This window comes from Pseudomonas sp. FP603, from assembly GCF_030687415.1.
GTDB classification, from domain to species: Bacteria; Pseudomonadota; Gammaproteobacteria; order Pseudomonadales; family Pseudomonadaceae; genus Aquipseudomonas; species Aquipseudomonas wuhanensis.
Map to the genome: position 1 here is coordinate 3,489,774 of NZ_CP117431.1, position 57,671 is coordinate 3,547,444.

At 58.4% G+C, this 57,671-nt stretch carries 50 protein-coding genes, 1 tRNA gene and 4 pseudogenes (2 of these 55 cut by a window edge); 18 read left to right on the top strand and 37 right to left on the bottom strand.

Annotation, left to right across the window (positions count from 1 at the left end; translation table 11 throughout):
- A protein-coding gene (locus tag PSH65_RS16125; RefSeq protein WP_305421179.1) for a universal stress protein crosses the window boundary here: on the top strand, positions 1-796 show its 3' portion. Its footprint begins 128 nt before the window's first position; the window shows 796 of its 924 coding nt (coding positions 129-924); its start codon lies off the left edge, out of view; the stop codon is at positions 794-796.
- 56 nt (positions 797-852) lie between these two features.
- On the opposite strand, the gene PSH65_RS16130 is transcribed toward PSH65_RS16125, so the two are convergent.
- Positions 853-1,419 (bottom strand): GNAT family N-acetyltransferase, encoded by a 567-nt coding sequence (locus tag PSH65_RS16130; protein WP_305426998.1) that lies wholly within the window; start codon positions 1,417-1,419, stop codon positions 853-855.
- Positions 1,420-1,643: 224 nt separating this feature from the next.
- On the opposite strand from PSH65_RS16130, the gene PSH65_RS16135 reads away from it, so the two are divergent.
- The 4 genes and pseudogenes from PSH65_RS16135 to PSH65_RS16150 form a co-directional block, all read left to right on the top strand.
- Positions 1,644-2,549: a universal stress protein gene (locus PSH65_RS16135; RefSeq protein WP_305421181.1), complete on the top strand. Its 906-nt coding sequence runs from the start codon at positions 1,644-1,646 to the stop codon at positions 2,547-2,549.
- Positions 2,550-2,669: 120 nt separating this feature from the next.
- The gene (locus tag PSH65_RS16140) at positions 2,670-3,587 is read left to right on the top strand and encodes a universal stress protein (protein ID WP_305421182.1); all 918 of its coding nucleotides are present in this window, start codon (positions 2,670-2,672) and stop codon (positions 3,585-3,587) included.
- Positions 3,588-3,684: 97 nt separating this feature from the next.
- Positions 3,685-5,052, top strand: coding sequence for an MBL fold metallo-hydrolase RNA specificity domain-containing protein (locus tag PSH65_RS16145; protein WP_305421185.1), 1,368 nt, complete (start codon positions 3,685-3,687; stop codon positions 5,050-5,052).
- A gap of 46 nt (positions 5,053-5,098) precedes the next feature.
- Positions 5,099-5,362, top strand: a pseudogene (locus PSH65_RS16150) (universal stress protein); the annotation flags it as partial.
- 223 nt (positions 5,363-5,585) lie between these two features.
- Here PSH65_RS16150 and PSH65_RS16155 read toward each other — a convergent pair.
- The 3 genes from PSH65_RS16155 to PSH65_RS16165 all read right to left on the bottom strand — a co-directional run bounded on the left by PSH65_RS16155 (position 5,586) and on the right by PSH65_RS16165 (position 9,183).
- The gene (locus PSH65_RS16155; RefSeq protein ID WP_305421187.1) at positions 5,586-6,233 is read right to left on the bottom strand and encodes a BON domain-containing protein; all 648 of its coding nucleotides are present in this window, start codon (positions 6,231-6,233) and stop codon (positions 5,586-5,588) included.
- A gap of 176 nt (positions 6,234-6,409) precedes the next feature.
- On the bottom strand, positions 6,410-6,535 hold the full coding sequence (locus tag PSH65_RS16160; protein ID WP_305421188.1) for a hypothetical protein: 126 nt from the start codon (positions 6,533-6,535) through the stop codon (positions 6,410-6,412).
- A gap of 359 nt (positions 6,536-6,894) precedes the next feature.
- A complete protein-coding gene (locus PSH65_RS16165; protein ID WP_305421189.1) occupies positions 6,895-9,183 on the bottom strand; it encodes a hypothetical protein in 2,289 nt (762 codons plus the stop codon).
- A 714-nt stretch (positions 9,184-9,897) separates the two neighbouring features.
- On the opposite strand from PSH65_RS16165, the gene PSH65_RS16170 reads away from it, so the two are divergent.
- Positions 9,898-11,757, top strand: a complete 1,860-nt coding sequence (locus PSH65_RS16170; RefSeq protein ID WP_305421191.1) for an ABC transporter ATP-binding protein — start codon at positions 9,898-9,900, stop codon at positions 11,755-11,757.
- Between the two features lie 90 nt (positions 11,758-11,847).
- Here the strand turns inward: PSH65_RS16170 and PSH65_RS16175 are convergent, their stop codons facing one another.
- Both PSH65_RS16175 and PSH65_RS16180 read right to left on the bottom strand, forming a co-directional pair.
- The gene (locus PSH65_RS16175) at positions 11,848-11,988 is read right to left on the bottom strand and encodes a hypothetical protein (RefSeq protein ID WP_305421193.1); all 141 of its coding nucleotides are present in this window, start codon (positions 11,986-11,988) and stop codon (positions 11,848-11,850) included.
- A 292-nt stretch (positions 11,989-12,280) separates the two neighbouring features.
- Positions 12,281-12,829: an isopenicillin N synthase family oxygenase gene (locus tag PSH65_RS16180; RefSeq protein WP_305421195.1), complete on the bottom strand. Its 549-nt coding sequence runs from the start codon at positions 12,827-12,829 to the stop codon at positions 12,281-12,283.
- A 171-nt stretch (positions 12,830-13,000) separates the two neighbouring features.
- Here PSH65_RS16180 and PSH65_RS16185 point away from each other — a divergent pair.
- Positions 13,001-14,151, top strand: a pseudogene (locus PSH65_RS16185) (MFS transporter).
- Between the two features lie 36 nt (positions 14,152-14,187).
- Here the strand turns inward: PSH65_RS16185 and PSH65_RS16190 are convergent.
- Positions 14,188-14,274: pseudogene (locus tag PSH65_RS16190) on the bottom strand (NAD(P)H:quinone oxidoreductase); the annotation flags it as partial.
- 236 nt (positions 14,275-14,510) lie between these two features.
- On the opposite strand from PSH65_RS16190, the gene PSH65_RS16195 reads away from it, so the two are divergent.
- Positions 14,511-14,924, top strand: coding sequence for a DoxX family protein (locus PSH65_RS16195; RefSeq protein WP_305421196.1), 414 nt, complete (start codon positions 14,511-14,513; stop codon positions 14,922-14,924).
- 120 nt (positions 14,925-15,044) lie between these two features.
- On the opposite strand, the gene gfa is transcribed toward PSH65_RS16195, so the two are convergent.
- The gene (gfa, locus tag PSH65_RS16200) at positions 15,045-15,623 is read right to left on the bottom strand and encodes an S-(hydroxymethyl)glutathione synthase (protein WP_305421198.1); all 579 of its coding nucleotides are present in this window, start codon (positions 15,621-15,623) and stop codon (positions 15,045-15,047) included.
- Positions 15,624-16,007: 384 nt separating this feature from the next.
- Here gfa and PSH65_RS16205 point away from each other — a divergent pair, with 384 nt between their 5' ends.
- Entirely contained in the window at positions 16,008-20,840 is a 4,833-nt protein-coding gene (locus PSH65_RS16205) for a glycosyl hydrolase family 28-related protein (RefSeq protein WP_305421200.1), read from the top strand.
- Between the two features lie 61 nt (positions 20,841-20,901).
- Here the strand turns inward: PSH65_RS16205 and PSH65_RS16210 are convergent, their stop codons facing one another.
- The 4 genes and pseudogenes from PSH65_RS16210 to PSH65_RS16225 all read right to left on the bottom strand — a co-directional run bounded on the left by PSH65_RS16210 (position 20,902) and on the right by PSH65_RS16225 (position 23,866).
- Positions 20,902-21,789 carry a DUF2950 domain-containing protein gene (locus tag PSH65_RS16210; RefSeq protein ID WP_305421201.1) on the bottom strand — a complete coding sequence of 296 codons (888 nt, stop codon included), beginning with the start codon at positions 21,787-21,789 and terminating at the stop codon, positions 20,902-20,904.
- 26 nt (positions 21,790-21,815) lie between these two features.
- On the bottom strand, positions 21,816-23,291 hold the full coding sequence (locus PSH65_RS16215; RefSeq protein WP_305421202.1) for a DUF3300 domain-containing protein: 1,476 nt from the start codon (positions 23,289-23,291) through the stop codon (positions 21,816-21,818).
- Positions 23,292-23,319: 28 nt separating this feature from the next.
- A pseudogene (locus PSH65_RS16220) lies at positions 23,320-23,385 on the bottom strand (hypothetical protein); the annotation flags it as partial.
- Positions 23,386-23,410: 25 nt separating this feature from the next.
- Positions 23,411-23,866, bottom strand: a complete 456-nt coding sequence (locus PSH65_RS16225; RefSeq protein WP_305421204.1) for a YMGG-like glycine zipper-containing protein — start codon at positions 23,864-23,866, stop codon at positions 23,411-23,413.
- A gap of 251 nt (positions 23,867-24,117) precedes the next feature.
- Here PSH65_RS16225 and PSH65_RS16230 point away from each other — a divergent pair, with 251 nt between their 5' ends.
- On the top strand, positions 24,118-24,765 hold the full coding sequence (locus tag PSH65_RS16230; protein ID WP_370694704.1) for an MliC family protein: 648 nt from the start codon (positions 24,118-24,120) through the stop codon (positions 24,763-24,765).
- Between the two features lie 9 nt (positions 24,766-24,774).
- Here PSH65_RS16230 and PSH65_RS16235 read toward each other — a convergent pair whose 3' ends face one another.
- The 3 genes from PSH65_RS16235 to PSH65_RS16245 form a co-directional block, all read right to left on the bottom strand.
- Positions 24,775-25,959, bottom strand: a complete 1,185-nt coding sequence (locus tag PSH65_RS16235) for a patatin-like phospholipase family protein (protein WP_305427000.1) — start codon at positions 25,957-25,959, stop codon at positions 24,775-24,777.
- A 367-nt stretch (positions 25,960-26,326) separates the two neighbouring features.
- The gene (locus tag PSH65_RS16240; protein ID WP_305421208.1) at positions 26,327-26,668 is read right to left on the bottom strand and encodes a hypothetical protein; all 342 of its coding nucleotides are present in this window, start codon (positions 26,666-26,668) and stop codon (positions 26,327-26,329) included.
- Positions 26,669-26,819: 151 nt separating this feature from the next.
- Complete coding sequence (locus tag PSH65_RS16245; protein ID WP_305421210.1) at positions 26,820-27,224, bottom strand: RidA family protein; 405 nt, start codon at positions 27,222-27,224, stop codon at positions 26,820-26,822.
- 143 nt (positions 27,225-27,367) lie between these two features.
- Between PSH65_RS16245 and PSH65_RS16250 the strand changes: the two genes are divergently transcribed.
- Positions 27,368-28,300, top strand: coding sequence for a LysR family transcriptional regulator (locus PSH65_RS16250; protein WP_305421212.1), 933 nt, complete (start codon positions 27,368-27,370; stop codon positions 28,298-28,300).
- A gap of 54 nt (positions 28,301-28,354) precedes the next feature.
- Here the strand turns inward: PSH65_RS16250 and PSH65_RS16255 are convergent, their stop codons facing one another.
- Positions 28,355-28,651: a general stress protein gene (locus tag PSH65_RS16255; RefSeq protein ID WP_305421214.1), complete on the bottom strand. Its 297-nt coding sequence runs from the start codon at positions 28,649-28,651 to the stop codon at positions 28,355-28,357.
- Between the two features lie 287 nt (positions 28,652-28,938).
- Between PSH65_RS16255 and PSH65_RS16260 the strand changes: the two genes are divergently transcribed.
- Positions 28,939-29,496 (top strand): ATP-dependent Clp protease proteolytic subunit, encoded by a 558-nt coding sequence (locus PSH65_RS16260; RefSeq protein WP_305421216.1) that lies wholly within the window; start codon positions 28,939-28,941, stop codon positions 29,494-29,496.
- Positions 29,497-29,529: 33 nt separating this feature from the next.
- Here the strand turns inward: PSH65_RS16260 and PSH65_RS16265 are convergent, their stop codons facing one another.
- Genes PSH65_RS16265 through PSH65_RS16280 form a run of 4 tightly spaced genes read right to left on the bottom strand, consistent with a single transcriptional unit; the run spans position 29,530 to position 31,619 of the window.
- Complete coding sequence (locus tag PSH65_RS16265) at positions 29,530-29,679, bottom strand: hypothetical protein (protein ID WP_305421217.1); 150 nt, start codon at positions 29,677-29,679, stop codon at positions 29,530-29,532.
- Between the two features lie 28 nt (positions 29,680-29,707).
- Positions 29,708-30,538: a DUF3618 domain-containing protein gene (locus PSH65_RS16270; protein WP_305421219.1), complete on the bottom strand. Its 831-nt coding sequence runs from the start codon at positions 30,536-30,538 to the stop codon at positions 29,708-29,710.
- A complete protein-coding gene (locus PSH65_RS16275; protein ID WP_305421221.1) occupies positions 30,535-30,978 on the bottom strand; it encodes a phage holin family protein in 444 nt (147 codons plus the stop codon). The genes PSH65_RS16270 and PSH65_RS16275 overlap by 4 nt, the downstream gene beginning before the upstream one ends.
- Complete coding sequence (locus tag PSH65_RS16280; protein ID WP_305421223.1) at positions 30,978-31,619, bottom strand: hypothetical protein; 642 nt, start codon at positions 31,617-31,619, stop codon at positions 30,978-30,980. Before PSH65_RS16280 ends, PSH65_RS16275 begins: the two co-directional genes overlap by 1 nt.
- 346 nt (positions 31,620-31,965) lie before the next feature.
- Here PSH65_RS16280 and PSH65_RS16285 point away from each other — a divergent pair, with 346 nt between their 5' ends.
- Complete coding sequence (locus PSH65_RS16285; protein ID WP_305421225.1) at positions 31,966-32,397, top strand: nuclear transport factor 2 family protein; 432 nt, start codon at positions 31,966-31,968, stop codon at positions 32,395-32,397.
- A gap of 125 nt (positions 32,398-32,522) precedes the next feature.
- Here the strand turns inward: PSH65_RS16285 and PSH65_RS16290 are convergent, their stop codons facing one another.
- The 4 genes from PSH65_RS16290 to PSH65_RS16305 form a co-directional block, all read right to left on the bottom strand.
- Positions 32,523-32,825 (bottom strand): hypothetical protein, encoded by a 303-nt coding sequence (locus PSH65_RS16290; protein WP_305421227.1) that lies wholly within the window; start codon positions 32,823-32,825, stop codon positions 32,523-32,525.
- A 314-nt stretch (positions 32,826-33,139) separates the two neighbouring features.
- Positions 33,140-34,648 carry a tripartite tricarboxylate transporter permease gene (locus PSH65_RS16295; RefSeq protein WP_305421229.1) on the bottom strand — a complete coding sequence of 503 codons (1,509 nt, stop codon included), beginning with the start codon at positions 34,646-34,648 and terminating at the stop codon, positions 33,140-33,142.
- 24 nt (positions 34,649-34,672) lie between these two features.
- Positions 34,673-35,164: a tripartite tricarboxylate transporter TctB family protein gene (locus tag PSH65_RS16300; RefSeq protein ID WP_305421230.1), complete on the bottom strand. Its 492-nt coding sequence runs from the start codon at positions 35,162-35,164 to the stop codon at positions 34,673-34,675.
- 1 nt (position 35,165) lies between these two features.
- Positions 35,166-36,131, bottom strand: coding sequence for a tripartite tricarboxylate transporter substrate binding protein (locus PSH65_RS16305; RefSeq protein ID WP_305421232.1), 966 nt, complete (start codon positions 36,129-36,131; stop codon positions 35,166-35,168).
- A 237-nt stretch (positions 36,132-36,368) separates the two neighbouring features.
- On the opposite strand from PSH65_RS16305, the gene PSH65_RS16310 reads away from it, so the two are divergent.
- The gene (locus tag PSH65_RS16310; RefSeq protein ID WP_123722783.1) at positions 36,369-37,022 is read left to right on the top strand and encodes a hydrolase; all 654 of its coding nucleotides are present in this window, start codon (positions 36,369-36,371) and stop codon (positions 37,020-37,022) included.
- 311 nt (positions 37,023-37,333) lie between these two features.
- Here the strand turns inward: PSH65_RS16310 and PSH65_RS16315 are convergent, their stop codons facing one another.
- The 8 genes from PSH65_RS16315 to fdnG form a co-directional block, all read right to left on the bottom strand.
- Positions 37,334-37,789, bottom strand: a complete 456-nt coding sequence (locus PSH65_RS16315; RefSeq protein ID WP_305421235.1) for a hypothetical protein — start codon at positions 37,787-37,789, stop codon at positions 37,334-37,336.
- 161 nt (positions 37,790-37,950) lie between these two features.
- A tRNA-Sec gene (locus tag PSH65_RS16320) sits at positions 37,951-38,046 on the bottom strand.
- A 6-nt stretch (positions 38,047-38,052) separates the two neighbouring features.
- Positions 38,053-39,972: a selenocysteine-specific translation elongation factor gene (selB, locus tag PSH65_RS16325; RefSeq protein WP_305421237.1), complete on the bottom strand. Its 1,920-nt coding sequence runs from the start codon at positions 39,970-39,972 to the stop codon at positions 38,053-38,055.
- Positions 39,969-41,417, bottom strand: coding sequence for an L-seryl-tRNA(Sec) selenium transferase (gene selA, locus PSH65_RS16330; protein WP_305421239.1), 1,449 nt, complete (start codon positions 41,415-41,417; stop codon positions 39,969-39,971). The genes selB and selA overlap by 4 nt, the downstream gene beginning before the upstream one ends.
- Positions 41,418-41,489: 72 nt before the next feature.
- Complete coding sequence (gene fdhE, locus PSH65_RS16335; protein WP_305421240.1) at positions 41,490-42,416, bottom strand: formate dehydrogenase accessory protein FdhE; 927 nt, start codon at positions 42,414-42,416, stop codon at positions 41,490-41,492.
- Positions 42,417-42,420: 4 nt separating this feature from the next.
- On the bottom strand, positions 42,421-43,074 hold the full coding sequence (locus tag PSH65_RS16340; protein ID WP_305421242.1) for a formate dehydrogenase subunit gamma: 654 nt from the start codon (positions 43,072-43,074) through the stop codon (positions 42,421-42,423).
- Entirely contained in the window at positions 43,071-44,015 is a 945-nt protein-coding gene (gene fdxH / locus PSH65_RS16345; protein WP_305421244.1) for a formate dehydrogenase subunit beta, read from the bottom strand. The genes PSH65_RS16340 and fdxH overlap by 4 nt, the downstream gene beginning before the upstream one ends.
- The gene (gene fdnG / locus PSH65_RS16350; protein ID WP_305421246.1) at positions 44,016-47,081 is read right to left on the bottom strand and encodes a formate dehydrogenase-N subunit alpha; all 3,066 of its coding nucleotides are present in this window, start codon (positions 47,079-47,081) and stop codon (positions 44,016-44,018) included.
- A 235-nt stretch (positions 47,082-47,316) separates the two neighbouring features.
- Here fdnG and PSH65_RS16355 point away from each other — a divergent pair, with 235 nt between their 5' ends.
- Entirely contained in the window at positions 47,317-48,471 is a 1,155-nt protein-coding gene (locus tag PSH65_RS16355) for a MalY/PatB family protein (protein WP_305421249.1), read from the top strand.
- A gap of 233 nt (positions 48,472-48,704) precedes the next feature.
- Here the strand turns inward: PSH65_RS16355 and PSH65_RS16360 are convergent, their stop codons facing one another.
- Complete coding sequence (locus tag PSH65_RS16360) at positions 48,705-49,217, bottom strand: CinA family protein (RefSeq protein ID WP_305421250.1); 513 nt, start codon at positions 49,215-49,217, stop codon at positions 48,705-48,707.
- A gap of 168 nt (positions 49,218-49,385) precedes the next feature.
- Here PSH65_RS16360 and PSH65_RS16365 point away from each other — a divergent pair, with 168 nt between their 5' ends.
- The 3 genes from PSH65_RS16365 (at position 49,386) to PSH65_RS16375 (ending at position 52,080) form a co-directional block, all read left to right on the top strand.
- Positions 49,386-49,997: a Yip1 family protein gene (locus PSH65_RS16365; RefSeq protein WP_305421253.1), complete on the top strand. Its 612-nt coding sequence runs from the start codon at positions 49,386-49,388 to the stop codon at positions 49,995-49,997.
- Between the two features lie 37 nt (positions 49,998-50,034).
- Positions 50,035-51,381, top strand: a complete 1,347-nt coding sequence (locus PSH65_RS16370) for a sodium:proton antiporter (RefSeq protein WP_305421255.1) — start codon at positions 50,035-50,037, stop codon at positions 51,379-51,381.
- A 222-nt stretch (positions 51,382-51,603) separates the two neighbouring features.
- The gene (locus tag PSH65_RS16375) at positions 51,604-52,080 is read left to right on the top strand and encodes a hemerythrin domain-containing protein (RefSeq protein ID WP_305421257.1); all 477 of its coding nucleotides are present in this window, start codon (positions 51,604-51,606) and stop codon (positions 52,078-52,080) included.
- 100 nt (positions 52,081-52,180) lie between these two features.
- Here the strand turns inward: PSH65_RS16375 and PSH65_RS16380 are convergent, their stop codons facing one another.
- From PSH65_RS16380 to PSH65_RS16395, 4 genes are all read right to left on the bottom strand, one after another.
- Positions 52,181-54,103, bottom strand: a complete 1,923-nt coding sequence (locus PSH65_RS16380; protein ID WP_305421259.1) for a PAS domain-containing sensor histidine kinase — start codon at positions 54,101-54,103, stop codon at positions 52,181-52,183.
- A 99-nt stretch (positions 54,104-54,202) separates the two neighbouring features.
- Entirely contained in the window at positions 54,203-55,123 is a 921-nt protein-coding gene (locus PSH65_RS16385; RefSeq protein WP_305421261.1) for a zeta toxin family protein, read from the bottom strand.
- 127 nt (positions 55,124-55,250) lie between these two features.
- Entirely contained in the window at positions 55,251-57,530 is a 2,280-nt protein-coding gene (locus PSH65_RS16390) for an ATP-dependent DNA helicase (RefSeq protein ID WP_305421262.1), read from the bottom strand.
- Positions 57,527-57,671, bottom strand: the end of a protein-coding gene (locus PSH65_RS16395; protein ID WP_305421264.1) for a VRR-NUC domain-containing protein. The gene runs 1,523 nt beyond the window's last position; 145 of the gene's 1,668 nt are visible here — the last part of the coding sequence; its start codon lies off the right edge, out of view — the gene reads right to left on this strand; its stop codon occupies positions 57,527-57,529. Before PSH65_RS16395 ends, PSH65_RS16390 begins: the two co-directional genes overlap by 4 nt.

Consider the following 57,671-nt stretch of genomic DNA (forward strand, 5'->3'; position numbering starts at 1 on the left):
GCAGGCCCTGGCCGTCGCCGGCCTGTTTGCCCCCGAGCAGATCGCCCAGGCCCGGGACGGTTATTTGCAAACCCATCGGCAATGGCTTGCCGAGCAGGCCGAATTGATGAAAAACCACGGTGTCGCGGTCACCAGTGAGGTGGTGTGGGTGCAGCACCCTTACGAGGAAATCCTGCACTTCGTCAATGAGATGCCGCTGAGCCTGATCATCAAGGATGCCCAGGAAGAATCGGCGTTGAAGCGGGTGTTTTTCACACCGCTGGATTGGCAGTTGTTGCGCAATTGTCCGGTGCCGGTGCATCTGGTGACCAACGCGCTGAATGCGCGGCCACGCAACGTGCTGGCCATCGTCGATGTGTTGCGCAGCGAAGAGCAGGACCTGGTATTCAATGACCAGATTATCGACGCCGCCACCAAGCTGGCTGAACAGTGTGAGGCGCAGATCGAGTTGGTGCATGTGTATGACTGGACAGCCGTGTATGCCCTGGACATGGGCGTTGGCGCACTCCCGTTGGCCTCCGGTCTTTATGAAGCCATGGGCACGGCGCAACACCAAGCGTTTACGGCGCTGGCCGAACGTCACGGCGTGCCGTCGGAGCGTCGGCATTTTATCGAAGGTGCGCCGTTGCCGAGTATTTGCAAGTTCGCCGAAGACCATCGCATCGATGTCATCGTGATGGGGACCGTGCAGCACTCGGGGTTGAACAAGCTATTGGGGACGACTGCCGAACAGCTCTTGCACCGAGCCCCTTGCAGTGTGCTGGCGATCAAACCCGACAAGCTGTCGCCATCCTGAGCGTTGACTTGCCCCACGGCGGACCGTTGGCCGGTACGTCGCGGGGCAATCGGCTTTTACGACATATACAGACGATGAATGACCTGGCGGCTGTCGTCAGGATCATTGTGTCTATCAAAACCCAAGGCTTTGGCCAGGTCACGCATGGGGGCATTGCTTGCGGCGTCGATCGAATACATCTGAATAAAGCCGTTTCTGCGGGCGGCCTTGATCAGATGTTCCATCAAAATGGTGCCCAGGCCCAGGTGCTGCCATTCATCAGCGACCGTCACCGCGCACTCACACTCATGTTCCGCTGTGGCGGCGTAGCGGCTGACGCCGATTTCGATCAGTTTGCCGTTTTCGTGAACCAGCGCGATGTAGGCCATGCGCTGTTTGTTGTCGGTGTCCATCAACTGATCGAGCATGGCGCCGCCGGGTTCGTTGATCTGCGCGAGAAAGCGCATGTGCCGGGACTCGGGCGACAGGCGTTTGATAAAGGCATATTCAAGATCGCGGTCCTTTTCCAACAGTGGCCTGATCAGCACATGGCGGCCGTCCCTGAGCGCTTCGATCCAGTATTTTCCGGTGACCGAGGCATAGGCGGCCGCGGCCCGATCATTGTGTTCTTTGACTGAGAGCATGGACGGTCCTCCATCCTGTTTGAAAAGCGCAAGCGTGGAAATCAGCCACGCGGTCGATTCCTTTTTACGCTGCTGGCAGCCGTTGAATCTGATCTGGATCAGACACCCGTCACGACGGCGCTCATTGGCGGGTATTTGATGTAAATCAACCTGGGGGAGGGGGCAACGGGCGCAGTCTTGGCCCATGCCGGCGCGTAAGGCCCGGTTTCGAGCGGAGGTGTGAGATGGGTCAATATCAACGTTTGTTGCTGATTGCCGACCGAACCCTGCATCAGTCCCCGGCCTTGCTCCGTGCCGTCGCGCTGGCCAAGGCGAGCGGGGCCGCGCTGGATGTGCGGGCCTTTGTCGATCCGGCACCGATTGTTCACCTGTGGGATGAAAAAATCGATGAGGCAGGGTATCAGCGCTATCTGCGCCATTGTCATCGATGGGTGGCCGACGAGGTCGAGCGGCTCAGCGGGCAGGGTGTGGCAGTGACGGTTGAAGCCATCTTCACCACCCATCCGCTGCTGGATATTTTGAAGACCGTCGAAGACCTCAAGCCCGACCTGCTGATCAAGGACGTCACCCTGGAACCGGCGCTCAAACGGGTGTTCATCACCCCGCTCGATTGTCACCTGCTGCGCGAATGCCCGATCCCCGTGCACTTGGTCAACCAGGTCCGTTACGGGCTGCCGCACCGGGTCGTGGCCGCCGTGGACCCGTTCGATCCGGCAACGCAAATCAGTGGCCTGAACGACACCATCATCCAGACGGCCAACGCACTGGCGCTGCAATGCGACGCACCGCTGCACCTGCTGTACGCCTACGACTTGTCGCCTGCATTCAACGGCGATGCGCCGCTGATCGCCGGGGGCTGGAGTGTGGACTTCGTCGAGGAACTGCGCGAATCCCTGCACCGGGCGTTTATCACCCTGGCGGACCGCTACGGTGTTCCTCCCGAGCGTCGGCACTTTGTCATGGGCCTGCCGGTGCCGGTCATCAGTGAGTTTGTCGAGCAGTACCTGGCGGATGTGGTGGTGATGGGCACGGTGCATCGCGTGGGGATCGACCGCCTGATCGGCAGCAATACCGAGCGGGCGCTGTACTCGGTGCCGGGCAGCATTCTGGCGGTCAGGCAGCCGGGCTAAAGCGTTGGGCGCCAAGCCGATGGCTGGCCGGCCATTATTTGATAAAAATCAGAGCCTCACGGCCAGAGCCCCCCGATACTTGAGCCACAACCTGAAGCTATCCAGATGAGGTGGGTGAGGGTGAAAATTCGACGTTTGCTATTGATTGCCCCGACCGAAATGATCCGCACCCCGGCGTTCGAACGGGCTCGGGCTGTGGCCTGCGCCACCGGTTCAATGCTGCACATTGTCGCTTTCGATCATGTTCAGGCGTTGGCGGTGGCGGGGCTGTTTGACCACGACGCGATGGCCCAGGCGCGGGAAGGTTACTTGCAGGTGCATCGCCACTGGCTGGAGCAGCAAGCCCGGTTTCAACGATGCGAAGGCGTGCAGGTGAGCACTGAGGTGGTGTGGGCCAGACCGACCCTGGCGCATCTGCTGGAGTACGTGAATGATTTCCATGCGGACCTGGTGATCAAGGACACCCACCGCGTATCGGCGCTCGATCGCGCCTTCCATCGGCCCCTGGACTGGCAGTTGCTGCGCGACTGTCCGGCGCCCTTGCACCTGGTCATCGATGCCACAAATCCCAAGCCGTTGAGCATACTCGCGACCATCGATTTGTCTCATCTGGAGGAGCTGACCCAAGGGCTCAATGACCGGATTCTCGACCTGGCCTCGAGCCTGGCCGAACCTTGTGGCGCCACCTTGCACCTGCTCAATGTCAGCGGCTGGTCGGAGCTGGGGGAGGCTGAAGTGAACATACCGACGGCGACACTGGATGGCAGTTTGAGAGACGCGGTCAGCGATGCTCAGCTGGAGGCTTTCGAGGCGCTTGCCGAACGCTACGGAATCGAGAAACAACAGCGCCATCTGCTGCCCGGCACTCCCGCCGAGGTGATTACCCGTTTCGCACAACAACGTGCCTTCGACATGGTGGTGCTGGGAACGACCTACCATCGCGGGATCGATCTATTCATCGGCAGTACGGCAGAAAGTGTGTTGAACCGGTCACCCTGCAGCCTGACGATCGTCAAGCCATTGCCCCGGCTCGACTGAAAATATGACCCCGTGTGGCCTCGGTTGATAAAAATCAACTGCCCATGGGTGTATAGGCGCGATCAATAGCGCTCCATGAGTGCGCAAGGAAACGGCCATGCGAATGACATTTCTCGGTGCTGCGGGCACGGTTACGGGCAGCAAGTACCTGCTGGAACATCGCGACCAGCATGTGCTGATCGATTGCGGCCTGTTCCAGGGCTATAAACAACTGCGCTTGCACAACTGGGACCCGTTCCAGCTGCCGGTTCGCGACCTCGAAGCCATTGTGCTGACCCACGCTCATCTGGACCACAGCGGCTACCTGCCGGTGTTGGTGCGCAACGGTTATCGCGGCCCGGTGTATGCCACGCCAGCCACCTGTGAACTGGTGAAAATCCTGCTGCGCGACAGCGGCCGCTTGCAGGAAGAAGAGGCCGAATTCGCCAATCGCCATGGCTTTTCCAAACACTCTCCGGCCTTGCCGCTGTACACCGAGCAAGACGCTGAGCGGGCATTGAAATTACTGCGGCCGGTGCAGTTGCACCACCGGGTCGATATCGTTCCGGGGATGAGCATTCTGTTGCGCGGTGCCGGGCATATTCTGGGCGCAGCGACGGTGGAAGTCGTTGCCGATGGCGTCACGCTTGTGTTCTCCGGGGATCTGGGGCGGCCGAACGATCCGTTGATGTTTGCCCCGGAGACGATCGAGCAGGCCGATTATCTGCTGGTGGAGTCGACTTACGGTGACCGTCGGCATCCCGACGAATCCCCGGAGGATCAACTGGCCGAAGTCATCACCCGTACCGCGCTGCGCCATGGCATCACACTGGTACCATCGTTCGCGGTCGGTCGCGCGCAGTTGCTGATGTACCACCTGTATCGCTTGCAACAGAAACATGCGATTCCCGACCTGCCGATCTACCTCAACAGCCCCATGGCCACCGACGTCACGCGTTTGTATCAGCGCTTTCGCAGTGAGCACCGGTTATCCCTGGAAGAGTGCGAAGGCATGTGCCATGTCACGCGTTTTGTGCGCTCCACCCGAGATTCCATCGAGCTGGACCAGCAGCGCACACCGGCGGTGATCATCGCCGCCAGCGGCATGGCCACGGGCGGGCGGGTGCTGCACCACCTCAAGGCGCTGGCGCCCAACCCGATCAATACGCTGCTGGTGCCGGGTTTTCAGGCGGGCGGCACCCGCGGCGCACAGATCATCGCAGGCGTTCCATCAGTACGTATCCACGGTAAAGACGTGCCGATCCGCGCCGAAGTGGTGCCGATGCAAACCCTGTCCGCCCACGCCGATGCCGATGAAATCATGGCGTGGTTGCGCGGCTTCAAGCGGCCACCGAAACACACCTATGTGGTGCACGGCGAACCCAACGCTTCGGATGTATTGCGCCGGCGCATCAGCCTGGAGCTAGGCTGGTCGGTCTCGGTGCCGGAGTACCATGACAGCGTGGAGCTGACGGGTTCTCTTTAGTAAGGCAGGCCATTTGTTGCGTTACCTGCAAAATGGTGAATGATCGGAGGAGCTGCGCCAACCACTTCATCAGGCGGTTGTCACTCTTGCTGACCGCTATGGCGTGCCGCCGGAACGCCGGCAGTTCATCGACCTGCCAGCTCCGGTGCTGAGTGAGTTTATCGAGGAGTATCTGGTCGATGTGGTTGTGATGGGTACCGTGCACCGGGTGTGGTTCGACCGCTTGATGGGCAGCAACACGGAACGGGCACTGTACTCGGTGCCGGGAAGCATTCTGGCGATCAAGCAGCCGGGGGAGCTCGTCAGGTGATGAGTACGATCGCCCCTTTTACCTGACCGGTCCTCAGGCTTGCCAACGCCTGATTGGCATCGTCCAGGGCGAAACGGGTGACACATTAGGCGCTATGACGCCAGTTTTGAGCCCGCGCTATCGACACTGCAGTGCATTGCAGACATTGACAGAGATGATGCGAGGCGGGGAGTTGGAAAACCGACGCTTCTGTTGCACTGAATGATCAACGTTTCAGGTCGGATCAGGCGATGAGTATGTGGTTTTCCACATGCATCACCCCCGGGACCGCCCAAGCCGCATGTTCAGCAGCCTTCCTCTCTCGCCACAGATGAACGCAGCCTTCGAGTTTTACCGTCGTTCCCTCCACCGTAACGCGGATGTGGCTGGTATCCAGCTCTGCATTTCGCGCCATCGCATTTTCTATGCGGCGTTTGATATCTTCCAGACTGACCTTGGGTTTGACGATCAACAGATTGTTGATGCCGACGACCCCTGCCAGCTTACACATAGCCCTTTCAGCGTCTTCTTTCTGATATTGCCACTCCACTTCACCTTCAAGCGTGACCCATCCTTGCTGTACCTTGACCTGTATCTGGTCTTCTGGAATGTCGGCATTCCAGCGGATGATGTCCAGGCAGCGGGACGCTATGACGTCATCTGCGACATCAGCATCGCCTGGTATCCGGACTTCGATTTCTTCGGCAACAGCATGTACGCCTTTAACGCGCTTTACCGCGCGTTCGGCAGCGATTTTTTCAGCGTAGGTCCGGACATGTCCGGTGAGGCTGACAACCCCATTTTCTACAGCGACACCTATAGCCGCAGCATCAATGTGGGGTTGAAACTCAAGCTCATCGAGAATATCTCGGCGCAACTTTAAATCGTTCATGATGATCCTCACTCATAGGGCTGACGTTCAAGGCCAGAAAATCAGCCAGTTATGCCAATTCAACCGGTATCCCAAAGTAAAAAGCTGAGTTTTGTCATGGTTTGACTCGAAAGATTAGCTCAGAGCTGGCTTCATCGATTTGGTTCGGTCAGGCTGTGGGCAGCGAGCGTCATGCCTCATTCTTCGTTTGTGGGTTCGACCACCACCTTGACTCGGCTGGCCGGGGTCGAGATTACGGCGGCATTGGCCAGATTGGCGGTTTCGTCCAGTTTGATGCCCAGATACTGCAGGCCCGCACACATCCGGAAGCGAATTGCCGCGTCCGATAGTAGTGATGGACGATCTGCGCGGCGTTGGCAAAAGACGTGATGGCGCGGCTGGTCAGGACAACCGGGCCCATCCTGAAATACTTTGTTACGCGTAATGTATATTATGTTAAATCATGTGTCTGTGCGGAACTTTCTATGCTTGTGCTTGAGGTCACGCGCCACCACTTTCCGATTTTTGCAGACGTTCAGGCTCTTCTCGTTGGACGTCCTTCCTGACTTCGGTCCCTGATGTATGCATGAAAGTTTTGCTCCGTCTGTACAAGAACTCCAGACGGATATACAGATATCGCCTTTGAGGCGTTCAAGCACGCCTCATCGATAAAGACGAGCGTTTAACTAATGCCATTCGTTTGCGGCGGTAACAACCAATGTCGTTCGGTGGTCCATCCGAGAAAAACCTGAGCCCCCTCACTTTTCTGGCGGTTCAGGGTCAACGGGAGCCCGGAAGCTGCCACACGCAACCCCATAATTGCCGGTAGAAATCTCTCCCGGAATGCATTGGGTTGAGCCGCGAAATGAGCTTCGATGCTATCGATTGCGCAATGCCTCTCGGCGTCATCCTGCAAGGATAAATAAAACACCATCTGGCGCCAGGCATAAGCGGTATTTTTGAGCATCACCAAGCTTGAGTGATAGAACTTGATTTTCATCTGCTGCCGCATGCATATCCATTGGAAGCACTCCTGAGCAAGTGCACCCAAGCGATGATGTAGCAGCGCTTTCAAACCGAGATCACCAAATAGAAGCGAAAGGTTTTGCGTCGTCAAAATCTGTTGTTGCTCGATGATCCTGCCGTTGGTTGCTGAATGCCACCCACCCAAGGGTGCATTAGCCCGCTGTGCGCACAGGTTCCCCAATGCATCACTGGTATCCAAGTCACGCTGGAAATAGTTTCTGCTCTTTGATTTCGGCTTATCGGGAAGGATCGCCAGTTGGTTCGTGTCGATGTCGTAATAATGGGCGTAAAGGGTGCCATCTATCAACGAGGCTGCTCGCCTGGCTGCTTCCACGAATTTATTCGAAAAGGTTCCCATGAAAATGTCCGCCGCGACCTCCTCCACAAAAGGAAGATCCAGCTTCGCCGTGACAGCAAGCGAACCAAACTCCTGAAGTAGCTTGTTCGGAAGGATTGCCTGGGGGAAAGCAGCGAGGGTTGTTGCCGAGGATTCGATCAAGGCTTGTCTGGCTCCCTCAACGGCGACAGTGTGTGCCTCTCGTTCACCTTCAACGGCCGCCACCCAAGGCAACTCACTGATTTTGACTTGGCTCTGTAGGTTGAGCAGCAGCAATGAACGGCGTCGCCGAAAAGCACGATACGTTGCGATAGACAACGTGCGCAGTGTCGTATCGCGAAATCCAGCACTGCAGATTTCGGCCGTCATCGCTGGCAGTACTCGCGCCACGGTATCCCCAGATGTGATCAATCCCTTGTCAATCAACTGACTGATGGTTCCCTTTCGACAGCGCTCGAGGCGTCGGCTAACTGCTGGTGGAATGGCGACACCTGTTTTCAGCGAATATGCCTTCGCCTCCTCACTGGTAATCGGTTCCAACAGGGACGAAAAATCAGAGATGCCTTCCGAGCTCGTATAGCTGGTCAGACGCTCAGAAACCGCCTTGGCGATCAGATGATGCTCGGGCGCGGCCACCTGATGGCGCTGTATGGCTCGGCTCTGTAGATGATCTTCGGATTCGGGATGACCATGTTTGCACACGAAATCATTGACGATCCGCCGAATACGTCCGACTTGACGCCCTGTCAGCGAGGCTGGGTCACGGGAGCAGAGCCTTAGCAACGCGTACAACTCCCCTACCCGGCCCCTGAAAGGTTCAACGTTGAGGAGGTCATTGCTACCGGTGGCATCGAACTTACTACTTAGCGCATTCGCCTGCTCAAGCCAGCCTTCAGGATATTGCCGACAAGGCCAATCATCCTGGTACGTTAAGAGGAAGAGCGAGATAGCTGCATCGTAGAAAGGCAACCGAGTCACGACCACATGTTTTAGCACCGCCAGACGCTGCTGCGCAGGGAGTTTTGAAAGCAGCTTTTTGATATCGCCGACATCGAAGATCTGCACTTCCACCGCCGCGAGCGGTAGTCCGTCAGAAGCCATTGGAAAGAAACGCAGTTGCTCAAAAAAAGGGGCGATCGACTCAATCAATCTGCGTGCGTCCTCCGTGCGCTGCTGTCCCAACAGCCAAGCCACGTACAGTAGCGCTGCCTCTTCTGGTACATCGATCCGATAGTCGCTGTTCACCAGTTGCTTTTGCAGTGCTTCGATCCCCTCATCCGTAAGGTGCCAGGTGTTGAGATCAAGTCGTTGAAAACCAGGGCGGATGCCTGGGATTGAGGCGGCCAGCCGCCGCTCGTACTCGGTCAGTGCACCACCGGCCAGATACTGTCCAGTGGCAAAACCACCCGTGACCACCTCCAGTGTGACCCATTCAGGCACATCCACGAGTGGTATACGCGAGCCATACAGCGCGGTGCCCTGCACCATGTGTTCGACCACCTGCTGCCAGCGCTCAATCCGTTCGCGCGCTTTCTCAGTGTCTAGACCCGATGCGGTCAATGCTCGAGATAACTGAAAGACCGCATAACCGGCGTTTATGCCGGCCATAGCATCCGATTCCCTATCGTGCCTGGACATATGTCCTTCTGACCCTGCGATGTAGTGGGGCCGGGGGCTGGATTCGAACCAGCGCCCACCCGGTTAAGAGCCGAGTGTTCTACCGCTGAACTACCCCGGAACAGAGCGCACATTGTCTACTCGCAACGAACGAATGTGAAGATTGAAAACGTTGCCGCTCGTGACGCATATAGAGATTACTCCCGCTCGAAAATATTGGTGTAACTTCCTCCCCCCCCCCGCTGCAATGCCAGAGGCACTGGATTTGCGCAGATAACCACTGTTTGCACCGCTGCGGTCTGAACAGTCGGTCATGAACAAGTTTTGGAGAGCATGCGCTTTGTCTTTCTAATCCAAGCCCTTATTTCAAAAGGACTTATTGGAGCCATGGACATCTGACATAAGTTAAATAATGTGTCTGGATGGAACTTTGCCATAAGCCATCTCCTACACAGCGCTCCGAACTAAATCTGTGGTTTTTTGCGAAGTAAAGATTGGAAATCGAGACCCTGTCCTATAAATGAATAATTAGTTCGCGTATCTCAGCCACCAGAAACAATGCTCTTGTCCAGCTTGGAGGGAGACTGTCTGTGTGTCTTTTCCTGTGTTTGTGCCAATTAGAACCATACCCACCACTCAACATAACCCTCAACGCCACCTTTAAATGGCAGAATCGCCTTAACTTGATCGTTTTTGGAGACCACCATGCTTCGCGTATTCGAACGAAGACTCGACCCCTTCCCGCCCGACGAGTTACCACCGCCACCCGAAGGCCTGGCTCGGTTCCTTTGGGCGTGCACGCGGGGGGCGCGCGGCTATATTCTTGTGTTTGCGCTGCTCAGTGCCGGTGTGTCGATCTACGAAGCCTGGCTGTTTTCTTTCCTCGGTCAGGTCGTGGATCTGCTCTCGACCTGGCAGGCCGGTGGGGATGCGGCTGCGCAGGAAAGTCGCGTGTTGTGGGGCATGGGCATCGTAATGCTGACCAGCATCGGGCTGGTGGCGTTGCGTACCATGGTGCAGCACCAGATATTGGCGATCAATCTGCCGTTGCGGCTGCGTTGGGACTTCCACCGCCTGATGCTGCGGCAAAGCCTTTCGTTTTTTTCCGATGAGTTCTCCGGTCGGGTCACCACCAAGGTGATGCAGACTGCGCTGGCCGTGCGCGACGTGTTGTTCACCCTTATCGAGATCGCACCCGGAATCGGGGTGTATTTCATCGCGCTCATCGCACTGGCCGGCGGCTTCGCTCTGAAACTGATGCTGCCCTTCGTTGCCTGGATCGTGTTGTTCGGGCTGGCCATGCTCTATTTCGTCCCCCGCTTGGGGAAAGTCGGACAGGAACAGGCCCATGCGCGCTCCTCGATGACCGGACGTATCTCAGACGCCTACACCAACATCACGACAGTGAAACTGTTCTCCCATTCCAATCGTGAAGCGCACTTCGCGCGCGCGGCCATGGAAGATTTCAAGCAAACGGGCTTCCGCCAGATGCGCCTGGTCAGCCAATTCGAGATCGTCAACCAAGCGTTGGTGGTGGCGTTGATCATGGCAGCAGGCGGTTATGCGCTTTGGCTGTGGCACTTGGGCGAAGTCGGCACAGGTGCCGTGGCGGCGATTACCGCCATGGCGTTGCGTATCAACGGCATGTCGCACTGGATCATGTGGCAAATGACCTCGCTGTTCGAGAGCATCGGCACCGTGCAGGATGGCATGGCAACCCTTACCCGCGGCCCCAAGGTGCAGGATGCGCCGAACGCGGGCGTCCTGGTGACCTCCGGCGGCGCGGTAACTTTCGACAACGTGAGCTTCAACTACAATGGCGAACGCCAAGTGCTCGATGGCCTGAGCCTGAACATTCGTCCGGGCGAAAAAATCGGCCTGGTGGGCCGCTCCGGCGCGGGAAAATCCACGCTCATCAACTTGCTTCTGCGCTTCTATGACGTCGACAGCGGGCAGATTCGCATTGACGGGCAAGACATTGCGCACGTGACGCAAGACAGCCTGCGCAGTGCCATCGGCATGGTCACCCAGGATACCTCCCTGCTGCACCGCTCCATTCGCGACAACATCGCCTACGGCCGACCCGATGCAAGCGACGCCCAAATCCGCAGTGCCGCGGCCAATGCCCAGGCCGATGAGTTCATCAGCCAACTGAGCGACCGGCAAGGCCACACCGGCTACGACACCTTGGTGGGCGAACGCGGCATCAAGCTGTCGGGCGGCCAGCGCCAGCGCGTCGCGATTGCCCGAGTGATGCTCAAGAACGCCCCGATCCTGCTACTTGACGAGGCTACCAGCGCGCTGGATTCGGAAGTCGAAGTGGCCATTCAGGAAAGCCTCGATGAAATGATGCAGGGCAAAACCGTAATCGCCATCGCCCATCGGCTGTCCACGATTGCGGCGATGGATCGACTGATTGTCATGGATGATGGACGCATCATCGAACAAGGCACCCACACCGAATTGCTCGCTAAAAACGGCATCTATGCACGGCTGTGGCACCATCAGAGTGGCGGGTTCCTGGGTGAGGATCGGGGGGTGACCGAGGCTATGGATCAGGCATGAACTGAACGGCCCGGGGATGATCTGCAAGCGGCTGCTTGGAGTCGATTTCTGCCCGTCACGACAGGCAGAAATCGGCCGTGTTAGCCGCCATCACTCCAGCTTAAGCTCATCCAAACGCCGTATTACAAACAAGCTGACAATCAGGTCCAGGTGCGCACCACCAGCATTCTTGTATACGGTGATCTCCTCTTCCAGTACTGATTGAATCTTTCGCGCGCTGATCATTTGCATTGTGTGTTTCCCAAGCATGAATCAGGCAGGGCTTGCTGCTCGCAAGTCCAGCCTGATTGTTCAGGTTGCCGCTGGACGATCGGGCATTATCCGCCGATCACCAGCACCGGTTTACCAAGGATCGCCCTGTCAGGCGTCACCCCCAAAACCGCGCGAACGAGGCGACCATGTAGCCGTCCTTGAGTACCGGCGTTAGTATCCGGAAACCCTTTACTCAGAAATACCTCATGTGATTTATACATTTCCCTTAGAAGAAAAGTTGGCCACGCATAGAATGCACATTGAAAACACTCTATTCGCCTTTCAGATGCGCATAGCTATCAACGAAACGCTTAAATTTGTGTTCGCCACAAGTGTACGCTTCATACTTCGCGGGCAAAGCCTCACTTACACAGGTTGGTACAGGCGCAACAACTGCATCGAAGTCCAAATCAATAAAGAAAGGTATTGAATAGCGCTCTAGACCGCTAGTATTTATGACGCGATGCATTGTCGAGGTGTAGCGATCGTTGGTGAGGGTTTGCACCAGATCACCGATATTGACGATAAAAGTGCCTTCAACGGGTGGGGCGGTAACCCACTCCCCTGCCCGGTTCTTGACTTGTAAACCGCCAACTGTGTCTTGAGACAGGACTGTCAGGAAGCCGTCATCCGTGTGAGCACCAATACCGATCTCTTCCAGGGAGACCTTTCCTATCTGAGGCGGATAACGCAAAACTCGCTGAATGGTGATGGGTTTACGTTGGCGTTGTTCAAAATAATTTTTCGGCAAGTCCAGACTCAGCGCGATGCCGCCGATGAGCGTTCTCGCGATTGCGACCGGCTTCTGTAGTTTCGCCAACTTCCATATGCGCTTTCGTGACTTCTTTGGCGTCGCGCCGAGTAGTTATAGAGCGACGTATGAGCGCAGGCGCTAAGTTTCCGAAACCCGGGCCCGCAAAAAACAAGAAACCCGCACGATCCAAGGCTAGCGAATGATGGCCAGCATCATCGATAAGGATTACCGAGAATTATGAATGCTCCATCGTCAGTGTTGATACCCACGGCTAACCATAGCGAGCGGATGTCTACACGCATCGCCTTCCTTATCGCAGGCTTACTCATGTCCGCTTGGGCGCCTCTGGTTCCATTGGTTAAAGCCCGCACTGGTTTGGACGATGGTGGCCTGGGGTTGCTGCTGCTTGGCCTGGGCGGTGGATCTATTGTGGCCATGCCCTTTGCTGGGTATCTCACTGCACACTATGGATGCCGCCCGGTCGTGATCTGGGCGACGATTGTCTTGTGCGCCGTTCTTGCGCTGTTGGCACCGTGGTATGGCTGCCGGGCTTGGTGATCGCTGTCATTATCTTCGGCGCCAGCATGGGCATGCTTGATTGCGCCATGAACATACAGTCCGTCATCGTCGAGAAAAACAGCGGGCAGGCACTTCAGTCCGGCTTCCATGGCCTTTACAGCGTCGGAGGCATAGTGGGCGCCGGGGCTATGACCGCTTTATTGACCTTCGGGCTGGACCCACTGATTGCGGCGCTCTGTATCGTTGCCACCGTTTTGGGATCGCTTTACAAGGCTGCGCCTTCTTTGCTGACTTATGGCACTGAACGGGGTGGACCAATGTTCGCGGTGCCCAGGGGTATCGTGCTGTTTTTAGGGGCGCTCTGTTTCATCGTCTTCCTCACTGAAGGCGCAATGCTCGACTGGAGCGCGGTCTTCCTTGTCTCGAACCGAGGGTTAGAGCCCAGCATCGCCGGTTTGGGCTACGCATCCTTCGCCGCCGCAATGACGGTGGGTCGCCTGACAGGGGACGCCATCGTCAGCAAACTTGGGGGCGTGCGCGTCGTTGCGCTTGGCGGACTCTGCGCAGCCGCAGGCATGATCGTGTCGCTTGGAATCGATGGCTGGTCCGCGTCCTTGATTGGCTACGCTCTGGTCGGTGCTGGTTGCTCAAACATTGTCCCAGTGATCTTTACTGCTGTGGGCCGCCAGCAACGTATGCCACAGGCGGTAGCCATCCCCGCTGTCATCTCGATGGGCTACGCGGGAATTCTGATAGGTCCCGTATTTATCGGGGCGGTCGCCCACCTGAGCACCTTGTCATTCGCGCTTGGCTGCGTGAGTGTTTTGCTGGTTTTTGTCAGTGCGACAGCTCGATTACTTCTAAATTAACCGGATCTTTTCAGACGCGATTTCAGCATTGGTCACTACGAATCGAGCTCCTTCGGCCACTGCACCATCCATCGTTTCGAGGTGACCGTACATTGAATAATAGAGAACCAGAACCTTCGCCATGATTTGCTCCTGGATTAAGCGCCATTCGATGGATCAGGAAGATCTTGGATTACACGGCATGGGACTTAACACTAGCAGTTCCGTATATATCGCCTGCTGGCAAACAGAGACGCTTTTATTGCCCCTCCCCCGTCCCAGAGCAGGCTGCCAATCAGCTGCTAGTGTTAAAAGTGCGCACAAGGCTTCAATACCAGACTTACTTGCGCATCCTCTCTCGCGTCCACAGGCGGAACACTATGAGATACAACCTGTTTGAGAATCAGAGAAACGAGATCATCCTGCTCGCCCGCATCCTTCTAATGATTCTTTTCATCATTTCCGGCTGGGGCAAGATGACCAACTTTGGCGGTACCGTTGCTTACCTAGACTCACTCGGTGCGCCCATGCCCATGGTCGCTGCGGGGGTTGCGGTCGTCATGGAGTTCTTTGTCGCTATAGCGATAGTCGTGGGTTTCTACACCCGTCCACTCGCATTTCTCTTCGCCTTGTTTGTACTCGGTACAGCGCTGATCGGGCATCACTTTTGGACTATGGTTGACCCGGAGCGCGCAACCAACATGGTCCAGTATTTCAAGAACCTCAGTATCATGGGCGGCTTGCTGCTGCTGGGCATTACAGGTCCTGGCAAGTATTCGGTGGACGGCAGATAGCAGCGCGCAACTGTTTGCTGGCGCAACGCCCTTCACCTGAAACGGATTTAGGTGAAGGGCGTGGCAGCAAGGGTTCAGCCAAGGTGGATCGTGCCGAATAATTACATTCGGCAAGTGGGTTTAACGGGATGCAAGAACACCCTTCAACTTCGCCACTTGCGTAGCCAATGCGTCCATCAGGTCTGGCGACAAGCAATCATAAGGTTCCAAACCGAGCGCGCGCAGTTTTCCGCGGATTTCCTTCATGTCCTCCGGTGGGGTGCCGGTTTCGATGATCGACGAAACGAAAGCTGCAAAGCCCGGTGCAGCCCACCCTTTTTGCGGGGATAGCTCGGTATGCACAAAATCCAGGCCATAGAACGCGTGGTCTTTATTTTCGATGCGACCGTACATATGTGCATGGCACTCTTTGCAGGCATGTCGTTGAATGGTCGCGCTCTCGTCGACGATGACCAGCTTTTCGGCGTTCGCGGTGACGCTGACTTTATCGCGAGGAACGACAGCAACGACCGCGAATTTCGCACCTGCGGGCTTCCAGCATTTGCTGCAGCCACAGGCGTGATTGTGCAGAGTCTGGGCGTCAATCCTGATTTCAACCTTATCGGTCGGACACAGGCATTGCAGGGTGCCGCCAGAGAAGTTTGCAGCGCTTGGCTCTATTCCGTTATCCAGTGAAGGATGAAGCTTCAAGTTGCTCACGATAAACCTCCAGTATCAGAGAGTATTCGAACTGGACCTGGAGCCTGAGGGGCATTAGCCATCCTGGCCTTCCCGATATCTGGCTCCCTTCGTCACTCATACCATACTACTCCGCCCCGGAATCTGTGGGAGCAGGTTTGCTCGTGCAAAGCGCTGTGCGAGCCGCTCCCACAGGGCATCGCTCGCTACCTGAGCAAGCGTCAACAGAACGTTACTTTTCAGAAATATCTCAAAATCCCTCGCAACCGCTAATCAGTTAGTTCGGTTTTTTGACGCTTCCCCGATATGCGGTCACAACTTTTGCGCTCCGCTGGGTCATAACACGGTAGCTGTCGATGGAATATTGGCATTTACCGAGATTTCGCCTGATACGGAGATAAGCTCATGATTTTCGATGTACAAAATTTTGGCGCCAAAGGAGATGGCATCACTGACGACACGGCGGCAATACAAAGTGCAATTGATGCGGCGGCCGCTGCAGGCGGGGGGCAGGTGTATATGCCGACCGGAACTTATATCGTTTCGGGAGGCGAGGAACCGTCCGACGGCTGCCTGATGCTCAAGAGCAACGTCTACCTGTACGGCGACGGCATGGGCGCAACCACCGTCAAGGTCGCTGACGGCTCCGACACCAAAATCACGGGGGTCATCCGCTCCGCCTATGGCGAGCAAACCCACGACTTCGGCGTCAGCCACCTCACCATCGATGGCAACCGTGACAACACCACGGGCAAGATCGACGGTTGGTTCAACGGCTACATTCCCGGCGAAGAAGGCTACGACTCCAACGTCACCCTCGACAGCGTCGAGATCAAGGATTGCTCCGGGTACGGTTTCGACCCTCACGAGCAGACCGTCAACATGGTCATCAAGAACAGCGTGTCCCACGGCAACGGCCTGGACGGCTTCGTTGCTGACTTCCTCAGCAATAGCACCTTCGAAAACAACATCGCCTACGACAACGACCGCCACGGTTTCAACATCGTTACCAGCACCCACGACTTCACGCTCACCAATAACGTTGCCTACAACAATGGCGGCAACGGCATCGTGGTCCAGCGCGGCAGCGAGGACATCCCCTCCCCCAGCAACATCACCATCACCGGTGGCGAGGTGTACGGCAACGGCGCAGAAGGGGTGCTGATCAAAATGTCCAGCGAGGTGACGGTCAGCGGCGTCGATATTCACGACAACACCAGCGCCGGGATCCGCATCTACGGCAGCAACCACGTCGAGATCATCGACAACACGCTCACCAACAACTCCCTGGGCAGCCCCGTACCAGAGATCATTATTCAGTCCTACAACGACACCCTGGGCGTGTCCGGCAAGTACTTCAACGGCAGCGATAACACCATCCAGGGCAACATCATTATCGGCAGCGACCTGTCGACCTACGGCGTCGCCGAACGCAATGAAGACGGCACTGATCGCAACGCCATCATCGGCAATACCATCAGTCACACCAGCAACGGTGCCACGCTGGTCTATGGCGACGGCAGCTACGTCAGCGCCACGGTGCCGATGACCACCGTACAAGGTACGGCTGGCAATGACACCTTGCTGGGCAGCGCCGCCAGCGAGATTTTCTACGGCGTTGCCGGCAACGACACCATCAATGGCGGGGCCGGTGGCGACATTCTGGTGGGTGGTGCAGGCATCGACAAACTCACCGGCGGAACCGGCGCCGATACGTTCCGTTTCACCGCACAGTCCGACAGTTACCGCAACGCAACCACAAGCTTCGATGACATCATCACCGACTTCGACGTCACCCAGGACAAGATCGACCTCGCCGACCTCGGCTTCACTGGCCTGGGCAATGGCCGTGGCGGCACCCTGCAGGTCAGCTACAGCGCCAGCAGCGACCGCACCTACATCAAGGACTTCGATGCCGACGCCAGCGGCAATCGCTTCGAGTTGATTCTCTCGGGTAACCTGACCAGCACCCTGACGGCCAATAACTTCATCTTTAATCGGGTGATCACCGGCACCAGCGGCAGCGACTCGCTGTTGGGCAGCGATTCGGCCGACACCCTCCTCGGCCTGGCGGGCAACGACAACCTCAGTGGCGGCGCGGGCAACGACAAGCTCGACGGCGGCGCAGGCATGGACACCCTCACCGGCGGTGCCGGGGCGGACACGTTCGTGTTTTCCAATCGTCTGGACAGTTACCGCAACTACAACACCGGCGGTGCCAACCTTGGTGACCTGATCACCGATTTCGATATCACCGCCGACAAGATCGACCTCTCGGCCATAGGTTTCACCGGCCTGGGGGATGGCAAGAACAACACCGTGTACGTGGTGCTCAACAGTGCCGGCACCAAGACTTACATTAAAACCCTGACCGCCGACGCCAATGGCAACCGCTTCGAAGTAGCACTGGACGGCAACTACCTCGGCAAGCTGACCAGCGCCAACTTCGTCTTCGCCACGTCGCCGACGGTCAACCATGCGCCGGTGGTGGCAACAGCATTGCTGGATCAGAATGCGACCGAAAACACCACGTTCAGCTACGCGGTGCCGGCCACCAGCTTCACCGATCCAGATAACGACAGCCTCAGTTACACCGCGACCCTGGCCGATGGCAGCGCCCTGCCCGCGTGGCTGAGCTTCAATGCCACCAACCTGACCTTCACTGGCACGCCGACCAGCACCGCGTCCGGCAATTACAACGTGCTGGTCAAAGCCACGGACCCGGCCGGTGCGTCGGTCAGCGATAGCTTTGCCCTGGTAGTGGCCGATGCGCCCGTCAACACCATCACCGGCACCAACAATGCCGAAACCCTCAATGGCACGGCGGGTGCAGACCAGATCCTCGGCCTCGGTGGCAACGACACGATCAAGGCCGGCACCGGCGCGGACATCGTCGACGGCGGCGCCGGACGCGATTCGTTGTATGGCGGCGACGGTGCCGACACCTTCCGCTACACCAACGCGCTCGACAGCTACCGCGACTACGACACCGGTGGCATCACGGCCACCGACACGATTTATGACTTCACCGCCGGCGTCGACAAGATCGACGTTTCGGGCCTGGGCTATATCGGCCTGGGCGATGGCCACCATGGCACGTTGTACATCACCCTCAACGCGGCCGGCGACAAGACCTACATCAAGTCCGCCGAAGCGGATGCCGATGGCAATCGCTTTGAAATCGCCCTCAACGGCAACTACCTCAACACCCTGACCGCCAGTGACTTTGTGTTCGGCCAGAGCACCCCGCAGGAAATCCTCTACCTGCCCACCCTCGGCCAATCCAATACGCGCCTGCTGCGCATGACGGAGGACGACAATCAGTCCGGCACCTCAATGCTGGTCAACGACCTGGACCGCTACACCCCCTATGACGTGCGCAGCCAGTTCACCGATGCCGATGGCAACGGCATCGACATCGCGGTGGGCGGCAGCACAGTCACCGGCGTGTCGACGCTCAGCGCCGAGGAACTCAAGTTGTGCTGGTGGCTGACCGACACCAACCAACCCGGGGCTGCGCTGTTGCGCGCCGTGACGCTGCTGCGCGACCAACGCACCGAACTGCAATCGATCGATAACGTCACCATGGGCATCATTTGGGGCCAGGGCGAGGAAGCCGCCCAGGAGATCGCCCGCGCCACGGACAAAGCAGCGGCAGCAGCGGCCTACAAGGCCGCGACCCTGAAGGTGTTTGATTACCTGCATGCCCAGTTCGGCAACTTCAACGTGTATTTGATGGAAACCGGTCACTACGAACAAGACGCGGCGCGTGCCCGTGGTTATTCGGAAGAAAAGATTGCCTCCATCGTCGAGGGGGTTGGCTATGTCCGCGCCGCCCAGGAAGCCATCGCCGCCGAGCGCGCCGACGTCAAGCTGGCGGTGGACTACACCGACCTCCCCTTGCGCTACGATGTCGATCCGCTGACATATCCAGACGACGTCTGGCACCTGCACGAGGAGTCGGCGGAGATCGTCGGTCAGCGCCTGGCCGACTACATTGCCAATGACCTTGGCTTCCAGGGCAACCCCAACGACAACAACAGCGTGCAGGCCATTTTCGACAACGCCCGGAACATGATTTCCGGTACCGACCAGGCGGATACCCTGGCGGGCAGCTCGGGCAACGACACGCTGGATGGCAAACTGGACGCCGACACCATGACCGGTGGCAATGGCAACGACATCTATGTGGTCGATAACGCGCTCGACCGCGTGGTGGAAACCAACACCTCGACCTCGCAGATCGATACGGTGCAGGCCTCGATCAACTGGACCCTGGGCGCCAATCTTGAGAACCTGGTGCTCACCGGTGTGTCGGACATCAACGGCACCGGCAATGAGCGGCACAACTTTATCACCGGCAATGCCGCCAATAACGTGCTCGATGGTGCCGCAGGGGACGACAGCATGAGCGGCGGCGATGGCAACGACACCTACTATGTCGACAACGCCGACGACGCAGTGATCGAGACCGACAGCAATGCCGTTTCTGGAGGAGTCGACAGTGTGCACAGCAGCCTGGCGACCTATACCCTCGGCAACAACGTCGAGCGTCTGTCTATCGACAGCACTGGCGCTGCCAATGGCACGGGCAATGCGCTGGACAACACGCTGTTCGCCGGAGCCGGCAACAATGTGCTGGACGGGCGTGATGGCAATGACACGGTATCTTTTGAACGCGCCCTGTCCGGCGTTACCGTAAACCTCTCGACGTCAGCGCAACAAAACACCGTGAGTTCCGGGCTCGACACCTTGAAACTCTTCGAAAACCTGATGGGAAGTGCCTACGCTGACAGTCTGTCAGGCGACAGTGCCGCGAACGTTCTGAACGGTGGTGCGGGCAACGATACGCTGGTGGGCGGTTCGGGTAATGATCGGCTGATCGGCGGTGCAGGCACCGACAACCTCACCGGTGGCACTGGCACGGATACCTACGCATTTGGTGCGCTGTCGGACATGGGCCTCGGGGCTTTGCGTGATGTGATCAACGGTTTCAAGAGCACCGAAGGCGATCTTCTGGATTTCACCGGCCTGGACGCCAACCCGCAGACCACCGCTGTCGACGCCTTCACCTTCATCGGCAGCAACGCCTTCGACCCTGCCGACGCCACGGGCCAACTGCGCTTTGCCGATGGCATTCTCTACGGCAGTGTCAACGCCGGGGCCACCCCTGAGTTCGAAATCCAACTGGTGGGCGTGCAGGAGCTGCACGCCAGCGATTTCACAGTTTTGAGTTAGGCCCATATCCTGGGAGCGGACTTGTCCGCTCCCACGGGGGACTTGCAGTACCCAAGTAGATCTACTCTTGATCTACAGTAACCACCTTCCAACTGTCATCTGGATCAAAGCGCTTCATCGACTGCGCCAACTTGTCACCACCGGGTCCCAAGTCTTTCTCGAACACTTGTCCTTCATGACTGATCATGAAACTCATCACCCCGGTGTCATCGTATTTCGCCGGCCAGGCGATCAATGCAAAGCCACGGATCATCTTGTCACCGATGAGGTAGCTGTAGGCGCCGCCAGGTGCCGAAGGACCTTGGCCATCAAGGATACGGAACTGGTAACCATGCCAGTCTTCGCCAGCAATGGTTTTGCCGAACGCGGGGCCCAACGGGCTGATCTGACCGCTATCGTCGTCCGCCCAATAGAGTCCGTCGTGCTTGCCGGCGGTGCTGAAGATTTTCTGCGCATAGGCCAGTGCGCCGTCACCGTCACGATCCACTGACGCATAATCCATCTGGACATCGTGATAGGTCAGCACTGATTGCAACGCGGCGAGTTCGTTGCGGCCAATTCGACGTGCACGGACTTCCGCGCTACCGGCCTTGATGTCGAAGCGCCAACCGTTCGCGTCTTTTATCATCGGTATTGGCAGTGTCCAGTGATCACTGCCAACCGACAGTACCGCTTTGCGATCGCTGGTTTTTTCAATGGCGTGTTGCTCGCGGTATTGCTTCAAAAACGCATCCACATCACTGCGCTGCACGCCTTCGCGCGGGATGAAACTGCGCCATTCATTACCCAGCAACGCTGTCAGGCGTGCCTGATCGGCGTGTTCCGTACCCAATGCTTCGACGAACGCTTGAGCGGCCATTTCTGGCGTTGGAAATGCCTGCTGTGCCGTAACAATGCCCGACCACGCCAAGCCGGCAGCTATTGCCAGGACATGAAGGAGCAAGCCCATGAGTGCCTTCACTCGAGCATTGTTTTTCAACGACGGCCTCCCCTTTGACGCGCTGGTGGATTGGACGGCCGACTGATCTGATGGCCGGCTGATCGCGAGGCACTGGGACGCTGGGCGGATGCCTGGCTGGCCCGGCCACGACTGGCTTGTGCGTTGGTCTGTGACGGTGAGCGCGCGCCCGCGAATACATTGTTGGGGGCACTGCCCTTACTGGCGGACGGCCGTTTTTGCGCAGCCTGGCGCCCCGGCGAGTCGCCCTGCCCGCGCTGATTGACCTGAGCGGTCTGTTTCCTGGGTTGCTGACTCTCCCGAGTATTTCTGGCAGTGCCCTGGCTTCTGTCAGACGACTTCGGTCTGTCTGCACCTGCTTGCATCCGATTGCTGGCCGAGGTTCCGGACTGGGCGGCGCGCGCTCGATCACGGGCTTCGCGGTTGCTGGTGGCAGGTCGTTCGATACCGTGCTTGTCCATTGAACTGCGGGCTTTTTCACGAGCCTGGGCCCTCTGAGCATCGTCCCCACGATAGGCTACACGCTGATTGGCGCCGCCCAGTTGTCGGCCGTACTGTTCGCGGCTCTTGCTGTCTCGATAGGGAACACCATCGCGATGAACGGCGTTGTGCTGCCACTTGTTCTGATTACGGGTGATCTGGTTGTTGCGATTGATGTTGTTGTAGCGATCGACGTCGATGTCGATGTCGTTATTGCCCCAGTCACATTCACCCCACAACGCACCGACGATAGCCACACCGGTACCGAACGCCAACCCAGCCATCAATGCCGAACCGGGGTAATAGGCTGGCGGCGGTGGATAGTACACGGGAGGCGACGCAGGATAGGGCCAGGTGCCGTAGGTGGTTGTCGGGTTATAACTGGGTACGTACACCACCTGCGGATCGGAGGGCTGAATGATGATGGTGGAGGTGCTGCTGGCAGGGGCCGGAGCTGTAGCGGTAGCTGCCGGTGCCGGTGCCGCAACAGCCTGAACCGTCACGTTCTGATATTGGTTGCTCTGCAGGTTGCCTGCTGCTTGCGCCTGATGACGCAAGCGTTGCACGCCCCCCATGACATCGTCGGGCTGCGCCAGGAAAGCATCACCCAGACGTTGTACCCAGACGGGATCCTGCCCCAGCGTTGCCAGGACCTGTGGGAAGGCAACCAGCGCCTGCACGCTCGGATCCCAGGGCTGGCTCGCCACTTGTTTGACCGCATCATCGCCCTTGGCATCCGGGTGTGCTTTAGACCAGGTTACCGCCTCGGCGACTTCCCCAGGGTACGTGGTGGCCATCAGCACCTGTGCCAGCAACGGGTCCGGGTAAAGCGCAATGGGAGCCAGTATTTGATCCAGCTGCTCCTGGGTAAACACGGCATCTTTGACCGCTGCCGTGACGGGCGCTGTGGCGGCAGCGTTGGCGGCCGCGGTCGCATCCAATGACTGCGCCAGGCAGGAGGATCCGCTCAAAAACAGTACCGCTGACACCGCGTAAAATAATGGAATGCGCATTGCACCCCCTATGTGGTCAGGCACGATTGAGCGCCTTGATCGTTCCGCCCTTCCCTGTACCGTCGCGCCCTTCAAAGACGATACAGATCTTGCTGCAATTAACCCTTAGTTGTTCAGATTCAAGGGGTTATCTGGTAGCCCCGTTGCTGCATGCAACTGCTGTAGGCGGAAGCAGTGGCAGCCGGTTCTGCCCGGCGGTCCTGACGACGATCCTGACGTTGCCGAGATCCACCTACAACCGCACCTGCCACAGCAGCATCCTTGGCCTTGTTCTGTCGATATTCCTGTTTAACATCGTCGTCTACCTTGTCATAAATCTCGTCATGCTGACGACCGCGCGCTCCGGCAACCGCGGCACCGGCAACTGCGCCAGTAGCGGCACCACGGACACGTCCACCTGATTGAGGCGTTGTGCTGGTGCTTGCCGTGTTACCGGCCTGAGCCTGGCATGAGCTGATGTCCTGCTGAATGATTTCGGGAGACTGCCCTTTGAGCGGCGTTACGGTCTCGGCTGAAGCGCAAAGGCAAAATACCGAGACAATCGTAGCCAGACAGGGGGAAATGGATTTTTTCATAAAGCCTCCACTGCTATCAGTGTGCTTTGGATCTTTGAGTCTAGCTCAGCGTCTGGCGACTAACCCTGGAACAAAGTTCTAATGCTGCAACCTCTAATTCCATTTGCACTTTTACTCCCTCGAACTCAAACGGGAGCGGCAAGTTTTAAGCACTGACTTACACTGCGATACACCCAATGCGAACAAATGACTGTTCAACGGATCAATAGATCCCACAGCAATCCGGGTATCAGGTAATGAATCAGCCCAACATGAAAACGGTCACCTGCCTGTTCGCTACCAGCCTGTGCGCGGCGGCGAGCAGTTGGGTCAATGCTTCACCTGCTACGCCGACATTCCAGACCAGCTTCGACTGCGCCACGGCAAAGGTATCCGTCGAAAAGCTTATCTGTCGCGATCCACAACTGACGCAAATGGATATCGAACTGACGCGTCTTTATCGCCTGGCGCTCACGGATGATCATTCTGTACCGCGTCCAGACAAAGTCATGATCGACCAGCAGTTCTGGATCGAGGCTCGCAATCAGTGTGGCTCCGACCCTGCGCCCAAGGCGTGCGCGATCCGAAGTTATGCCGAGCGCGCGCACCAGCTACGCCAAGGCTCGGCCATTGTGAGAACCAAGGATCCAGACAGACTCACCGAAGGTCCCCTGGCTTTTCGGTGTACAGGGTTAAACGCATTGATTGCCGCCACTTTCTTTAACACGCAGCCTGGTGTCGTGTACCTGAAATGGGCGAACAGCTCGATCACCCTGAGTCAGGTGCGGAATGATTCGGGAACCCAATACACTGGCAAGGATTCCCAGGGGAGCTACAGCTTCTGGCAAGACGGCAACGTGGCTCTTTTCCAGAAACCAGGCTCAGGGGAAATGAGTTGTACGGCCGAGCCTGCTAGCTGAGACCGTCTCTCACGTACTCGGCGATTTATGCCACGGATAGCCTTTGGCACTGAGTTCAAAGGCGTACTTGAACAAGCGCTTCATGTACTCACCATCGAATTTATGCAGGCGAGAAATGTGGAAGTCGGAGCCGATGTACGCCAGATTGAAGTCCGCCCCATCTTGCTGGGCAATTCGGTAAATTCGATCCAGATCGCTGATCCCCTGAGTCTGGATCAATGCGCTGATCGCTCGACCGCCAATGCTCAAGGTTCGGCGCTTCGTTCCGGACCATTGCAGTTCCAGTTTGCCGTTGCGAATGACATAGAAATGCCGTTCACGCCGCAAACGCGCCCCGGGTACCTGGTTCAGCGCCATCACGGTGCCGGGCGGGTAAAGGAACACCTGCGTAAGGACACCTCCGTCCACGTGCATTTCCTGAAACTGTTGGCCGTCAACCTCCACATCAATCATGACGGGTGAGACGGCACCGGGAATACTCATCGACGCGACCATGATGTTGCGAAACAGCTCGAGCGCTCCCGGTGCCTGGCTGGAGGCAATAGCGCCCATGTTCCAGGTGACCGGGCGCCCTGAATCAAGGTCGGTTGTACCGATCATCAGGAGCCGTCCTTTGGCGTATTCCGCCGCGATCGCCGCAAGAATCTCGGCAGTGACGTACTGTGCAATGAGCCGCGACAGTGGCTTGCTGTGCGCCATACCATCGCTGGTAAGACGGGTCAGCATATTGCGCGCATGGAAAATGTCTTTTGGACCGACTGCATTGCAGATACGCACAATGACATCGTCGTACTGGGGCCCCAGGTAAGCGAACGGGGCGACCAGGGCGCCAGCGCTAATGCCGGTGACAACTTTGAACACAGGACGAGTCCCATGCCGGGTCCATCCGGCAATGATGCCCCCCGCGAATGTGCCGGCGTCGCCGCCGCCCGAAACGGCCAGCATATTTGCCCGCGGCAGGATGTCATTCGGTAGCCCTGCGCTGGCGAGCGCCTCAGCCTCTCGAAGGTTGGCCTGGCTCACATCCCGAATGAACGGAGTCAGGTCCTGGTCCAGCCAGTAGCGAGCATCTGGAATGCCCGGGATCAGTGCTTGTTCCGTTAACGTTGGCGGCACCGCATCACGGCGTTGCAGGCACGCTTGACGCAACATGTTCAGGGTTGAGGCGCTAGGTCTGAGCTGGAATGGTTTCAACACGCCTCCTCCGGCCCTGCAACTGACAGAGCCCGTCACGCACACTCGACACACCCATGACCTGTGAAGTCAGGGCGAGTGGCCTGAACATCTTTTATGCTAGCGCAAGCCCAGGCAGTCATGACGTTGGTGGGACGTCCGGTCTGTCAATGATCTTCCACCCATAGATGATCATTAGAAAACGCCAGCCATCACCGCAACTTCAGCGGATCAATCTATGTAGCAGATGCCGAGCTCGCGAGGCTGCTGCTACGGATAACATTACGGCTTAACTATCTGCACGCAAAAAAAGTCCCGTGACCGAATGAGTCACGGGACAAAAAATTGGTTGGTTGCGGCCAACCAAAGGAGCATTTTTAAAAAGCGGTTACAGGCACTCCTGCGCGGCACGTTCGAAACTCGAAGGCATGAAGTTCGACGCCAGCAAGTGGCGCTCATACAAAAACACCTTGCCGCCATTCGGGGTCTTGTAGGCTTCGAGAACGTTGTCTGCCGCGACTTTGCTCGGCACCACGATCCGGTAGCTGCGCTGGGTTTGCGAGACCGTCGGGTTCAGTGCGCTGCCCTGCAACTTCGGTATCACGCAATCGGCGTACTCGGCAGGCGTTTTTTTCGTCTGAAAGGTCTGCGTCGGGTCGTTCGGCGCGGAGGCGCAACCGGCCAGCAGCAAGGAGGCGAAAGCCATGACAGGAACAAATAAAGGGCGCATCGGTGAAGTCCTGAAAATAAAAAGTCTGGTTCATTGGGCAATGTCTTCGATGGAGGAGATTTTCCACCTTTGCCCAACAAACCAGAACTTGCGTTTCTTGATTGTCACTATTACTTGAACCGATAGTTGCGCCGCGCTATCGCTGGTCAGCTCAGCTCCTGATGGTTTCAGGAAGCTTGGCGATCACCTTGATCTCGAACTCAAAGCCATACAGCCACGTTACCCCGACAGCAGTTAACGTTGGGTGCGGTGCGTTACCCCAGAACTCCGGCACTACCTTCCAGATCGTTTCGAACTTCGATTCGGGATCGACGATGAAGACCGTTACGTCAATCACGTCGTCGAAGGTGCAACCAGCAGAACCCAGGATCGCGTTCAGATTGTTGAACGCGAGCCGAACCTGAGTCTCCAGCTCGGGCTCGGGTGAGCCGTCTTCGGTACTACCGACTTGCCCCGAAACGAATAAAAAGCCATTGGACCGAATCGCCGGCGAATAGCGATTGCGCTCATAAAGCGCTTGGCGTCCGGGAGGAAAAACAACATCACGCTGAGTCATAAAGTGCCTCCATCAACGGGTCAAAGACGACCCGCAATTAATGATGAAGAGACTTTAAGGACTTGTGCCTGCCCGATAAACGAGCAACTGTAGCCATCACTGTTTGTAAATCCCAAACAATCCAATAGATATCCGGGGCAGAAATGGACCGTTTCGATGCGATGCAGGCATTTGCTCGGGTGGTGGAAACGGGCAGCTTCACCAAAGCGGCCGAAACACTGCATATGAGCAAGACGAGCGTGACGCAACTGGTGCAGCAGTTGGAGGCCCGGTTACGCGTCAAATTACTCAACCGCACGACGCGCAAGGTCAACGTAACGGCCGACGGCGCCGTCTATTACGAACGCGTGATACGGCTGCTAGCCGACATGGACGATGCCGAGACTAGCCTGTCCAGCGCCTCGACCCTGCCCCGGGGCCGGCTGCGAGTGGATGTGCCCAGCCCGCTGGCCAGCATGATTCTGGTACCGGCGTTGCCTGCGTTTCATGCTCGATACCCTGACATCCAGATCGACATGGGCGTCAGCGATCGCATCGTGGATATGATTGGCGAGAATGTGGATTGCGTTGTGCGCGGCGGAGAACTAACCGATCAGTCTCTGATGGCCCGGCGGGTAGGCGACCTCCAGTTGAGCGTTTATGCGGCGCCGAGCTACCTGGAACGCGTCGGTACGCCGTCGCATCCACAAGAGCTGGAAGATTCGCATCATCGTGTCGTCGGTTTCCTGTGGGCACGCACAGGCAAAGCCGTGCCTTATGCCATGCGCAGCAACAGTGAGAGCGTGCATATCAAAGGTCGCTATGTGCTGGCGGTCGACGATGGCAATGCCTATATCGCGGCCGGGCTGGCCGGCCTCGGAGTGCTTTGGCTGCCAGACTACATGTCCAGACCATACGAAGCGCGCGGCGAGTTGGTCCGTTTGTTCGAGGATTGGCGTCTCGATCCGATGCCGATCTACGTGGCTTTTCCGCCGAACCGGCATATCAGCTTCAAGCTGCGCGTGTTCATTGATTGGGTCGCTGAGCTGATGGCACAGCACGCGCCTATCATGATGCGTGAGGCATCAGGAATCTGACCTGGAGAAAACCAAGCCCCGCCATAAGCGGGGCTTGATGTATTTCATACGGCATCAGGGTTTACGCCCGCCGCCGGGATTTTGCCCTCCTCCTTTTTTGTCTGCGTCAGATGTTTTCTCTCTGTCGACAAAGCTGCCCGAGCGGCCTCCTCCCTGTTCGCTGCCGGGACGATTGGTATCGCTGGATTGACGGCCCCCTGAGGCCTGTCCACCTTTTTTGCCGGCGTCGGAGGGGCGTTGCGGATCGTTCATCATCCCGCCGCCCGATACCCCGCCTTTTTTGCCAGCTTCAGAGGCTTTTTGAGGGTCGTTGGCAAAATTGCCAGGTTTTTTGTCACCGGTGTTAGCCATTTTCGTTCTCCTCATTATTTCTCGCGAACCTTCGTGGGTTCGTCTAATTCCGAGGTTTTCTGTGATTGAAAGTTTGAACTGATGCGGCATTCTTGCGACCAACGGATTGGAGTTATTAGTTCCAGAAAACTCCTGGTGCGGCGACTAATGGGGGTGAGTTAAACGAGTATAAAAATGGGTTCCGCTTATACAAATTCATGAAAGAAAAGAGCGTTAAGGTCTGGCATCATTCAAACAGTTACGCTGAATCATCAGCTCTCTAATTTATCCTCTATGGAGGTACGTCGATGACTGAGCACATCGTCCACTTTCATTGCCAGATTGATCAGGGCACCATGGAACGCTTCCGGGACTGCTGCCTCGACGCCATCGACCAGGGCGCCTCCTCCTTGCTGCTCAATCTCTCCACCTGCGGTGGCAGCACCAATTTTGGCTTCGCCCTCTACACCTTCCTCAAATCCCTGCCGGTGCCGCTGTGCGCGATCAATGCCGGCAACATCGAATCGATGGGCATCATCATGTACCTGGCCGCCGGCCGACGGATCACCGCGCCCCATTCGCGGTTTCTGATTCACCCCATGAATTGGTACTTCAGCCAAAACTCGGTTGACCATCAACGTCTGCGCGAATACCTGTCGAGCCTGGATAACGACCTCGCGCGTTACGTGCAAATCTTTGCCCTGGAAACTGCCCACGCAGAGACCAAACTGGATATTTTTCATTGCCTTTCAGCGGAAGAAAAAGTCATTGCGGCGCATGAATCCCTGGCCTACGGCATCGCCCACGAAATGCATCAGATGGTGTTTGCCGATAACGTCAAACACTGGAAAATCAGTGGCAGCTGACGCACGTTCTCTGAACTTTTCGTTACCGATGAGTCAGGTGCCAGCAATGGGCTGAATCTCCAGCGTCATTCCGTCATTCAAGGTGAGTTTCAAATCCTTGATCGTGCCAGCCACACGGTCCTTGAAAACCGGCTCACCCTCGGGATCAAGCTCATCGCCGGGCTCGACGGGACGTCTGTGCATCAGACCTCCCGCCTTGCCCTGATACCTGTCAAGAAGTTCCCAACCCACGCGACAGATCGGCCGAGGTTTCGGACGCGGTCTTGCGCATCTCGCCCGTTTCTCCAGCGATTGCCTCGTGGGGCTCCGTGGTTTCCATCACCTTTTCGCGCACCGCCTCATAACCCTCCCGTGCTTGCTGCTTGACCTTGCCGGTGAGGCTTGCGCTGGTCCTGCCCAGATAACGGCGTTCCGTTGCAGTGGTGGGTAACGCCGCGCCCAACAACGCGCCCACCGCGATACCCATCGCGGCCATCAGCAGGGGTTGCTCCTTGAGCAGATGACTGAACTGGTCGCCCATTTCATGAGTCCTGCGCGCCAGGCGATCGCTGGTGTCATGGACGGCGTGACTGAGCTGATCGGTCTTCGCATGCAGGCTATCGCTCAGGTGCGCTGCCTTACCCTTGACCGCCTGATAGCTGTCCTTGAGCGAATCGGTGGTGTCGTGCAGACGCTGTCGGGCGCTGTCCAAACCCTCGGAAAGCCCTTCACCCAAGTCATCGGCCCAGTCGACATCCGGCTGCGGCTCGACGCGATATTCCATGGGCGTTGGCGGGCGATTCTGGCTCATCATCAACCACATCAGCCCGACCGAGGTCAGCACCGCGGGCACGGGGTTGTTGCGCACGCTGGTGCCCAGATTGGTCAGGAAGGTCGAGCCGTTGCTTTGCATCATCAGCAGCGCCTGATCGAACATCTGGCCGGGGGTGAACTTGCTTTCCAGCGCGTCGACGATATGCCCGATGTTCTCCCGTTGCGCATCGATTTCACGCTCGATGGTTTCCGGGCTCTTGGCCGCTTCGGTTTCGAATTCTCGGTTCATGACACTTTCCTCCGCAGGGCTTCCTGGTCTTTGTTCAAGGCGTCCAGGGTGCGATCAGGCTTGAAGTGGGAAGGCTCCAATTGTTTTTTGCCTGCTTGCAGCATCACGAACCCGATGACCATCACCACGACGCCGACAATCAGCGCGGCCAGCCAGGGCGCCATCACCAGGCTCAAGGCATAGACGACCGCCATCAGCAGAATGATGAACCCGGCGAGCAGCACGATGGCGCCACCGGCGACCCCGGCAATCCCTGCCTTCAACGTCGTCAGGCTGGCCTGCAATTCCACCTTGGCCAACGCCAGTTCCTTGGTGAATAACGCCGGTACTTCCCGAGTTAACTGCCGCAATAAACCGACCACGGAGGCGTCATGATCAGCCGTCGTGACCGACGGTGTGACGGGTGGTGTGCGTTGCAGTTCTGGATCTTCTCTGTTCATCACCGTTCTCCTGAGAAGGGGCTGGACCCCGGCATTGAGGAACTGTCGCCACGATGGTCGGGTGCGCTCGGCGAGGACGGCGTGATGCCCGTGGCCAATCCGGGCGACAGATCGCCCCCGGTCGGCATCGATGTTTCATAAAGTCCTTGCGAGCCATCGCCAGTGAATGTGGGTGTGCTGCTTTGGGCAGTGAACTCACGGTCGGTTGTTGTCGGCAGGGTCGCCGTGCCCGCTTTCAGGAACCGCGACAAACCGAACCCCACCGCGATGCTGCCGACAATGAACAACCCCGGATTGTCGCGTGCCAGATCAGCGCCATCGTGCAAAAGCTCTTCGGCACTTTTGCTGCGCAGTTTTCCAGCCAGGCTGCTCATGCTGTCGGCCATGTCTGCCAGGTAATCGGACATCCCGAACGTATCGTTCGTCCTGATTTCGGAAACGACTGATTGGGCGCCTCTGGCCAATGCTTCAATCTGGTCCGCTGCGGTATCGCGGTACTGGCCGAACTGCTCATCGGCCTGATGCCGCGCACCGCCTATCGCTTCGGTAACCTCCTCCTTTAAATGCTGAAAGCTTTGTTCGGAGCCTGCGGGATCCCGAGGGGCATCCGGTTGTCCGGTTCTGCTGTCTGGAATAGTCATGTCATCCATCGCCTTCGTAATGAACACGTCAGGGAGTGGCCGCGGTGTGGCCGCGGTGGTGCTTCATTGCAGATGACGAGGGTGTCTGGCGCGGAGTTCCAAGCAGATGATGAAGTGATAAAAAGCGCATTGCAGAACCTGTGGGAGCGGGCTTGCCCGTGATGACGGCGGCACATTCAACATTGATTTCGGATGAAACATCGCTATCGCGGGCAAGCCCGCTCCCACAGGTTCGGGTGGGTATTCGCGGAATGCATCTCGCAACAAAAAACCTGCTAAGTTGTACGATGACAGACGATACACCTATCTCTCGTCTGTCATCTCCATAACAACAAGGAAAATACCCATGAAAAAAACGAAATTGCTTATCGGCTTCTTGTGCCTCTTCAGCGGCTACGTGATGGCAGCCCCCTCCTCCGGCGAGAAAGACGTCGCCGTGGCGGTAGACCATCTGACTCAAGCCATGCTGACCAAGAACATTCCCAAACTGAATGCGCTCACCGCTGAAAACCTTACCTACGGCCATTCCAGCGGGAAAATCCAGGACAAGAAAGCGTTTATCGCCGACATCGAAAGCGGCAAAAGCGCTTTCAAGACACTCGAAATGCAAGGCCAGACCATCACGCTCTCGGGTGATGTGGCGTTGGTTCGTCATCATTTTTCGGCGCAAGCCATCAAGGGTGAAGAGATCGTTCCCACGGAAATCGAGAACTTCCAGATCTGGCAGAAACAGCAAGGCAAATGGCTACTGGTAGGACGACAAGCGTTCCGCTTCTGATCAGGCGTTGGCTGCGATCTTTAGGCCCATTCGCGAGCAGGCTCGCTCCGACATTTGACCGCGTTCTCAAGGTGGATACGGTTCAGTGTGGGAGCCTGCTCGCGATAGCGTCAGATCAAACACCGCTAAACAGCAGTCTTGAACCCCTCCTCCCGCTGCAACGCCCGAGCCTGAATCACATCCAGTATTGCGCAACCTTCGCGCATCAGCAGATGCACCGCCCGGGTGACGCGGGTCAGGTCGCAGTCGGAAATGCCTGTGAGATTGAGGCTGGACAAGGTATCCGTCAGATCGCGAACCACGGTGAAGCGGTGCATGGCGCAAGCGGCCATGTCGCTGAGTTCTTTGTGGGTGTTGATGAAGAGCACCGGGTTTTCGGCGTCGTAGGTGTCGATGGGAAGGTAGCGTGGCATGACTTGGTCGAACATTGAGGTAGCTCCTGATTAATGAGTTTTCCTAGGTTATCGACCGGCCAAGATCGTCGCGAAATTTGCCGCGAGCCGGAACTATAAAGGGCTGTGCTGGAGCGCCGCAACGGGAGACTCTGTCAGAAACTTCCGAAGATTTTGTGGGTAGCTCGATGATCGTTCCCACGCTCTGCGTGGGAACGCAGCCCGGGACGCTCTGCGTCCCTTCCGCAGCCGAACGCGGAGCGTCCGTTGAGGCATTCCCACGCGGAGCATGGGAACGATCTACGTGGTGATTCATGAGCGCGTGATGCTCGGACTGGCTCGCGAAACGCTCAATCATCCTCATGCAATTTGATCCCGCGTTTATGCAGCACGTACGGAACCAGCAGCACCAGCAGCGTCAGCGCCAGGAGCGAGGCGGCGATGGGTTGCGTCACAAATATCATCCAGTCGCCCTGGCTGATCGACAAGGCGTTGCGCAGTTGTTTTTCCGCCATCGGGCCCAGCAGCATACCGACGATCACCGGGGCGACGGGGAAATCGAAACGCCGCATCAACACCCCGGCCCAGCCGATGGCCAACATCAGAAACAGGTCGAACGTCGAGTGGCGCATGCCGTACACGCCGATGGTCGCGAATACCAGAATGCCGGCGTTCAGGTATGGCCGGGGGATCTGCAGGAGCTTGACCCACAGGCCCACCAATGGAAGGTTCAGCACCAGCAGAATGGCGTTGCCGATGTACAAGGAAGCCACCAGGGTCCAGACCAGTTCGCCCGAGGTCTGGAACAGCAGCGGCCCCGGTTGCAGGTTGTAGTTCTGGAACGCGGCCAACAGAATCGCCGCGGTGGCCGAGGTCGGGATGCCCAGGGTCAGCAACGGCACCAGCGAACCGGTGGCGCTGGCATTGTTGGCCGCCTCGGGGCCGGCGACACCTTCGATGGCGCCCTCGCCTTTGCTGGCCGCGAACTCTTTCGGGTATTTGCTGAGTTTGCGTTCGGTCGAATAAGACAGGAATGTCGGAATTTCCGCGCCACCGGCCGGAATGGAGCCGAAGGGAAAACCGATCAGGGTGCCCCGTAGCCACGCGGGGATCGAGCGTTTCCAGTCGGCGCGGGTCATCCACAACGAGGTCAAGCGATGTCGGCTGGCCGTTTCTTCCTTTTGGTAGAGCACGCTGTACAACGCCTCTCCGACGGCAAACAACCCCACCGCGACGAGCACCACTTCGATGCCATCGACCAACTCGGGCACCTCCAGGGTGTAGCGAGCTATGCCTGAGGTCGAGTCCAGACCGATCAAGCCGATGGTCAGTCCGATCCCCAACGAAACGAAGCCGCGCAGCATCGACGCACCGAGCACCGCCGACACCGTGGTGAAGGCCAGCACCAGAATCGCGAAATACTCCGCCGGCCCGAACTTCAGTGCCAGTGTGGCTACGAGTGGAGCGAACAAGGTCAGCAAGATTGTCGCAATGGTGCCAGCCACGAATGAGCCGATAGCAGCCGTCGCCAAGGCGGGGCCTGCGCGCCCGTTGCGGGCCATGAGGTTGCCTTCCAGGGCCGTGACCATGGAGGACGACTCACCCGGGGTGTTGAGCAGAATCGAGGTGGTGGAGCCGCCAAACTGAGCGCCGTAATAGATGCCGGCAAACATGATCAGCGCGCCGGTAGGATCGACCTTGGCGGTAATCGGCAGCAGCAGCGCGACCGTCAGTGCCGGCCCGATCCCCGGCAAAACACCGATCGCGGTACCCAGCAGGCAGCCGATAAAGCCCCACATCAGATTGATTGGCGCCAACGCGGCACCAAAGCCGGTTGCCAGACTCGCGAGAATGTCCACCTTGTCGACCTCCTTCGGCCTGGATCAGATCCAGGCGTTGACCAGGGGCGGAAGGGAAACCCCTAGCCCGGCGGTGAAAAGCCAGTAGATCGGCAGCGTCAGGGCGATGCCGATGGCCAGGTCCCGCAGTGGGCTGCGACTGCCAAAACCTCGTGCAGAACAGGCAAACAGCAGTGCCGCAGCCAAGACGAAGCCGATGTATGTAATGAGCAAGGCAACGCCCACCAGCCCCGCCGTGACCCAGGTTGCGCCGAGCTTGCCGCCGGGCAGAGCCTGGGTGGTCTCATGGTCGTCGGGAAGGTTGCGAAAACCACCGGTGAGCGCCTGATAGCACATCAACAGACCGACGACGCCCAGAAACGCCGCGACGGCGTAGGGATAGACGTACGCCGCCATGATGACGAAGCCCATTTCGGCCGGAAACCGCGAGGCGCCGAACGCCAATACCGCGCTGATGACGACGATACTGACGCCAATCGCCAATTGGGTCGGCATGACTCTCCAGCGCCCGGCCATCTCAAAGCAGCCCGACCTTGACCAGCATTGCGCGCAGGCGCCCATGTTCTTCTTCGACGAATTTGCCGAAATCATCCCCGGTCAGAATGCTCGGTGACCATGCATTGGTTTTTACGTTTTCTTGCCATACGTTGCTTTTGGTGGCGGTCAGGACGGCTTCGGTCAGCTCTTTGCGCTGTTCGGGCGTCAGGCCCGCTGCGCCGTAAACGCCACGCCAGTTGCCAATCGTCACGTCATAGCCGCTTTCTTTAAGGGTCGGTGCATCGATGCCCTCTACGCGGTTGGGTGCGCCGATGGCGAGTAAGCGGAACTGCTTGGACTGCACGTATTTGGCAAGCTCCGCGTAGCCGCCGGTGATCACCGTGATGTGCCCCCCCAGCACCGCGGCAACGACTTCACCGCCCCCGGCGAAGGCAACGTAATTCACCTTGTTGACGGGAATGTCCATTTTGCTCGCCAGTTCGGCGATGCCGATGTGGTCGATCGAACCCTTGGAGCCGCCGCCCCATTTGATGCTGGACGGGTTGGCCTTGAAGTCTTTGAGCAAGTCGCTCAGGGTTTTGTACGGGGAGTCGTCACGCACGGCAATCACGTTGTATTCGGTAAACAGCCGGGCGATCGGTGTCACGTCCTTCAAGGTAATCTGCGGTTTATTCTGCTCGATGGCCGTGACCATGATCGCTCCGACCACGAGCAGGGCATTGGCGTCGCCCTTGGTGCCGTTGGCAAACTGCGCCAACCCCAGGGTGCCACCGGCGCCGCCCTTGTTCTCGAAGGTAGCGGACTTTGCCGTTTTCGCCTCGACCATGGCTTTGCCCAGGACGCGTGCGGTCTGGTCATAACCACCACCGACCGAACCCGGGGCCATGAACTTGACGGTGTCCAGCGCAAAAACCGGTGATGCGAGCGCGGCGGCGGTAATGAAAACGGCGAGGTTGCTGCTGAATCGACGGGCCAATGCAAACATGAGTCGTCTCCGGATAGCTGTTCTTGTTGTTTTCGATCAGGGAAGAGCCCCTGTTCGTTGAACATGCGTCTGGAAATAAGCGTAGGTCATAGTTGTGTTGTTGGCGGTATTTCAATGGCCTGCCCGCCGCCACTACTCCTACGAAAAAAACAGCACATCGACTCAATATTCCAGCCCGAATCTACGCAACCATGGCCTCGCGAATCATCCCTCACTTCATCCGTAAGGACATTCACCATGGCCATTGCAAAAGCAGTTCCCGGCAAAACCCTGCTGACCCCGACCGACCACACCCTGATCATGATCGATCACCAGTCGCAGATGTCGTTTGCAACCAAGTCCATCGATGCCGTCACCCTGCGCAATAACGCGGCCCTCGTCGCCAAGGCCGCAAGGGGCTTCAAGGTATCGACCATCCTCACCACCGTCGCCGAGAAGAGTTTTTCCGGCCCGATTTTCGACGAAATCAAATCGGTATTCCCGGAACACAAGGTGATCGACCGCACCAGCATGAACACCTGGGAGGACGAGCGTATTGCCGTCGAAGTCAACGCAGCCGGCAAGCAGAAAATCGTTCTGGCCGGCCTGTGGACTTCCGTGTGCATCGTTGGCCCGGCCCTTTCGGCGATTGACCAGGGTTTCGAGGTCTACGTGATTGCCGACGCCTGTGGCGATGTCACCACCGAGGCGCATGAAATGGCCTTGCAACGCATGATCCAGATCGGTGCCCGTCCCATGACATCGCTGCAGTACTTGCTTGAACTCCAGCGCGACTGGGCACGTACCGAGACTTACGATGAGACGGTGAAAACCTCCATCGCCAACGGCGGTGCCTATGGCCTGGGCCTGATCTACGCCAAGACCATGTTCAACGCCTCTGAAGGCCATTAAGCAAAAAGCAGCGACTCTCGGCATTCTGGAGTCGCAGCCCTTTTGGTGTTTGATCCATGATGTATGGAGCCCGGGCCTGAACTTCATGACGAGTTCAGGGGCAGAGGGATCGACGGCACTCACGCGCCCAAGTGCGGCGCCTATAACCCGTTCGATGCATGAAGTACTGCTGTTAATTTTGGCGAAGGCGCTAAGTCATACGAATACAATTATTTCAAACCAGATACCCTGCAATCAAAAACTGCAGGGTATCGCATCTCGATAAAATGCAGCAGGCGATGGATTGTTTTTTTGTAGATTTGTTAAAGCACTTAGTAGCGATATTGAAAAGTATAGCAAACAACCAAACCTTTCTCAGTAACACCTATTTCATCAAGCGTATTCTTTCCCCAGATGTAGTTACCTTTACCGTTGTCCATTATATTTGGAAGCCCCATATTCCTAAGCTCTTGAGCTATTTGGGTGAACGGTTTACCTTCAGCTTTGGTCTTAAATGGCGTGACATTCTTAAAATATTGTAGCGTAGACTCCCAACCCTTTCTCATTAAAAGACTTTGACCACATCTCTGTTCTATTTGGTGAATTAGAGCCAACCCCGTCGTTTTGGCAGTATCAACAGAGAGTTCATATTGAACTCCATGCTCCGGTTCATTAGGAGGCTTGGAACTACCTCCTCCGAACAGTCCAGAAAATTCGGCCGCCAGAGGCCCTGATACATTATCGCCATGTCCGACACGGACATAAACGCTGATTTTAGAGAGAGACATAAAAACTCCTTTTAATTCCCAGGAATATCAGAATTACTGCAACCTTGTTATAAATGACACCCATAAACGTTTCCACTGTCAAAAATGATAGTTCTGATAAGTGGTCAAGCGCCCAAGTGATCTATATCACGAAGTAATCGTGCGAAAGGGAAAACGCAAAATGGCGGAAGGCAGCCGGAGTCGAACCTGCCCGGGAACGGATGCCGTCCCCAACCGGGTTTGAAGCCCGGCCGCGCCACCGGGCGCGATTGCCTTCCTTGAACTCAGTCTGCTGTGCGTTGAGCCAGTGCATTGTCGAGCCGAATGTGGCGCCGGTCGCCAAAGCGTCGGGTCAGGCCGATTCGGTCGAAGTACTCAAGAATCTGAATGCTGCGCTTGCGCCCCAGGCCCACGGCATCGCGAAATGCGGTGACCTGAATCACCGGGTCATCGCTGGCCAATTGCACCAGCATAGCCGCCAATCGGCGCAGCAGCGTGTCGGTGTAGAACAGGTCACGAACCACTTGATGCACCAACCCCAGTCGCGCCATCTTGCGCAGCAGCAGGCGTACGGCGGCCTCTTCATGGCCCGTCGATTTCGCCAGATCACGCACCCACGGCGGATCGAAACCCGCCTGTTCGAACAGCGGCTGTAATTGTTGCCACAGGGTTTCGTCATCCTCGCTCAACCGCACTTGGTGATCGGGCAAATGCAGCCAGGGGCCGCTGGCGACAATCGTGCCGCTGGCCAGTAATTCGTCGAGCAGACTGATAAAGGTCGGCCGATCCAGCGCGGTGCCGGCGAAGCGACGCAGGCGATCCCTGTCCGGTCCCATTTGGTCCGGTTCGAGTTGATGAAAGCGTGCGAGGTGTTCCAGCAGCGGCGCTTTCAGGGCTTCCCAGCGGGCAGCGCTGAACAGCAACGGCCCCTGCCGCGTATCGATCAAGCGCACGTCATCGGGCAACTCCCAGCTATCGCGCGGGCGATTGAACTGGCGCTCCAGACGCTGCGGATCCAGCCCGGTGTCGCTGTTGGCCAGCAGCGTCGGCAGTGCTTGCTCCAGGCTGTTCGTGGTGGCCAGCGTCTGTAGCTGCGCCAATCGTTCGGGGCTGCGGCGGTGTCGGGCCGGGGCGAACGGATCAAGTACCCGGCCACCGCCAAGGGTGCGTTGGGCGCTTTGATCCCGCAGGATCAAACGGTCGCCCTTCACCGCCAGCACCGGCGCGTTCACCAGCAGTTGCGCGAACATCTGCGCTCCCGGTGCCAGGCTAGCGCCCTCCAGCAACGCCACTCGCCCGGTGACGTCCTGAGTGCCGAGGTGCACGTGCACCGGTTGAAAGTGCTCGAAGCTTCGCGCCTCGCTGGCCAACAAGGTCATTTGGATATCCAGACGCTGCGTCGGCGCATGCAGCCATTCGGCCAACAGCCAGTGGCCCCGGTGAATCTGCTCCAGGGCCAAACGCTCGGCATTCAGGTTCAGCGCGACTCGCTGCCCGGCCGTTGCGCTGTCAGCCGCCTGGTTCTGCGCATGCAGGCCTCGTACCCTCACCAGTTTGCCCAGCGGACTCAACATCAGCGTATCGCCCACGGTCACCTGGCCGGACAACGCGGTGCCCGTCACCACGATACCGGCGCCAGCCACGCTGAAGGCACGATCAATCGCCAGGCGAAAACCGCCGCTGGCGCTGCGTTGAAGCACCTCATGTTGCGCATCCAGCAAGGCTTGACGCAGTGTCTCGACACCCTCGCCGGTCACACTCGACAACGCGATTTGCGGCGCGTCGGCATACGGTCCGGGTGCCAGTAATGCTTTGATCTGTTCCCGGACGGCTTGCACCCGAGCAGGGTCGACGCGGTCGCATTTGGTGATTGCAATCAGTGCCCGGGGGATGCCCAGCAACTCGACAATCGCCACATGTTCGCGGGTCTGCGGCATGACCCCGTCATCGGCCGCCACCACCAACAACACCAGATCAATGCCCTGAGCGCCGGCCAGCATGTTGTGGGTGAAGCGCTCATGGCCGGGTACGTCGATAAAACCGGTCAGCGCGGCGCCCGGTTCCAGCGTCGCGTAGATGTAGCCGAGGTCGATGGTCATGCCACGTTCACGTTCTTCCCGGCGACGGTCGCCGGCCTGGCCGGTCAATGCCTGGAGCAAGGAGGTCTTGCCGTGATCAATATGCCCCGCGGTGCCGACAATCACCCGTCCCGGCCCTCCTCCTGCAATTGATCGAATGGCGCCAGCTGATTGAGCTGCGCCAGCCACGCGGCTTCGTCGTCCAGTTGGCGCAGGTCCAGCCAAAGCGCATCACCGTCGATGCGCCCGAGCACGGGAATCGGCAGCCGACGAAACCCGGCCTCCAGTCCCAGCAGTCGCCGCCCACGCAGACGTTTGGAAACGTTGGGCCGCAGGCATAACGCAGCGCTGGGCAGTCGCGCCACCGGCTGGCTGCCGCTGCCGATCATGCCCAGCGCCAGCACCGCGCTGACGGTCCAGCCGTCACCCAACACCTGCGCCAGTGACGGTTGCAGGCGTTCGGCCTGGGCGAAGATGTCGGCTTGGGGTCGGGTCAGCAGGCGCAGACTCGGCAGACGTTCGGCCAGCCGATCAGGATCGCGGTACAGCGCCAATACGGCTTCGAGGGCGGCCAGAGTCAGTTTGTCGACCCGCAGCGCGCGCTTGAGCGGGTTCTTCTTGATCTTCGCGATCAGGTCTTTGCGACCGACAATCAACCCGGCCTGGGGACCGCCGAGCAATTTGTCGCCGCTGAAGGTGACGATGTCTGCACCATCAAGCAGCGCCTGGCGCACCGTCGGTTCGGCGGGCAGGCCCCAGCGAGTCAGGTCCAGAAGGCTGCCGCTGCCCAGATCTTCCAGCAGCGGCAACCCGTGCCGGTGAGCCAGCTCGGCCAATTCAGCCGTCGGCACCCGGGCGGTAAAGCCTTCAATGGAATAATTGCTCGCATGTACGCGCATCACCAAACCACTGCGCGGACCGATGGCGGCCTCATAATCCCGCGCATGGGTGCGGTTGGTGGTTCCCACTTCGTGCAGCCGCACTCCGGCGCGAGCCATGATGTCGGGGATGCGGAAGGCGCCGCCGATCTCGATCAGTTCACCACGGGAAATGATGCCTTCCTTGCGTGCGCCCAAACTGTTGAGTGTCAGCAACACGGCGGCGGCATTGTTGTTGACCACGGTCACCGCTTCGGCGCCGGTCAGCTCGCGAATCAACCCTTCGATCAAATCATCCCGGTCGCCGCGCTTGCCACTGTGCAGGTCGAATTCCAGATTGAGCGGATAGCGGGCAGCAAGCTGAACGGCTTCGATAGCCGCCTGCGGCAACAACGCGCGCCCAAGGTTGGTGTGCAGCACCGTGCCGGTGAGGTTGAACACCCGGCGGACCTGGCTGCGATGCTGGATCGCCAGACGCTCGCCCGCCCTGCCCGCCAGTACCTCGGGGGCGATTTCAACGGCAGCGAGTTCACCCTTGAGCACTGGCTCGCGCAAGTCATCGAGCAGTTGCCGCAGGCCGGCCAGCAGCGCGTCACGCCCATAACGCTCGGCCAACGCCTGGCAGGCGGGATGGCGCAGCAAGCTGTCGATGGAGGGCAGCCGCAAGGTTTGGCTGGCGGAGGGTGCGGACATCAGAGGCTCCCGGAAGCGAATGACCGTCGCGTCTGAGTGTAGCCGCTGGGTTCACTGCTCAAGGGGACAGGCTCAGTCGCCTCCGGGTGCCAGCATCAGATTGGGCGATGGGCGCTGATAGCTTTCCTGCTCCAGGCGCATGTCGAGCATCAGGCTGGACAGGTCCGCCGAGAGCGCTTCGGCTTCGGCGTCGTTTTCCAGGTAGATCAGTTTCAGGTAGCTGTTGCAGCCGGGGCAGACTTCCGCCCGCAACGGTGCCTGATTGGCAGCGTGACGGTCATCCTCGAAGCTGACGTATTGAAGCCCCTTGCTCTGTTCGCAATACACGCATTTGACCCGCACCACGTGCCATTCGCAGGCACACAACGAGCACACCAGATAACGCAAACCGTTGTATTTGCCACGATGACGAATCACCCCGGCCATCGCCGGCGAACCGCAGGCCGGGCATTGGCTGAGGCTGTCGCCGCGCTTGAGTTCAAGGTTGGGTGAACTCAGCAGCCAATGGCTCCAGGCGGCTTGCAGCGCTGCACCGAGAAACGGCACCAGTTCTGCCGGCAGCATTGAATACTGGCCGCTGACCAAGGCAATCGCCCACGCTTTGAGCAGCCCCGGGTTGGCACTGCGCAAAGTCGCCACGGCGTTTTCTACCGCCGATTGTGGCGGCGGCTGATAGCGTAGCAACAAGGCTTCGAGAACGGGCAGCCAAACATTTTCGCGCACCAGACTGTCGGCAGCGAATGGTGGCAAGCCATGTTCCACGCACACCCGAAGACGTTCGGGATCGGGCATGGCCGCCGCGGGCGGATCGTCCATCAGGTTCTGTTGAACGTGGCACAGCCCCGCGATCAAGCGCAGATAGTCCGCCATGGGATGTCCGTCGGCCAGGCGTTCCAGGCGCAACGCACGCAAGGTGAATAGATTGTTCGGTGGCAGGTACAGAAACGGCGGTGAACTCGCCGCCGCTTCTATCTGCCCAGGCTCGAGGATCGTGGCCAAGAGGTCATCCTTTTTTGCTGATCGGTGGCTCAGGCGTCTCGTCACCGGTCACTTCGCGGTACCAGAGCCTATGGTGCTTTCTCGCCCAGGCGCGGCTGACCCGGCCATGCACCATGGCGTCGACCGAACCGCGAATCCAGATACCAGCATAGACGTGGACGATGATGCTCAACACCAGGATGAACCCCGCCAACGCATGCAGCAGCATCGCCCAGCGAATACTGGTGATGCCGAAGTACGCACTGAACCAGGCGCGCCAGATCACCAGCCCGCTGAACAGCAGCACCAGCATGCAGATCAGCAACACCCAGAACAGCAGCTTCTGACCCGGGTTGTATTTACCGATGGGCGGCACGCCCTCCTCCTCGTTGCGGATCACATGCCCGACACGCCTGAGCCATAGCCGGTCGTTGGTGCTGAAGTAATTCACCCGCCAGAAGCTGAACACCAGGCCGAGAAACAATACAAACATCACCACGCCCAGGTACGGATGCAAAATGCGCGTCCACGAGCCGCCGCCAAACAGGTTGCTGAGCCAGAACAATCCCGGATGGAACAAGGCCAGCCCCGACAGCGCAGCCATCAGAAACACAATCGCCACCAGCCAATGGTTGGTGCGCTGGTTGGCGGTGTAGCGCAGGATCGGTTTGTCGTTCATGGCCTGTCCTCCCCGCCGGGTTTCGTCGGATCAAAGGTGTGCACCGAGGGATCGAATTCATGCACCGCCGGGTCGATGGTGACTGGATGTTCGTCCTCCTCGACCAGTTGTGGCCCGACGCGCACGTAATGGAAGAACCCGGCCAGCACCGCCGCGCCCATGGCCAGCAACGCCAGGGGTTTGCTCAGGCCTTTCCACAGGTCCACCAACGGACTGATCGCCGGGTGATCCGGCAACCCGGCATACAACCTGGGCGTGTCGGCATGGTGCAGCACATACATGACGTGGGTGCCGCCGACGCCTGCGGGATCATACAAACCGGCGTTTTCGAAACCGCGGCTCTTGAGGTCGACGATACGTTCGGCGGCGTGCTCCTTCATGTCTTCCTTGCTGCCGAACACGATAGCGCCGGTCGGGCAGGTTTTCACGCAGGCCGGCTCCAGCCCCACCGCCACCCGGTCCGAACACAACGTGCACTTATAAGCCTTGTGGTCCTTTTGCGAGATGCGCGGAATGTTGAACGGACAACCGGTGATGCAATACCCGCAGCCGATGCAATGGTCCTGATCGAAATCGACGATGCCGTTGGCGTGCTTGATGATCGCTCCCGGGCTCGGGCACGCCGCCAGGCAGCCGGGTTCGGCGCAGTGCATGCAACCGTCCTTGCGAATCAGCCATTCGAGGTTGCCGGCGTCGGTTTCATGCTCGGTAAAGCGCATCAAGGTCCAGGTGTCTGCGCTGAGGTCTTGAGGGTTGTCGTAGGTGCCGAGGTTGTGACCGACATCGTCGCGCAGCTCGTTCCATTCCGAGCAGGCGACCTGGCAGGCCTTGCAGCCAATGCACTTGGTGGTATCGATCAGCTTGGCCACTTCCTCTTGCGTGCGCACCGAGGGTGGCATGGTGGTGGTGGCCGAACGGGCGATGATGTCTTGGCTGGCCATTTAGACTTTCTCCACGTTGACCAGGAATGACTTGGATTCCGGGGTCTGTGTGTTGCCATCGCCGAGGAACGGCACCAGGGTGTTGGTCAGGTAACCGTGACGGGTGGCGCCGGTGAACCCCCAGTGCAACGGGATACCGATCTGATGCACCACCTGATTGTTGACCTGCAGCGGACGAATCCGCTTGGTCACCACCGCCACCGCTTCGATATGCCCGCGCTTGGAACTGACCCGAACCCGGTCGCCGGCGGCAATCCCCTTCTCCTTGGCCAGCGCCTCGCCGATCTCGACGAACTGCTCGGGCTGGGTTATGGCGTTGATCGGGCAATGCTTGGTCCAGAAGTGGAAGTGTTCGGTCAGCCGGTAGCTGGTCGCCGCATAAGGGAAGTCCTTGGCCTGCCCGAGAGTGTCCCAGACCGAATCGAAAATCCGCCCGGCCGGGTTGCTGGTCGCCTGCTTGTTGTTGGGGTGCATCGGGTTGATGCCGATGGGCGTCTCGAACGGCTCGTAGTGTTCCGGGAACGGCCCTTCGTTCATCTTGTCGAGGGCAAAGAAACGCGCCACGCCTTCGGGGTTCATGATGAACGGGTTCATCCCGGCTTCCGGCGGCACATCGGCCTTGTAGTCGGGCACGTCGGTGCCGGTCCAGACCTTGCCGTTCCACCACACCAGCCGTTTTTTCGCATCCCACGGTTTTCCTTGAGGGTCGCAAGAGGCGCGGTTATAGAGAATCCGCCGGTTTGCCGGCCAGGCCCAGGCCCAGCCCAGGTTCTGCTTCATGCCAAACGGATCGCTGTTGTCACGCCGGGCCATGTTGTTGCCCTGCTCGGTCCAGCTGCCGCAGAAGATCCAGCAACCGGACGCCGTGCTGCCATCGTCCTTGAGTTGGCCGAAGCCGGACAGCTGCTGACCGGCCTTGACCACCGCGCCCGAGGCGTCAGTGACATCGGCGACGGCGTAGCCGTTGAATTCCCGGGCCAGCTCTTCCGGCGTCGGGTCGTCGGGTATTTTGTAGGGCCAGTCGAGCTTGAGAATCGGCTCGGCCCAGGCGCCGCCGTCGGCCTGGTAACGCTTGCGCAGGCGCAAGAACAGCTCGGCCATGATCTTCACGTCCGTGCGCGCCTGCCCTGGGCCGTCGGCCCCCTTCCAGTGCCATTGCAGCCAGCGACCGCTGTTGACCAGCGAACCGTTTTCTTCGGCGAAACAGGTGGTGGGCAGACGGATGACTTCGGTCTGGATGCTGGCCGTTTCCACATCGTTGTAAGGCCCGGCGTTGCGCCAGAACTCCGAGGTTTCGGTGGCCAATGGGTCCATCACCACCAGCCACTTGAGCTTGGCCAGCGCCTTCATCACCCGGTTCTTGTCCGGCAAGGCAGCGATCGGGTTGAAGCCCTGGCACATGTAGCCATTGACCTCGCCCTTGCCCATCATGTCGAACATTTTCAGGATGTCGTAGCCGGGAATGTCCAGCTTGGGCAGCCAGTCGTAGCCCCAGTGATTCTCGGCGGTGGCATTGGCGCCGTACCAGGCTTTCATCAGGCTGACGTGGAACTTGCCGTAGTTCTGCCAGTAGGACATCTGCCCCGGACGCAGCGGCTTGAGGGCACGTTTGGCGATGTAGGCGTTGTAGTCCTGTTCGGCCTCGGCCGGCAGGGTCAGGTAACCGGGCAGCAGGTTGGACAGCAAGCCCAGGTCGGTCAGGCCCTGGATGTTGGAGTGCCCGCGCAGGGCGTTGACGCCCCCGCCCGGCATGCCGACGTTGCCCAGCAGCAGTTGCACCATGGCCGCGCTGCGGATCATCTGCGAGCCGATCGAGTGCTGGGTCCAGCCCAGCGCATAGAGAATCGTCATGGTCTTGCCCGGTTGCGAGCAGGTGGCGATCTCTTCCCAGATTTTCTTCATCGCGTCGGTGGGCATGCCGCAGACCTGACTGGCCAGCTCCAGAGTGTAGCGGCTGTAATGCTGCTTCATTAATTGGTAGACGCAGCGTGGGTCTTGCAGGGTCGGGTCGACTTTGGCGAAACCGTCCTCGCCGATCTCGTAGCCCCAGCCGGACTTGTCGGTATAGATGCGCTTGTTCGCGTCGTAACCGCTGAACAACCCGTCCTCGAAACCGTAGTTGGCCTTGACGATGAACGACACGTCCGTATAGGCGCGCACGTATTCGTGCTGGATCTTGTCTTCGGTCAGCAGGTAATTGATCAGCCCGCCCATAAAGGCAATGTCGGTACCGGTGCGGATCGGCGCGTAATAGTCGGCCACCGAGGCCGTACGGGTGAAACGCGGGTCGACCACAATCAGCCGCGCCTTGTTGTGGGCTTTGGCTTCGGTCACCCATTTGAAACCGCAAGGGTGCGCTTCGGCGGCATTGCCACCCATCACCAGAACCAGATTCGCGTTGGCGATATCGGTCCAGTGGTTGGTCATGGCACCACGGCCATACGTCGGGGCAAGACTTGCCACCGTCGGGCCATGTCAGACACGTGCCTGGTTATCGAACCCCAGCATGCCGAGACTGCGAATCACCTTGTGGGTGATGTAACCCGCTTCGTTGGACGATGCCGACGCCGCGAGGAAACCGGTGGTCAGCCAGCGGTTCACCGTTTGCCCCTGGGCGTTCTTCTCGATGAAGTTGGCGTCGCGGTCGGCCTTCATCAGGTCGGCGATGCGGTCCAGCGCTTCATCCCAGGAGATCCGCGTCCACTCCGTAGTGCCGGGCTTGCGCACCTGCGGGTATTGCAGACGGCTGGGGCTGTGAATGAAATCGAGCAGGCCTGCGCCTTTGGGGCAGAGGGTGCCGCGATTGACGGGGTGGTCGGCATCGCCTTCGATGTGGATGATGCTCTGGGCGACATTCTTCGCGTTATCGCCCTGGCTATACATGATCAAGCCGCAACCGACCGAGCAGTACGGGCAGGTGTTGCGGGTTTCATGGGTATGGGCGAGCTTGAAATGACGCACTTGTTCGGCGAAAGCGGGCGTCGGGGCCATGCCCAGCGCGCCGAGGCTGGAGCCCGCAAGGCCGAGACCAGCGACCTTGAAGAACTGACGACGGTTGAGGTCCATCGTGCACTCCTGATCAGGTGGAAACCCGGTGCGTTGACCGGGTTTTTCTGGACGATCACGGTGACGGCAACGGAACTACCGCCAATTAGAACTTTAGACAATGTTGCCGTGTGCGGTCTGAAAACCGACCGTCGGCGGCTTGTCGGTCATGGTCTATCGAGCACCTCGCCAGCGGTGAAGGTTGGCGCTTATCATGAGCGCCGGATTAACCCCTCTGCTTTTTATGAGACTGAGCATGACTTTCGATTTTGATCAGGTGTTCGACCGCCACGGCACCGGCAGTACCAAATGGAGCCGCTATCCGGCTGACGTGTTGCCGATGTGGGTCGCCGACATGGATTTTGCAGCGCCGCCCGCGATCATCCAGGCGCTGCAAAAACGCCTGGAACACCCGATGCTCGGTTACAGCGTGGCGCAGGATGACTTGCGTGACGCCATCGTCGCCGACCTGTGGAGCAAGTACGCCTGGCGCGTACAACCCCAGGAGCTGGTATTCCTGCCGGGTATCGAGTCGGGGTTCAACATGGCCCTGCATGCGCTGGTTCAGCCGCAGCAGAACGTGGTGGTGCAGACGCCGAACTACCCGCCGCTACGCCATGCGCCGGGCCACTGGCAGTTGAACAAGGTCGAGCTCGACTTCGACGCCTTGGCCGATGGCACTTATGCGACGCCACTCGACACCTTGCGCCAGGCGCTGCAAGGGGGCGGCGCGCTGCTGCTGAGCAACCCGCACAACCCGCTGGGCAAGGTCTTCCCGCGCGAGGAGCTGCAAGCGGTCGCCGACATTTGCCTGGAGCAGGATGCCTGGATCATCTCCGACGAGATCCACTCCGAGCTGTGCTTCGACGGGCGCGTGCACATTCCGACCGCCTCGCTCAGCCCGCAAATCGCCAAGCGCACCATTACCCTGATGTCGGCGAGCAAGGCCTACAACATCGCCGGTTTGAAGACGGCGTTCATGATCATTCAGGATGCGGCGCTGCTCCATCGGGTCAACCATGCTCGCTGCGGCATGGTCGACAGCGTCAACCCGCTGGGCCTGGAAGCCACCCGCGTCGCCTACAGCGAAGGCGGTCCGTGGCTGACCGAGCTCATGGCCTATCTGCAAAGCAATCGGGATTATCTGGTGGAGGCGGTTCGCACGCGGTTGCCGGGTGTGACCATGAACATCCCTCAGGGCACTTACCTGGCGTGGCTCGATTGCACGGCGCTGGGGCTGGACAACCCGCAGCAATTCTTCCTCGAACAAGCCAAAGTCGGCTTGAGTGCCGGGCTGGATTTCGGCGATAACGCCCGGCAATTCGTGCGCCTGAACTTCGGCTGCCCACGGGCGCTGCTGGAAGAAGGAATCGCGCGGATGGAGCGTAGTTTGCGTAACCGCCAGGTCTGATTCCACACAGACTCAATGACACAACACATACCCTGTGGGAGCGGGCTTGCCCGCGATGGCGATCCGTCAGGAAAATTGATGTCGCCTGACACTCCGCCATCGCGGGCAAGCCCGCTCCCACAGGGGATTTGTGTGCCTTTACAGATTGCGGAAATCCAACCGAACTCAAGATAAAAGACCGGGGTCAACCCTCAACGAGCGCTTGTGGTAGTCGGTGCGGCGGAATTCGTCGTTCATTGATTGACCTGATCTTGTTCACTGGCTAGCGCACGTTTATGAAAAAACGAGATCCGCTTCAAGGCATGTTCTGCGGCCAGTAGCTGGACCTTGCTGCGGGACCAGAAAAACCGGTGCTGGTGAGTGAATACTCGCTTCCCTTGCTCAGTCTGGTACGCCCAGGCGAAACAGACGGTGCCGGCCGGAATCCCGTCGACATCCTCCGGCCCCAGGATCCCGGTGGTGGCCACGGCGACGTTAGCTGTGCTGTCGAGCAAAGCGCCCAAGGCCATTTCGCGAGCGACTTCGCAACTGGTCAGGTTGAAGGTTTCGATCGTATGGGGGTTGACGTTAAGTAACCGTTGTTTTGCTTCGGAAGAATAGACCACGTAACCGCTCTCGATCAGGTCTCCGCTGCCCGGCACCTCGGCCAGCAGGGTTACGGTCTTTCCGGCGGTACAGGACTCGGCAGTCGTCAGTCGCAGGTCGTGTTGGCGCAAATATTCGACGATGGTTTGGCTGACGTTCATGACCAGGCATCCAGGCAAGAGGACCTGCCCGGTTGACCTCCGACGCTTGCAAACATTCCCTCGGGCTGACCGCCCCTGCCCCCGATAAAAAATGAACCCCCGGCGATGGATGCACCTCAATACTTCTAGGGGCTCCTATGCCGGGCCGCTCGTTATCTGGAGGTCGTCATGTCCGCACCTTTCGTCAGGCTGTTCACTCAGCCCAATTTCGTCTGGACAGATATTCGTAAGGAAGAGGAAGCGCATCCGCGCCATTACCTCGCTCATTTGCTGTTGCTCGCCCTGATCCCCGCCGTGTGCCTGTTTATCGGGACCACCTACGTCGGCTGGAGCCTGGCTGGAAACGAAACGGTCAAACTCAGTGCCGCCAGCGCCCTGCAACTCTGTGGGCTGCTGTACCTGAGCATCATTGTCGGCGTGGTGTTGATGGGGCTGTTCATCCGCTGGATGTCACGCACCTTCGACTCGCGCCCCAACGTCAATCAGTGCATCGGTTTTGCCGCCTACACCGTCACCCCGTTCTTCCTTGCGGGTATTGCCGGGCTCTATCCGAGTCGCTGGCTGGCGATCACGGTGCTGGGGGCCGCCTCCCTTTATTCGACGTTTCTGCTGTTCGTCGGTTTGCCGATTTTCATGCACGAGCGCAAGGAGCAAGGCTTGCTGAATGCGGCGAGCGTATGGGGCGTCGGGCTATTGGTGTTGGTAACTATCCTGGTGGAGATGATTCTCCTCTGGTTCAACTATCTGGGACCTGAGTACGTGCGCGCGACCGGCGTGTGACTCTCCTGAATTCACCCTCCACCTCCGAGAACCAGGCATGAGTTTCATTGTATGGGTGGCGGTGTTGGGTGCGGTGCTGCTGACCCTGGCACTGACCTCGTCCTATCTGCGCTGGATGCCGGTGACCACGTCGGCGGTGTGCCTGGCGCTGGGCGTGGCGATAGGTCCGGCGGGCCTGGGCCTGCTGAAGCTGGACATCAAGGACGCGGCAGTCTGGATGGAGCACCTGACGGAAGTCGCGGTGCTCTTTTCGCTGTTTGTCTGCGGACTCAAATTGCGCCTGCCGCTGAAGGACCTCCGATGGCGGGTAGCGTTCGGCCTGGCGGGACCGGTGATGATCCTGACCATCATTGGCGTCTGCCTGCTACTGCATTACGGTTTTGCCCTGGCGTGGGGGCCGTCGCTGTTGATCGCGGCGATTCTGGCCCCCACCGATCCGGTACTGGCCTCGCTGGTGCAGGTCAACGACGCCAGGGATTACGATTCGGTACGTTTCGGGCTCTCCGGTGAGGCGGGCCTCAACGACGGCATCGCCTTCCCCTTCGTGATCCTCGGTTTGTTGTTTGTGCAACAGAGCGGCGATAACAGTGCCTGGCTCGGTGAGTGGGTATTGAAGAGCCTGCTGTGGGCCGTGCCTGCCGGTTTGTTCATCGGTTACTGGATGGGTCACGGCATCGGTCGCTTGACCTTGTCGATGCGCATCCGCAATGCCGACAGCACCATTTCTCCCAACGATTACCTGACCCTGGCCCTGATCGCCCTCGCTTATGTCGCGGCCGAGGAGATACAAGCCTATGGCTTTTTGTCGGTATTCGCCGCCGGTCTCGGGTTGCGGCAGGCCGAAGTCAAATCCACCGGCGACGCGCGAATTCCCGCCGAGCATCTGGTGCAACCAGTGGTTGGCCACCAGAACGTCGAACCTGCGGCTGCCGTCCACGGCGACGTGACGAACTTGCCAGAAACCCAGGTCGCGGCGGGCATCATGATGGGCGACATGCTGGCATTCGGCAGTTTGGTGGAACGCGCCATGGAAGTGTTTCTGGTCACCCTGCTGGGCGTGGTGCTGGTGGGGCACTGGGATTGGCGAGCATTGGTGGTTGCGCTGGTGTTGTTCTGTGCCATTCGCCCCTTGTGCGTATGGCTCATGCCGTGGGGGCGCTTGCTGGACGACCGCCAACGGCTGTTGATCGGCTGGTTCGGGATTCGCGGCATCGGGAGCTTCTATTACCTGTTCTACGCCCCGAACCATGACCTCGCTCCGGCGGCGGCGACGCTGTGCACCGACCTGACATTGTCGGTGGTGGCGCTCAGCATTCTGGCGCATGGCATCAGTACTCAACCGATGCTGGCCCGTTATGAGCGGCGCAATCAGCCGGACGCCTGACACCTACTGGACGAGTCAATCCTTCGGTCAACCTGCACTGAACAGCCTCGGATATTCATGCAGGTTGCACGACAAACGCCGAGTAAAGTCGATTGCAACCAACTGTTTTTACTGGATTTTTATTGAATATTGAAACAGGCACGGGAAATGCTCCAGCAGTGTGAGCGACGACGGCAGGAAGACCGTTTGAGCTTGACCCGTGACTAAACAAGAGGTTTGACCATGAACGCCATTGACCTGTTGAAAGCCGACCATGAACGCGTAAAAGGCATCCTGGCCCAGTTGAGCGAGTCCACCGAACGTGGGGTGAAAAAACGCACCGAGTTACTGGCCAAACTGGAAATGGAAATCAAGATCCATACCCGTCTGGAAGAGGAAGTCTTGTATCCGGCGTATAAAAAAGCCGGGGGCAAGGAACAGGATGTGATGTATTACGAAGCCAAGGAAGAACATCGCACCGTCGATACGCTGGTGCTTCCCGACCTGAAAACCACCGATCCCTCTACCGTTGAATTTTCCGGTCGAGTGAAAGTGGTCAAGGAGTTGTTGGAGCATCACATCGAAGAGGAGGAAAAGGAAATGTTTCCTCAGGCCAAAAAACTGTTGGGCAAAACGACGCTCGACGAATTGGGTGTAGAGATGGAAAGCCTGAAAGCCCGATACAAAAAAGAGCTGGGCGCACCCAATCTCGCTGCTTGATGGGGGTGGGCGAATAGCAAGTCAAGCGAGCAAACCGCTTTTCGTAGGAGCCAGCGGTGCGGCAAGCCTGGCGCCTACATATCTGATTTGCCCGCGACTATCACTTCATCGCCAAGGCAATGACTTCCACCAGATTGAGTTGGGTAAAGGGCTTGGACAGGCGCGGAAGTCTGGACGCGAAGCCTTCCAGGCGCTCGGCGTAACCGGTGGCGAGGATGATCGGCAGGTGTGGCCTTATCACCCGAATAGCCTGAGCCAGTTGCGCGCCACTCATCTTGGGCATGACCATGTCCGTAATGACCAGATCAATGTTGTGCTCGCTGTCGAACCGCTCCAGTGCCTGTGCACCAGACGCTGCGCTGATCACCCGATGGCCCAGGTCCTCAAGCAGCAGGCAGGTACTGGTCAATACCAGACTATCGTCGTCCACGACCAACACACACAGACGAGGCACCCGCGACATGGCTGTCTCCTCGATAGCGGGTTCGGTGGTCGAGCTGGCTAGCGCAACGGGTAACCAGAGTTCGGCAGTGGTGCCGACGTCCTTCTGGCTTTTCAGAATGAAGCGTCCACCCAGTTGTTCAGTAAACCCATGAACCATCGACAACCCCAGGCCAGTGCCTTTGCCGACGCCTTTTGTGGTGAAGAAAGGATCCATTGCCGACGCCAGGGTTGCGTTATCCATGCCCTCCCCCGTATCCGTGACACTCAGGCAGACAAAACGGCCTGACGGCAGGGACAGGATTGCCTGATCGTCGACTTCTTGCACCTTGGCATCGATCACGAGTTTCCCACCGTCGGGCATGGCATCGCGGGCGTTGGTCACCAGATTCAGCACCGCCAGTTCGAGCTGATTGACGTCGGCCATCACCGGTTCGAGTTCGGGCGCAAAGCGGGTTTCTATGCTCACCGCAGGCCCCAGAGAGCTGCGCAACAGCCCGGTAATCCCCTGTATCAGTGCTGGTATCTCAACGGATTCGGTCTTGAGTTCCTGACGCCTGGCAAACGCCAGCATGCGCTGGGTCAGGGAAACGCCACGCAAGGCGCCTTGAGTGGCGTTGTCGAGCAAACGGGTGATTCTCGGGTCGTCTGCCGCACGTTTACGAACGATTTCCAGGTTGCCGAGAATAACGGTCAGCAGATTATTGAAGTCGTGTGCAATCCCCCCGCTGAGTTGACCGATGGACTGCATTTTTTGCGCCTGAAACAACGCTTCGCGGGCTTTTTCAAGGGCTTGCTGGGCTTGGGTCACCTCGGTGATGTCCCGAGTGATTTTGGCAAACCCCAGCAACGTGCCGGTTTCGCCCCAAATCGGGTCAACCACGACATGCGCGAAAAACTGCGTGCCGTCCTTGCGCACGCGCCAGGCCTTGTTTTCGAATCGCCCCTCGCGCGTAGCAATCTCCAGCGCCCGTTGCGGTTCACCGGCTTCACGGTCTTCAGGGGTGTAAAACATCGAGAAATGCTGGCCGATAACTTCTTCAGGCCGATATCCCTTGATTCGCTGAGCCCCCAGATTCCAGTTGGTCAAACGTCCATCCGGGGCGAGCATGTAGATGGCGTAGTCGGTGACGCTTTGCACCAGCAGCCGAAACTGCTGCTCACTTTGCTTGAGGGTTTCTTCGGCCATTTTACGGTCGGTCAGATCTCGAGTGATCTTGGCAAAACCCAGCAATTTGCCCGACGGATCGAGAATGGGATCGATGATGACGTGGGACCAGAAATGCGTGCCGTCCTTGCGAACCCGCCAGCCTTCGCCCTCGAACCGCCCTTCGCGAATGGCGGTATCGAGCGCGCGCTGGGGCAGACCGGCTTTGCGATCCTCCTCGGTATAGAAACGCGAAAAGTGCTGACCTAGAATCTCCGCCTCTTCATATCCCTTGAAGCGTTTGGCACCGGAATTCCAACTGTTGATAATGCCGTCGGGGTCGATCATGTAAATCGCGTAGTCGACCACTGCATCGATCAGCAGACGAAATCGCATCTCCTCGATGGCATTGGTCTTGGTCCGGTCATCGCTCATGGATCCCTGTCCTAATTGTTGTTCTTCTGTATGCGACAAACCGCTTGTTTGGAAATTCAAAAAAACCAATACGTGGGTTTGTCGCATTGGCGCGACGGATTATCGGTACACGTACTTGACGATATAGGCGTACAGATCGTTGTACACAAAATCCGGCACCCGTTCAGCATGGGCTTGGGTTTTGAGCAGTGCCAGATGGCATTCTTTTATCATTTCATCGCGATCACTCATCGTGTAGATGTGATTGTCGATGATCGCCCCATAAGCGCTGTACGTATAAGGTGTCGATGTTTCTGCGATGGTCGAAGTCCCGTCGGCGGCTTTTGTATACGTACTTTGAGCGCGTAAGGTCCGTTCCTTCAATGCCCCCAACCCGCGTTCATACAAGGTGATTTGCGAGCCGCTGATCGCTTTGGCGGCCGTCTCGAAGGCCAGAATGATCGCTTGCGCGTTACTCATGCTGGCATCCAGATCCGACACAGTGACGAACCTTTCCATTTCCTGCTTTTCCAGACTCCTGAGTGCTCTTTTGATGCTCGATGCATGAGCGAACTCTTGATTACAGGCGACGATATGGGCCTCGACCTGGTAGCCGGCCTCCGTCGCCTTCGGTGGAAAAGCGGCGAAATCGATGCTGTCGAATGCACACTCCATGATGATGTTGTATTTGCGGTTAAAAGCCTCCGCGAAGATCTGCTCGCCGAGCTTCCGGACAAAGGCTTCCGTATGCTCATAAGCGTGCAGGACACCCAGCTTGATCATCTCTGCGTATTGAGGGTGTTTTTCGCGGTATTTGGGCAGGTACAGACGAACATAATTGTCGTAGCGTTTCGAGGGCAGCAGTTTTTTTTCCAGCAGATACGTTTTACCTGACCCTTGCAGCCCGGCAACGATCAGCATTTTTGGGGTTTCCTCGGCAGTAATGCCGGTGAACAGCGTTGCGGTGATTTCAGTGAATGCTGCAGTGACCTGCTCTGGGGTGTAAGTGTAATTCGGGGCTAGATTCGGGGCTGCTGACATACCTTGATTTCCTTATCAAAGATTCGCTTGAAAGTGATTGCTGCCTTTTGAATAAAGCGCTGTTTCGCTGTTTGTTCAAATGAGCGTGTCTTTCAAGATATGTCACTGTTTTATAAAGTAAATATTCCTACAGCACAGAAGGAAATTGCGTCGACTCAACTGACCACCAGCGCGGTAACAATTGCTTGACCTTGCTCTCGCCAAACCGGTCATCGATCAGCATCACCACCCCTTTATCCTGCTGAGTGCGGATCACCCGCCCCGCTGCTTGCACGACTTTCTGCACGCCCGGAAACAGGTAGGTGTAGTCATAACCGGCACCGAAAATCACCGCCATGCGCTGTTTCATCTGTTCGTTGACCGGATTCAGTTGCGCCAGCCCCAGGGTGGCAATAAAGGCACCAATCAACCGCGCGCCAGGTAAATCGATGCCTTCGCCGAATGCTCCACCCAGCACCGCAAACCCTACGCCCTGACTGTGAACGGTGAATTGATCGAGAAACGCCTGACGCGACCCTTCTCCCATTCCCCGGGACTGCGACCACAGCGTGATGTGCGGATGCCGTTCGGCCAGCAACTGGGCCACTTGCTGCAAATAATCGAAGCTGCTGAAAAACGCCAGGTAGTTGCCAGGGCGTTGGGTGAACTGTTTGGCAATCAGCTCGACGATGGGCTCAAGGGATGCCTGACGATGGACATAGCGGGTCGAAATCTGGCTGACGATATGCACTTGCAGCTGATCGGCTTGAAATGGCGATTCCACATCGATCCATACCGTACTCGCCGGTGTTCCCAGCAAATCGGCGTAGTAATGCCGAGGGCTCAGGGTGGCGGAAAACAGCACAGAGCTACGCGCAGCTGTCAGGCGCGGGCGAATGAAAGCGGCGGGCACAACATTGCGCAGGCACAGTTGCGACAGGTTGCGCTTGCGCTCGAGGTCGCGCTTGCTGATGTCGAACAGGAAATGTTCATCGAACAGTTCAGCCACGCGGCCGAATTGCAGCATGTCGAAGTAAAAGTTTTGTAATCCGCTGTCCAGGCCCTGGGGATGATCATTCAAGTAGTCGCCGATGCTCGCGCAGCATAAGGACAGCACCTGAAGCAGTTTTTCCGGGGCTTTGTCGTAGGCCTGATAGGGGCTGAGTTGCTGATCATGCAGGGCATTCCATTCGCGATTAACCCGTTGCAAGGACCGCTTCAGTGCCTCAGGCGCGGTTTTTCGCACGCTGTTCAACGTCGCCTGGTCGAGGCTGGCGCTGTACATCTGCCGGCCACGTTCCACCAGGTTATGGGCTTCATCCACCAGCACCGCGACTTTCCAGTTATTGGCTTGGGCCAGCCCGAACAGCAATGCGCTGAAGTCGAAATAGTAGTTGTAGTCGGCGACCACCACGTCCGCCCAGCGGGCCATTTCCTGGCTCAGGTAGTAGGGGCAAACGTCATGCTGCAGGGCAACCTCGCGCAAGGCGCTCTGGTTCAGCAGGCTCAATTGACTGGCAGCCTGACGCGCGGCCGGCAGACGATCATAAAAACCCTGGGCCAACGGGCAGGACTCGCCATGGCAGGCCTTGTCCGGGTGCTCGCAAGCCTTGTCCCGGGCGATCATCTCGAGGACTCGCAAGGGTGGCGCGTCGGCGCTGTCGAGGATGACACGGGCGGCGTCCAGCGCCAATTTGCGCCCCGGGGTTTTCGCCGTAAGGAAAAACACCTTGTCCAGTTGCTGCGGCGCCAGGGCCTTGAGCATCGGGAACAACGTGCCGACCGTCTTGCCGATACCGGTCGGTGCCTGGGCCATCAGGCAGCGACCGGTGCTGACAGCCTTGAACACTGACTCAGCCAGATGCCGTTGCCCGGAGCGAAAATCGGCATGGGGAAATGCCAACTGTTGCGCCGCCAGATTGCGCCCTTCGCGATGGGCCATTTCCTGCTCGGCCCAGTGCAGGAACAATCCGCAGTGGTGTTCGAAGAACAGCTGCAAGTCGGCGGCGCTGAAAGCCTCGACCAGGCAGGTTTCCTTTTCGCTGACGATATCGAAATACACCAGCGCCAGATTAATCTGCTCCAACTGCAGTTTCTGGCACATCAACCCACCGTAGATCTTCGCCTGCGCCCAATGCAGCTGCCGGAGGTTGGCCGGTTGCTTGCTCAGGTCGCCACGGTAGGTTTTGACTTCTTCGAGGCAGTTTTGCGCCGGATCGTAGCCATCCGCCCGGCCCTTCACCGTCAAGGTTCGATACTGGCCCTCAAGCGCGACCTCATTCTGGTAACCCTCGCTGCGCCGTGACGCCACGGTGCGATGCCCGACGATGCCTTCCAGCGCAGTCGGCGACGGGGTGAAGCGCAGGTCGAGGTCGCCGACCTTGGCGGTGAATTCACACAGCGCCCGCACCGCAATGCTGTAGCTCACGCGCCCTGCTCCGCCCATTGCACGTAGCAAACGGCGATCGGCATCTGGTGCTCGTGACAGAATTCCAGCCAGCGCAATTGATTGTCTTGCAGCCGATCGCCGGGGCCTTTGACTTCGATCATCCGGTAGGTTTTGTCTTGC

Coding starts and splice junctions, on each gene's coding strand:
- PSH65_RS16240 (WP_305421208.1), bottom strand. CDS start 26,668: ATGCGCCCTTTATTTGTTCCTGTCATGGCTTTCGCCTCCTTGCTGCTG.
- PSH65_RS16290 (WP_305421227.1), bottom strand. CDS start 32,825: ATGTTCGACCAAGTCATGCCACGCTACCTTCCCATCGACACCTACGAC.
- PSH65_RS16155 (WP_305421187.1), bottom strand. CDS start 6,233: ATGAACGATTTAAAGTTGCGCCGAGATATTCTCGATGAGCTTGAGTTT.
- PSH65_RS16225 (WP_305421204.1), bottom strand. CDS start 23,866: ATGAAAAAATCCATTTCCCCCTGTCTGGCTACGATTGTCTCGGTATTT.
- PSH65_RS16380 (WP_305421259.1), bottom strand. CDS start 54,103: ATGAGCGATGACCGGACCAAGACCAATGCCATCGAGGAGATGCGATTT.
- PSH65_RS16340 (WP_305421242.1), bottom strand. CDS start 43,074: ATGAACGACAAACCGATCCTGCGCTACACCGCCAACCAGCGCACCAAC.
- PSH65_RS16215 (WP_305421202.1), bottom strand. CDS start 23,291: ATGCGCATTCCATTATTTTACGCGGTGTCAGCGGTACTGTTTTTGAGC.
- PSH65_RS16210 (WP_305421201.1), bottom strand. CDS start 21,789: ATGGGCTTGCTCCTTCATGTCCTGGCAATAGCTGCCGGCTTGGCGTGG.
- PSH65_RS16300 (WP_305421230.1), bottom strand. CDS start 35,164: ATGGCCGGGCGCTGGAGAGTCATGCCGACCCAATTGGCGATTGGCGTC.
- PSH65_RS16370 (WP_305421255.1), top strand. CDS start 50,035: ATGAGTTTCATTGTATGGGTGGCGGTGTTGGGTGCGGTGCTGCTGACC.
- PSH65_RS16375 (WP_305421257.1), top strand. CDS start 51,604: ATGAACGCCATTGACCTGTTGAAAGCCGACCATGAACGCGTAAAAGGC.
- selA (WP_305421239.1), bottom strand. CDS start 41,417: ATGTCCGCACCCTCCGCCAGCCAAACCTTGCGGCTGCCCTCCATCGAC.
- PSH65_RS16205 (WP_305421200.1), top strand. CDS start 16,008: ATGATTTTCGATGTACAAAATTTTGGCGCCAAAGGAGATGGCATCACT.
- PSH65_RS16260 (WP_305421216.1), top strand. CDS start 28,939: ATGACTGAGCACATCGTCCACTTTCATTGCCAGATTGATCAGGGCACC.
- PSH65_RS16355 (WP_305421249.1), top strand. CDS start 47,317: ATGACTTTCGATTTTGATCAGGTGTTCGACCGCCACGGCACCGGCAGT.
- PSH65_RS16250 (WP_305421212.1), top strand. CDS start 27,368: ATGGACCGTTTCGATGCGATGCAGGCATTTGCTCGGGTGGTGGAAACG.
- PSH65_RS16285 (WP_305421225.1), top strand. CDS start 31,966: ATGAAAAAAACGAAATTGCTTATCGGCTTCTTGTGCCTCTTCAGCGGC.
- PSH65_RS16365 (WP_305421253.1), top strand. CDS start 49,386: ATGTCCGCACCTTTCGTCAGGCTGTTCACTCAGCCCAATTTCGTCTGG.
- PSH65_RS16305 (WP_305421232.1), bottom strand. CDS start 36,131: ATGTTTGCATTGGCCCGTCGATTCAGCAGCAACCTCGCCGTTTTCATT.
- PSH65_RS16385 (WP_305421261.1), bottom strand. CDS start 55,123: ATGTCAGCAGCCCCGAATCTAGCCCCGAATTACACTTACACCCCAGAG.
- PSH65_RS16175 (WP_305421193.1), bottom strand. CDS start 11,988: ATGCAAATGATCAGCGCGCGAAAGATTCAATCAGTACTGGAAGAGGAG.
- PSH65_RS16315 (WP_305421235.1), bottom strand. CDS start 37,789: ATGTCTCTCTCTAAAATCAGCGTTTATGTCCGTGTCGGACATGGCGAT.
- PSH65_RS16275 (WP_305421221.1), bottom strand. CDS start 30,978: ATGAACAGAGAAGATCCAGAACTGCAACGCACACCACCCGTCACACCG.
- PSH65_RS16255 (WP_305421214.1), bottom strand. CDS start 28,651: ATGGCTAACACCGGTGACAAAAAACCTGGCAATTTTGCCAACGACCCT.
- PSH65_RS16270 (WP_305421219.1), bottom strand. CDS start 30,538: ATGAACCGAGAATTCGAAACCGAAGCGGCCAAGAGCCCGGAAACCATC.
- PSH65_RS16360 (WP_305421250.1), bottom strand. CDS start 49,217: ATGAACGTCAGCCAAACCATCGTCGAATATTTGCGCCAACACGACCTG.
- PSH65_RS16130 (WP_305426998.1), bottom strand. CDS start 1,419: ATGCTCTCAGTCAAAGAACACAATGATCGGGCCGCGGCCGCCTATGCC.
- PSH65_RS16230 (WP_370694704.1), top strand. CDS start 24,118: ATGAAAACGGTCACCTGCCTGTTCGCTACCAGCCTGTGCGCGGCGGCG.
- PSH65_RS16145 (WP_305421185.1), top strand. CDS start 3,685: ATGCGAATGACATTTCTCGGTGCTGCGGGCACGGTTACGGGCAGCAAG.
- PSH65_RS16245 (WP_305421210.1), bottom strand. CDS start 27,224: ATGACTCAGCGTGATGTTGTTTTTCCTCCCGGACGCCAAGCGCTTTAT.
- PSH65_RS16170 (WP_305421191.1), top strand. CDS start 9,898: ATGCTTCGCGTATTCGAACGAAGACTCGACCCCTTCCCGCCCGACGAG.
- PSH65_RS16135 (WP_305421181.1), top strand. CDS start 1,644: ATGGGTCAATATCAACGTTTGTTGCTGATTGCCGACCGAACCCTGCAT.
- PSH65_RS16310 (WP_123722783.1), top strand. CDS start 36,369: ATGGCCATTGCAAAAGCAGTTCCCGGCAAAACCCTGCTGACCCCGACC.
- PSH65_RS16160 (WP_305421188.1), bottom strand. CDS start 6,535: ATGTGTGCGGGCCTGCAGTATCTGGGCATCAAACTGGACGAAACCGCC.
- fdxH (WP_305421244.1), bottom strand. CDS start 44,015: ATGGCCAGCCAAGACATCATCGCCCGTTCGGCCACCACCACCATGCCA.
- PSH65_RS16165 (WP_305421189.1), bottom strand. CDS start 9,183: ATGGCCGGCATAAACGCCGGTTATGCGGTCTTTCAGTTATCTCGAGCA.
- PSH65_RS16265 (WP_305421217.1), bottom strand. CDS start 29,679: ATGCACAGACGTCCCGTCGAGCCCGGCGATGAGCTTGATCCCGAGGGT.
- PSH65_RS16280 (WP_305421223.1), bottom strand. CDS start 31,619: ATGACTATTCCAGACAGCAGAACCGGACAACCGGATGCCCCTCGGGAT.
- PSH65_RS16195 (WP_305421196.1), top strand. CDS start 14,511: ATGAGATACAACCTGTTTGAGAATCAGAGAAACGAGATCATCCTGCTC.